This is a genomic window from Flavobacterium sp. GSA192, from assembly GCF_006386525.1.
Lineage (GTDB): Bacteria > Bacteroidota > Bacteroidia > Flavobacteriales > Flavobacteriaceae > Flavobacterium > Flavobacterium commune.
Genome location: NZ_VAHC01000005.1, coordinates 57,672 through 115,342, shown reverse-complemented (window position 1 = coordinate 115,342; position 57,671 = coordinate 57,672). Strand labels below are relative to the sequence as shown.

The following is a 57,671-nucleotide window of genomic DNA, read 5'->3' as shown; positions in this document are numbered from 1 at the left end:
TTCCTTCCTATAAATTTTCGAAAGAAGGAGAAGGTTTCTCTAATTTGACTGATGAAGAATTCAAGCACAATGTAGCCTTGGCTAAAAAACATTGTTTCCGCGGAGATGTGTTCCAATTGGTACTTTCCAGACGATTCACCCAGGGTTTCAAAGGAGATGAATTCAATGTGTACAGAGCCTTAAGAAGCATCAACCCATCCCCTTACCTATTCTTTTTTGATTATGGCGATTTCAAAATATTTGGTTCTTCGCCTGAAGCCCAAATTATCGTAAAAAACAGAAAAGCAGAAATTCATCCTATTGCAGGAACATTCAAGAGAACAGGCGATGATGAAAAAGATGCGGTTTTAGCCAAACAATTATCAGAAGATAAGAAAGAAAACAGCGAACACGTAATGCTGGTTGATTTGGCTCGAAATGATTTGAGTCGTCATGGACATAACGTAAACGTGGAGCGTTACAGAGAAGTACAGTTTTTCTCTCACGTTATCCACTTGGTTTCTAAGGTTACAGGACATTTGCATGAAGATGCTACCACTATGCAGGTAGTTGCTGATACCTTCCCGGCAGGAACGCTAAGCGGTGCTCCAAAACACAGAGCGATGCAATTAATAGAAGATTACGAAAAAACAAATCGTAATTTTTACGGTGGCGCCATTGGTTTTATGGATTTTGAAGGCAACTTTAACCATGCCATCATGATTCGTACTTTCCTTAGTAAAAACCATCAATTACATTCTCAGGCCGGAGCCGGAATCGTTGCCAGTTCAGACGAAGAAAGCGAAATGCAGGAAGTATACAACAAATTGAGAGCCTTAAATGCGGCTTTGGATTTAGCAGAAACTATTTAAAATTAAATGACAGACAAAAAGTTAAGAGTTAAATGTTAAGCAGCAAAACGCATAACCCATAACTCATAACACTCAACTTTAGATAAAATGAAAAAAATATTAGTTATAGATAATTACGATAGTTTCACTTACAATCTGGTACATTATCTGGAAGATTTGAATTGTGAAGTAACGGTGTATAGAAACGACGAATTTGAATTAGACGAAATTGCTCATTTCGACAAAATTCTTCTTTCTCCTGGACCTGGAATTCCTGATGAGGCAGGTTTATTAAAACCGGTTATTGCCAAATATGGCGCGACCAAAAGTATTTTTGGTGTTTGCCTTGGTCAGCAAGCCATTGGCGAAGTTTATGGAGGAACGCTTTCAAACTTAGACAAAGTGTATCACGGAGTAGCAACCTTGGTAAAAACGGTAGTGAATGACGAAATTTTATTTCAAGGACTGGAAAAAGAATTCGAGGTGGGTCGTTACCATTCATGGGTTGTTGATGCAACTTTACCCGATGTTTTAGAAGCGACTTCTTTTGACGAAAATGGTCAGGTTATGTCTTTGCGTCACAAAACATTTGATGTTCGCGGAGTACAGTTTCATCCGGAAAGTGTGTTGACTCCTAACGGAAAGAAAATGCTGGAGAACTGGGTAAATTCATAGTATTCAGTTAGCAGATTTCAGTAAATCAATTATAAAAAACATTGTGCCTTTGTGCCCTTGTGGCAAAAAAACTTTATAATGAAAAACATATTAAACAGATTAATCAATAACGAATTACTTTCTAAAGAGGAAGCTAAAGACGTTTTGGTTAACATTTCTAACGGAAGTTACAATCCGAGCCAAATTGCTGCTTTCTTAACCGTATACATGATGCGAAGCATTAGTATTGACGAATTGGCAGGATTTAGAGAAGCACTTCAGGAATTATGTGTTCGTATTGATTTATCCGATTACAACACCATTGATTTAGTAGGTACCGGAGGAGACGGAAAGGACACTTTCAACATTTCTACTTTAGCTTCTTTTATAACTGCCGGAGCAGGAATAAAAGTAACCAAACACGGTAATTACGGAGTTTCTTCTATTACGGGTTCGAGTAATGTGATGGAAAGTTTAGGTATCAAATTCAGTAATGATTCTGATTTTCTAAAGAAATGTGTGGACCAGGCCGGAATTTGTATTCTGCACGCACCATTATTTCATCCTGCCATGAAAAATGTGGGACCTATTCGAAAAGAATTAGGCGTGAGAACCATTTTCAATATTTTGGGGCCAATGATTAATCCATCGTTTCCAAAAAACCAATTGTTAGGGGTTTTCAACCTTGAATTGGCTCGAATGTATGCTTATCTTTATCAAAATACCGATAGCAATTTCACGATTGTTCATGCCTTAGATGGCTATGATGAAGTATCTTTAACAGGAGCTACAAAAGTGATTACGCATAGCACAGAAGGAATGATTAATCCCGAAGATTTTGGTGTTCGATTAATACAACAAAGCGAAATCGAAGGCGGAAAAACCGTTGAAGAATCAGCTCAAATGTTCTTGAATATTATTTCCGGAAAAGGTACTGAAGCGCAAAACAATGTGGTTTGTGCCAATGCGGCTATGGCAATCGCAACAGTTACAGGATGTACTCCATTAGAAGGATTTGAACAAGCCAAAGAAAGTTTATTCTCTGGAAAAGGATTGACCGCTTTGAAAAAATTACAAGATTTAAGTAAATAAAAAATGAATATACTCGATAGAATCATAGTTGACAAAAAAAGAGAAGTCATTCTTAAAAAATCAATCATTCCGGTTTCCCAACTGGAGGCTTCGGTTTTCTTTGGAAAAAAGACCATTTCTTTAAGCAACAATTTAAGAAACAGCAACTCTGGAATCATTGCCGAGCACAAACGTCGTTCGCCTTCTAAGGCAGAAATTAATTATGGTTTTACGGTGGAAGAAGTAGTAAAAGGATATGAAAGTGCCGGTGCTTGTGGAATTTCGGTTCTAACAGACGGAAAATACTTTGGCGGTTCTTTAGACGATTTATTATTAGCCAGAGCATCGGTAAATATTCCGCTATTGCGAAAAGAATTCATTGTAGACGAATACCAAATCTTAGAAGCTAAAGCGCACGGAGCTGATTTGATTTTGCTAATCGCAGCGGTTTTAACCCGCGAAGAAATCAAATCGTTATCTGAATTTGCAAAAAACCTTGGATTAGAAGTTTTATTAGAAGTTCATAATCAGGAAGAGTTAGAAAAATCAATTATGCCAACATTAGACATGATTGGTGTGAACAACAGAAATTTAAAAACTTTTGAAGTAAGTCTGGATTTCAGTAAGCAATTGGCTCACCAAATTCCGGACGAATTTGTAAAAGTTTCCGAAAGTGGTATCAGCTCTGTTGACGCTATCAACGAACTAAAACCTTATGGTTACAAAGGATTCTTAATAGGAGAAAACTTTATGAAAACGGACAATGCTGGAAAAGCAGCGACGGAATTTATTGAAAAGTTAGAAGTTAGAAGTTAGATTTCAGAAGGCACAAGGCACAAGGCAGAAGGCAGAAGGCAGAAATTAGAACACAAAGCTTTGTGAACTTTGCGCCTACTTAGTACACTTTGTGGTTAAAAAAAAATAGAACAAAATGAAAACCAAAATCTGCGGCATGAAATATCCCGATAATATTCTCGAAGTAGGCTCGCTCCTACCCGACTATATGGGATTTATATTTTGGGAGAAATCGGCTCGGTTTTTTGACGGCTATATTCCTAATTTGCCTCAATCTATTAAAAAAGTAGGGGTTTTTGTCAATGAAACCGTCGAGAATATTATCGAAAAAGTTCAGAAACACGATTTACAGGCCGTGCAATTACACGGAAAAGAATCTGTAGAATTTTGTTTAAATTTGAAAACTCAATTAGCTGCTGATATTGAAATCATAAAAGTCTTTTCGGTTGCCGATGATTTTGATTTCTCAGTACTGGCGCCATTTGAAGCCGTATGTGATTATTTTCTTTTTGATACCAAAGGAAAATTACCCGGAGGAAACGGAACCACATTTGACTGGAAAGTTTTGGAAAACTACCCTTCGACCAAACCTTTCTTCCTGAGTGGCGGAATAGGAATAGAAGAAATAGATGCTGTCAATGCAATATTAAAAACCAATTTACCCGTTTATGCCATTGATGTAAACAGTAAATTTGAAATAGAACCGGGATTAAAAAACGTACAATTATGTAAAGATGCACTAAAACGCATTGATACCAATTAAAACATATAAAATGTCATACAACGTTGATGAAAAAGGCTATTATGGCCAGTTTGGAGGAGCTTACATTCCTGAAATGTTATATCCTAATGTGGAGGAATTACGCCAACAATACCTGAAAATTACAGCTGAACCTGAATTTAAAGCTGAGTTTGACCAATTATTAAAAGATTATGTAGGACGTCCCAGCCCATTGTATTTTGCAAAAAGACTTTCTGAAAAATACAATACTAAAATCTATCTGAAAAGAGAAGATTTAAATCATACCGGAGCGCACAAAATCAACAATACCATTGGACAAATCCTTGTCGCTAAAAAACTAGGCAAAAAACGTATTATTGCCGAAACTGGTGCCGGACAACACGGTGTGGCTACAGCTACAGTTTGTGCTTTAATGGGCTTGGAATGTATTGTATATATGGGCGAAATTGACATTGCTCGTCAGGCGCCAAACGTTGCCAGAATGAAAATGCTGGGTGCAACTGTTCGCGCTGCCCTTTCGGGTTCAAGAACGCTAAAAGACGCTACTAACGAAGCCATTCGCGACTGGATTAACAATCCTGTGGATACGCATTATATCATTGGTTCTGCAATTGGACCTCATCCTTATCCTGATATGGTAACCCGTTTTCAAAGTGTGATCTCTGAGGAAATCAAATGGCAGTTAAAAGAAAAAGAAGGTCGTGAAAATCCTGATTATGTAGTGGCTTGTATCGGTGGTGGTAGTAACGCTGCCGGAACTTTTTACCACTTTTTGCACGAACCTGAGGTAGGAATCATAGCGGTAGAAGCTGCAGGAAAAGGAATCCATTCCGGACACAGTGCTGCAACAAGTAAGCTTGGAAAAGTAGGTATCATCCACGGTTGTAAAACCCTTTTGATGCAAACTCCTGACGGACAAATTACCGAGCCTTATTCTATCTCGGCTGGTTTGGATTATCCTGGTGTAGGACCTATGCACGCACATTTAGCCGAATCAGGTCGTGCGGAGTTTTTCTCTGTTACTGATGATGATGCCATGAATGCAGGTCTTGAATTGTGTAAACTCGAAGGAATCATTCCTGCTATTGAATCTTCACACGCTTTGGCAGTATTAAACGACAAGAAATTCAAGCCCGAAGACGTGGTGGTTATCTGTCTTTCAGGTCGTGGCGATAAAGATTTGAATAACTACATAGAATATTTTAAAATATAATTAGGGCGTTACCCGCCGCGGCGGGTCGGGCTGTACGTTCCCGCTTCCCGATAAAAATCGGGAGAGCTCCACTACCATCCCTAACGCAAACAACAAGAACGTTCAATTCTCAAAACAGAACAAATGGAAAAATTATTCGCATACGGAACCTTAAAAAACAAAGAGATTCAGGAAAATATTTTTGGACGTACTTTAAAAGGAACCCCTGACAGACTCATAGGTTTTGTAATTAACTATATCGAAATTGAAGAGGAATTTGGACTGGAAAAATATCCTATCATCGTTGCTACCGGAAACCCGGATGATATAGTTAGCGGACTGGTATATGATATTTCCGAAAAAGACGTTTACCTCGCCGATACCTATGAAGGTTTGCACTACAAACGCATCGAAGTAACCCTAGAATCCCTGCAAACTGCCTGGGCGTATATTGTTACCAATTAAAAACAAACTGACAGCATTAACTTTTAAAGTTAACGTTTAAAATAATTTAACCATTAAGAGAATTTAAACTTAACTTATCTTAATTCCCTTAATGGTTCATCAAAAAACAAGCTTAAATTGATAACTCAATTTGTGGTAAAAATCGAAACTTTACAATGAACAGAATCGAACAAAAATTACAAGAAGACAAAAAGATACTTTCCATCTACTTTTCGGCGGGATATCCCAACTTGAACGATACGGTACAAATTATCCAGAACTTAGAAAAAAGTGGCATTGACATGATCGAAATTGGCTTGCCATTTAGCGATCCGTTAGCCGATGGCCCTACTATTCAGGCGAGTTCTACAACGGCTTTAGAAAACGGGATGACCTCTCAAATTTTATTTGACCAGTTAAAAGACATCCGTAAAACGGTATCGATTCCATTAGTAATCATGGGGTATTTCAACCCAATGTTGCAATATGGCGTAGATGCTTTTTGTGCTAAATGTGCCGAAATTGGTATCGATGGCCTAATCATTCCTGATTTACCGGTAGATGTGTATGCCGAACAATACAAGGCTACTTTTGACAAATACGGTTTGATCAATGTGTTTTTAATTACACCACAAACTTCTGACGAGCGCATTCGTTTTATAGACAGCGTTTCCAGCGGATTTATCTATATGGTAAGCTCGGCAAGTGTTACGGGTTCACAGGCAGGATTTGGCAACGTACAGGAAGATTATTTCAAGCGCATTGCCAATTTGAATTTAAAAAACCCACAAATTGTAGGATTCGGAATCAACAATGCAGAAACCTTTAACCAGGCTACTCAATATGCTAAAGGTGCTATTATTGGTAGTGCGTTTATCACACACTTAAAAGAAAACGGCAGTGGAAAAATTGCTGATTTTGTAAAAGCGATTCGATAGTTTTTACTTCTTATAAATTTATTTTACCGCAAATTCGCAGATTTAAAATTTTGTGAATTTGCGGTATTTTTTTTGAATACAACTCGCTTGCTAAAAATTGAAAGATTATTTTTATATATTTGAATACAACTAAAATCTGACTATCACTAGTAATATGTACGTTGTATGCAATATTAATAAATAGCAGTAAATATCATACTTTTTCAAACTGAAAAAGTATTTGCTAAAGCTAATTAAGAAAAATTGAAAGGATGAATTTGTTAGAAATTGACGACAGAGCTGAAAGTTTAAATTTAATAATAATTGGACTTGAAAATTCAATTCAAACAATAGTCAAAAAAAATAAAGAAAATGATTGGTACGATGGAATTTGGATGAGAGAAGATAGCGAACCAATTTATGGTTTGGCTTTTATTGCTTTTCAAAATTATATAAATGGAAGTATAAATGATTTATTTGACAAACCTGATAATAAAGCACAATATTATAAAGCAGACAAAAAACATAAAGATTTTGAGAGAACCCAAATTGAATTAATAATTGGACTTGCTAATTATTATAAACATAAAGATTCAAAATTTCATAATGGAACAGTCGAAATATTGAAATCATTTAATTTAGACCATAATAGTGAAAACGTAATAGATAATTCTCCAATTTTTGAAGGATTAGAAATTCTTAATAATGAATGGAACTTGTTTGAAATCAAAAAAATAGTTACAGATTACAGAAAAAATCTTTTGAATATAAAAATGTAAAAAACTCATGCATCTTATTACACAACCTCACCAAGCGGCAGAACGTCAGGTTGTGAAAAAAACCCAAACTGGTGCTCGATTGCATCGAGTACCTACTTACATAAAAAGACAAATGGTAGCGTTTGCAACGCGGCTCGATAAAAAATAATTCTTAAACAAATAAACGATGCCTGAGAAATATAAAGTTATTGATAGTACCGTACCCACTTTTATAACGATAACAATTGTAGATTGGGTAGATTTATTGATAAGACCAATCTATTGTAACATCTTAGATGATTCTTTAAATTATTGTATCAAAGAAAAAGGATTAAGTGTACATGCCTATGTTTATATGAGCAGTCATATTCATTTAATTGCTACAGCATTTGATGGTGAGTTGCAAAATGTTATTCGGGATTTCAAAAAATTCACTTCAAAGAAACTAATAGAAGCTATCAAAGAACATCCCGAAAGCAGACGGGAATGGTTGTTGCGAAAATTTAGCTATGAAGCGCAAAAATCAGGAAGAGCGAAAGATTACAAATTATGGCAGGATGGCTTTCATCCGATTATATTAGATACTTTAGAAAAGATAGAACAAAGAATAAATTATATACATTACAATCCTGTAGAAGCCGAAATCGTTTTTCATGAAAGAGATTATGTCAATAGCAGTTATAGAAACTATGAAGAAGATAACACTGTTTTTTGTAATGTAAATGTAGAACCTTTATGGTAAGTTGTTAAATTAGCCGCGTTGCAAACGCTATATTTAGGGATAACAAAGTAAGTAGGTACTCGATGCAATCGAGCACCAGAGAAATTTTTGTAATGTAAATGTAGAACCTTTATGTTAAGTTGTTAAATTAGCCGCGTTGCAAACGCTTTATATAGTAATTACAAGTAAGTAGGTACTCGATGCAATCGAGCACCAGAGAAAAATGCCCAGAGAAAAATACTCCAAGTAAGTATATGTAACAAAAAAACAAACCATGAAACAACTTAATTTCTTTAAATCTTTTTTTATATTTTCTATTATCTTAAGTTTTTCTAGTGCTGCTGCTGTAAGCATTCCTTCTAACTCAAAAACAACAGCTCCTGTAAATTTCAACTATACCTTTGGCGAAAAACCCATCGGAGGAAAAGAAATCTATATCCCAATTGAATTGAAGAATAATGATTTCAATGCTGACGATAGTGAATGGAGTTATCAAAGAAGTGCTTCTTCCGATAATATCATTATTTTTTGGGCAAAAGGATTTGGACAATATCCTGACAAAGCTCCAAATACAAAACTTTGCGTAGATATTAATAATACATTGGCAAAGGCCGAAAAATATTATTCCTATTATCGCGACACGATGAAATTTGTGGTAAAAGGAAAATCAAAAACAGATCAATACCGAATGATTATCATACTCCGCTATCAGGAAGAATGGTTGGCTACCGGAGCGGGTTATGATAATACTATTGGGGCTTTATGGGTTAATCCCTGGGCATTAAGAACCGATTCTGCTCTAGCGCATGAGTTTGGACATACTTTTCAATATCAAACCGCCTGCGACGGAAATTATGGTTTTAGAGATCAAAATTATGTGGGGCAATTTTGGGAACAATGTGCACAATTCATGTCATGGCAAATCAATAACAGCAGTTTCACACGAGAGATTCCTCATTTCTTAGAAAATGTACACAAGCATTTCTCACATGAAGATTATAGATACCAATCGATGTATCTAATGGAATTTTGGAAACAAAAACACGGAATTGATTTTTTAGGAAAACTATGGCGAGGCGCTAAAGTACCTGAACATCCGCTGCAAACCTATAAAAGAATTACAGGAATCAATCAGGAACAATTGAATGATGAGTTTTTTGAATATGCCTGCAAAAATATTGCCTGGGATTATCCTTTGGGAGTCCACAATAAGTCATTTATTAAAGGATTATCTTCTGTAGATCAAAAAAAACACAGACATCATACAACACTTGAAGTTGCTGACAATGGTTATTATAAAATAGCCAACAAGCAAATTCCTCACATTTATGGCTACAATGCCATCCAACTTAGTGTTCCGAAATCAGGAACGAAAGTCACTGTAGATTTCGAAGGATTAAATGGGCAATGGTCTTCCATTGAAGGATGGCGTTATGGTTTTGTTGTTATTAATGAAAATGACACCGCTATTTATGGTAAGATGAGAAAAGCCAAACAAGGTACTGCCAAAATCATGACACCTCAAGGAGCCAAAGAACTTTGGTTAGTGGTAACGGGAGCTCCTAGCGAACACAGAAACCATGTGTGGGATGACAAGCCTGACAACGATGAAAATTTTCCGTATAAAGTTAAATTTACAAATACAACTATTCAATAAGTGAAACGGTTTGACTTTGCTAAATCATTAAAAATCCGCTAAAATCATTCGCTGTAAATGCTGCATTTTAGAAGTTGCAAATAGTAGTTAACAATGTGTAATCGAGTCCAAAATTAAGTTACTACAAAAAATATAATTTTCAACTCAATATGTACGGAAAATCCTTTTCGTACCAATCTACAAAATCCGTAACTTAACATCAAAAACAATTATGACTAAATTTTCCTTAGTACTCATTGCAATTTTAGCTTCAATTGCTGTAACAGCCCAGGACATTACAGGACAATGGAATAGTGTTTTGAAAGTGCAGGGCACACAATTTCGTTTGGTTTTTAATGTATCCAAAACAGATGACGGATATAGCGCCACGATGGACAGCCCGGATCAAAATGCAAAAGGTATTCCTGTAACTAAAACCACATTTGAAAACTCAAAAATTAAATTTGATATTGCAAATGCAGGAATTGAGTACAATGGAGAATTAAAAGATGATGAAATTGTAGGTATTTTTAAACAAAATGGACGTGGTTTTCCTATGAATTTGTCTAGAAAAGTCATTGAAAAACAAATTCTAAAAAGACCGCAAGAACCTCAAAAACCATATCCTTACTATTCAGAAGAAGTCACATTTCAAAACAACGCAGCTCATATTAATTTAGCAGGAACGCTGACATTGCCTAAAAAAAGTGGCACTTTTCCGGCTGTCATCCTGATTTCCGGCAGTGGACCACAAAACAGAAACGAAGAGTTATTAGGACATAAACCCTTTCTTGTAATTGCCGATTATTTGACTAAAAACGGAATTGCAGTTTTGAGATGCGATGATCGGGGCGTAGGACAATCAAAAGGAAATTTTAAAACAGCAACTTCCGCCGATTTTGCAACCGATGTCGAAAGTGCCGTTGCTTATTTAAAAACCCGAAAAGAAATCAATAAAATAGGCTTAATAGGACATAGCGAAGGAGGATTGATTGCACCAATGGTTGCCAATAAATCTACAGACGTTGCCTTTATTGTTTTGCTGGCTGCTCCCGGAATTCAAGGCGATCAAATCCTTTTACTACAGCAAAAGCTAATTGGGAAAGCATCGGGAATTAGTGAAAATGATTTGCAAAAAAATGAATTAATCAGCAGAAAAACCTATGCCATTGTAAATAAATCAAACAGTTTGGAACAACTCAACACTGACTTAAGCAATTACCTAAAAACAGTTTTAAAAGACAATCCGAAAAACGAAAAACCAACCGCAATGAGCGATGACGAATTTGTAAAACTTCAGGTGAGTCAAATAGCAACTCCATGGATGCACTATTTTATCACATACAATCCGGCTCCTGCATTAGAAAAAATAAAATGCCCTGTTTTAGCACTAAATGGTGAAAAAGATTTACAAGTACCGGCTAACGAAAATATCGAGGCTATTAAAAAAGCATTGGCGAAAGCCGGAAATACAAATGTAACGACAAAGATTTTCCCTAACCTAAACCATTTATTTCAGGAGAGTAAAACAGGCGTACCAACTGAATATGCAACAATCGAACAAACATTTTCACCATTGGTATTAGATGAAATAACCAAATGGATTAATACGCAAGTAAAATAAAAATCATCTAAAAAACTCAATTATGCTAACGGATATTCACCCTAAATTACCGATGCGTGATAAAAACAGCACCAAAAATTTTTACATAAAAAAGTTGGGGTTTGAAGAATTTGGAAACGCTGATTATGATTTTTACCTGATGATTCAAAAAGACCGGGTGCAGTTGCATTTCTTTGAATTTAAAGATTTGAATCCGGGTGAAAATTACGGTCAGGTTTATTTTCGTACCGATTCTATTGAAGAACTTTACCAGCAATTTTTAAATAACAATGTTGAAATTCATCCCAATGGTCGTTTAGAAACCAAACATTGGGGACAAAAGGAATTTTCAATACTCGATCCTGATAATAACTTACTTACCTTCGGTCAAAATGCATTTTGAATTATAAAACAAACTAATGTTAAGCGTAATATTTCCTGACTAAATCACATAAATGAATTCATAATGCTTATTTTTGATAGTCTAAATCATAGTATAAAACATGAATACTCTCTTTATCAAAAATATGGTTTGCAACCGCTGTATTCTGGTGGTTCAAAATGAAATGGATAAATTAAATTTAGCTGTTAAGCATATTAAATTAGGAGAAGTTGTATTCGAAAATGAATTATCCGAAGCACAAAAAACAACTATCGATAAAGTTTTAAGCCCCTTAGGATTTGAACTCATAGACGACAAAAAAAGCCGGATTATTGAGAAGATAAAAAACACCATTATCCAACTCGTACATCATCAGAACAGCGGATTAAAAAACAATTTATCGGAAGTTCTCGGCAACGAACTCCAACATGATTATAATTATTTGTCGAATCTGTTTTCAGAGATTGAGGGAACTACTATCGAAAAATACTTTATTGCACAAAAAATAGAACGGGTAAAAGAATTATTAGTTTACGACCAATTGTCTTTAAGCGAAATTGCATACCAACTCAATTATTCCAGTGTTGCATATTTGAGTAATCAATTCAAAAAAGTAACCGGACTTACTCCTTCTTATTTCAAACAAATCAAGGAAAACAAAAGAAAACCTTTGGATCAATTGTAAATCTTACAAATCAATCCCAAAATTACACAATAGTCTTCTTTGATTTTATCGCCAACTTTGTATGTATAATTCAAATTACACATCATGGCAACAAATCATCAAAATACAATAAAAACCAACTTTCCGGTCTTAGGAATGTCCTGTGCTTCCTGCGCCATTAGTGCCGAAAGTATCGTAAAACCCATTGACGGTGTTGTGAATGCAAGCGTTAATTTTGCCACAGCAACCCTATCGGTAGAATACCTGCCTAATATGACCAATCCCTTAGCCTTACAAAAAGCAGTGCAATCAATCGGCTATGATTTATTGATAGAAAACGAAACAACACAGCAAGAGACTCTGGAAGCAATTCACGAGAAAAATTTCCATTTGCTAAAACAAAAAACAATATGGGCAGTAGCACTATCACTCCCTGTAGTTGCCATTGGAATGTTTGCAATGGATATCGCTTACGCTAATGAAATCATGTGGTTGTTTTCGACTCCTGTAGTGCTTTGGTTTGGAAAAGATTTCTTTATCAATGCCTGGAAACAAATCCAACACCGCTCTGCTAATATGGATACTCTGGTGGCTCTAAGTACGGGTATTGCTTATTTATTTAGTGTATTCAACATGTTTTTTGCTGATTTCTGGCACCAAAGAGGCTTACATGCCCATGTGTATTTTGAAGCGGCTTCGGTAGTAATTGCTTTTATTCTTTTGGGAAAATTATTGGAAGAAAAAGCCAAAGGAAACACCTCATCGGCTATTAAAAAACTAATGGGATTACAACCTAAAACCGTATTTTTAATTTTGGCTGATGGACAACAAAAAGAAATTGCGATAGAAGAAGTCAACACTGGAGATACAATTCTGGTAAAACCGGGTGAAAAAATTGCTGTTGACGGAATAGTCCTTTCGGGTAATTCTTATGTTGACGAAAGTATGCTAAGTGGTGAACCTATTCCTGTATTGAAAACAACCAACGAAAAAGTGTTTGCAGGCACTATCAATCAAAAAGGAAGTTTCCAGTTTAAAGCCTTAAAAGTGGGTAAAGAAACCCTGCTGGCTCAAATAATCAAAATGGTACAAGAGGCTCAGGGAAGTAAAGCTCCTGTGCAAAAATTAGTCGATAAAATTGCCGGTGTTTTTGTTCCAATAGTCATCGGAATCGCACTGCTTACTTTTATATTATGGCTTTTATTAGGCGGAAATAACGGCATCGTACACGGACTTTTAGCCGCAATAACCGTATTGGTAATTGCTTGTCCCTGTGCATTAGGTTTAGCCACTCCCACTGCTATCATTGTAGGCGTAGGCAAGGCTGCCGAACAGGGAATTTTGATTAAAGATGCAGAAAGCCTCGAATTAGCTAAAAAGATTAATGCCATCGTTTTAGACAAAACAGGAACCATCACCGAAGGCAAACCCAAAGTGACTGCTATAAAATGGCTCAATGAAGATGCGCTGACAAAGCAAATTCTGTTGAGTATCGAAAAAAAATCGGAACATCCTTTAGCAGAAGCAGTTGTCCATTATTTTACTGATATTAAAGACATTCCATTACTTTCTTTCGAAAGTATTACAGGGAAAGGAGCAAAAGCAACTTATGCTGACGAAACTTATTTTGTAGGGAATTCGAAATTATTAACCACAAATAACATTAGCATTACTGACGAATTACAGCAACAAAGTAATCAATGGAGCAATCAGGCGCAAACAGTAATATGGTTTGCTAATAGCACAAAAGCTCTGGCTGTAATTGCTATTTCGGACAAAATAAAGGAAACATCAATAACAGCTATTCAACAACTGAAAGCAATAGATGTAGAAATCTACATGCTTACAGGTGATAATGAAGCCACTGCTAAAGCAATAGCAGAGCAAACCGGAATTGAACATTACAAAGCAGAAGTATTACCGCAACACAAAGCCGATTTTGTCAAACAATTACAAAATCAGGGAAAAATTGTAGCCATGGTAGGCGACGGAATCAATGACAGTACCGCTCTGGCAACTGCCGATGTAAGTATTGCAATGGGAAAAGGGAGTGATATTGCCATGGACGTTGCTAAAATGACACTCATTTCGTCCGACCTGATGAAAATACCACAGGCCATCAAATTGTCCAGACAAACTGTGACAACCATTAAGCAAAACCTTTTTTGGGCATTTATATACAATTTAATCGGCATTCCTATAGCGGCAGGAATCCTCTACCCTATTAACGGTTTTTTACTGAACCCGATGATTGCCGGAGCAGCAATGGCGCTGAGTAGCCTAAGTGTGGTGAGTAACAGTTTAAGGTTAAAATGGAAAAAATAAAACCGTAAAAATCATAAATAAAACTGGAAATAACGCAATAAATACAAACGCTAATTTACCCAACTTTGTATCAATAAAGAACATCAAATTTTAAATCAAATGGAAAACAATCATAAAACATTTCAGTTCAAAACTAACATTAATTGTGGTGGTTGCGTAGCTACAGTTACTCCCTTTCTAAATAAAATCGAAGGTCTGTCTGATTGGGTAGTAGATACCACTAACAAAGACAAAATTCTGACTGTGAAAACAAACACAATTAGCCAACAACAAATTATTGAAGCCGTCCAAAAAGCAGGCTTTAAAATAGAATCTTTAAACAATTAAATTCAAGCATCATGAAAAATAACTTATTATCAGCAGCAATACTACTGTTTGGGTATTCAGTTTTTGCTCAAAATACAAATGCCTTGGTTACTAATTACATTAGTGTAAAAAATGCCTTAGTCAACAGCGATGCTAAAACGGCTAAACAAACTATCAATTCATTATACCAAAGCATTAAAGAGGATGACAATTTTAAACAAAAAGAAAATTTGCTACAATCTACCGGGAAAATGCTAAAAGCCAACAACATTCAAAAACAAAGAGAAGCTTTTAATTCGGTGTCAACTATAGTTTGGGACATTGTAAAAAACTCCGAAAAACTCAACCATAAAGTATATTATCAATACTGTCCTATGAAAAAATCCTATTGGTTAAGCACCGAAAAAGAAATCAAAAATCCGTATTACGGTGCTGCCATGCTGAATTGTGGTTCAGTTGTAGCAACAAAATAATTTGACCGACGAGGAAGCGTAAGACTTGATTTTTTTGTTTCTTTTTTGATCAAGCAAAAAAGAAAAATGAAACTAAAATATAATCCTAATTGGCATATCAATTCTATTAAAACAAGATTATGAACACCATTTATTCATTACAAAAACAGCTCTTTATTACTGCGTTAGCATTATTTACAGCACAATTGACTTTTTCCCAAAAAGTAGTCCATTATGACTTATTCGTAAAAGATACGATTGTAAACTACGCAGGAAAAGAAAAAAGAGCTATTGCTGTAAACGGGCAAATCCCAATGCCTACGCTGACATTTACCGAAGGAGATACTGCCGAAATTGTTGTTCATAATCAACTCAAAGAAAATACATCCTTGCATTGGCACGGTGTGTTTTTGCCAAATAAAGAAGATGGTGTTCCTTACCTTACCCAAATGCCTATAAAACCAGGAGAAACCTACACGTACCGTTTTCCTATCATTCAAAACGGAACACATTGGTATCATTCGCATTCCGGATTTCAGGAGCAAATTGGCATGTATGGTAATTTTATTATGTTGAAAAAAGCAAATGATACAACTTTCCGAAAAGGCATTGACGATTTACCAGCTGTTCCGATAATTCTAAGCGAATGGACAAATCTAAAACCGGATAATATTCAGCGAATGTTGCGCAATGCCAATGACTGGGCTGCGATTAAAAAAGGTGCGACACAAAGTTATGCCGAAGCCATCAGAGAAGGTCATTTTAAAACCAAACTCACTAACGAATGGAAACGAATGTTGGCCATGGATGTGAGCGATGTCTATTACGAAAAAATATTAATGAACGGTAATCCTGAAACTACTTTAAAAACTATCAACGGAAAATTGCTTAAAGCGGGTGATAAAGTAAGACTGCGTATTGCTAACGGAGGTGCTTCGTCTTATTTCTGGCTTCGTTATGCCGGTGGAAAAATAACGGTAGTTGCTAATGATGGAAATGATGTTAAACCCGTTGAAGTTGACCGATTGCTTATTGCTGTTTCAGAAACTTATGACGTAGTTATTACTATTCCTGAAGATGGAAAATCCTATGAATTTATGGCTACCACCGAAGACCGCACCAACTCGTCGAGTTATTTTATAGGAAACGGAATTAAGGAGTTCGTGGGAGCTTTGCCTCGTCTCAAATACTTTGAAGGGATGAAGATGATGAACGACATGATGAAAATGAACGGAGATCTTGATGATATGGGAATGAATATGAGTCTCAATCAAATGGATATGAATGTAGTGATGTATACCGAAATTACAGGAGAAACTAAAAAAGAAAAAGACCACAGCCAGCACAATATGAATAGGGACAACGAGCCCAACCGTTACAACGCGAATACTTTAGGCGAAATCAAAACCTTAAACTACGCCATGTTAGAATCACCACATCCTACTGTACTTCCAAAAGATACTCCGGTTAAAGAACTTAAATTTATCCTTACAGGAAATATGAATCGGTATGTGTGGAGTATGGATAATAAAATCCTTTCTGAAACCGATAAAATTCCTGTAAAAAAAGGCGAAATACTCCGGATTACACTCTACAACAATTCGATGATGCGCCATCCTATCCATTTACACGGTTTTGATTTTAGACTTTTAAACGGTAAAGGCGATAATGCACCGCTAAAAAATGTATTAGACATCATGCCAATGGAAACAGACACTATCGAATTTCTGGCTAATGAAGAAGGCGATTGGTTTTTTCATTGTCACATTTTGTATCACATGATGGCGGGAATGAACAGAGTGTTTGAAGTAGGTGATTATAAAAATCCGAGATTAGCTAATAAAAAAGAAGCTTATAAAATGTTGCAAAAAGAAAGTGACATGCCACATTTAATGGCAACAAGCGATTTTGCCAGCAATGGCATCGACGGAGAAGCAATGCTCCAAAAATCACGATGGAGTCTAGGTACCGAATGGCGCTTAGGTTACAACAAAATGCACGGTTACGAAGTAGAAACACATCTGGGAAGATACATTGGAAAAATGCAGTGGCTAATGCCTTTCATAGGTTTTGACTGGCGTTACCGCAAAATGGGAATCGATGAACAAGAAAGCAATTTATTTAAACAAGTCAACAAAAAAGACAATCGAAATGCTATAAGTCTGGGAGTTATGTACACGCTTCCAATGCTAGTAAACTTTCAAACTGAAATTTACCATGATGGAATAATCCGTCTTTCCTTAATGCGCGAAGACATTCCGGTTTCCAAAAGATTAAGAGCTGGTTTTATGGTAAACACCGACAAAGAATACATGGTTGATTTACGCTATATAATCACCAAAAACATCGGTATTCGTTCGCATTACGACAGCGACATGGGATTTGGTACAGGATTATCTATAAATTATTAAACCTGAATTAATCATTTTAAAACTTTGTAAAAGCGAACCAATATTTTTGTAAAATCAAACGCTGATTTAGAAAATATTTCAATTGCTTTTAAAAACCTTAGCCCATAAAAAAGTCCCGTTCTCAATTGGAAACGGGACTTTTTACATTTTAAGATTCCTCTTAGTATTATTTTTTAGCTAGTGAAGCACTCATTTCCATAGAAATAGCAGAACGCTCCATTTTTAATTTCCCAGCCATAGTTTCAATAACAACAGTAGTATCAGCAAGTTCAACTACTTTTCCGTGAAGACCACTTTTAGTAATGATTTTATCACCTACTTTTAAGCTAGCTTCAAATTCTTTTTCTTGTTTCATTTTCTTTTGTTGTGGTCTGATCATGAAGAAATAGATAACCACAAACATTAGGATAAACGGCAAAAACTGATTTAATTGACCCATAATTTTTAATTCTTTTTAATTTATTTACTATTACATTAAACCGCGACCGGCTTTTATCATTTTTTTACTGGTTTCTAATTCTTTAACCAAATTATCTAAAATTCCGTTGATAAAAATACTACTTTTAGGAGTAGAATATTCTTTGGCTAATTCCAGATATTCGTTCAAAGTTACTTTCACCGGAATAGATGGAAATTTCAAAAATTCACAAATAGCCATTTTTAAAATAATTGTGTCCACCTCAGCAATTCTATCGCTATCCCAGTTAGGCGTTTTATCCACAAATTCTTTTGCTAATTCGGCTTCATTCAATACTGTTTTACGAAACAAATCTTTAACAAAATCCTTATCTTCATTGTCTTTATACAATTTTGGCACTTTGAAATTATCGTTTTCGATAGGTTTCATAGCTTTCAATTGTTTGATGATTTGTGTATTCACCATCGGAATATCATCAATCCATGTTAATTTATCGTCTTCTAAGAATTCGTATAATTTCTCATTTGGAACAATTACTTCGGTAAATAAATCCACGATTAATTGTCGGTCTTCTTCAAATGAACGAGCCGGATTACTCATGTATTTTTGGTAAAAAGAACTCTCTTTTATTGAAGCTAATAATAAAGCGATGTAATCTTCGTGCAAATGCCAGGCATTGATTTTTCTGGTTTCTAAAGCAATGCTTAAAGAATTGTTTTCGGCAAGAATTTCAAAAATGCTGTTCTTGATAAATTTTTCGTTGGGATTGCGTTCGGCTGCGGTAGCTAAGTGTTTTTGACTCGATAAATGCAAAAACTGCGTTTCTTTTTTACATATTTCTAACAAGGAAGAAATCATTGTAAGGTATAAATCCTGAATATTGTCGATACTGTGAAAAAGAAACTTTTCTTCCTTTTCCAAATTATCAGAGCCGTTTTGATGCATCGCATAAATGGTTTGCATAACTTTAACGCGAATGTGTCGTCTATTTACCACCTTGTAAGAACTTTTAAAAAATTAGTCTGCAAAAATAGGGATTTCCTTTTTCAAAATAAAATTTAAAGCCATAAAAAGCAGGACAAAACACCTATGTTGTTGCCTCGAATTCACTAATTTTATTTTCCAAATTTAAAATCAGCAACATATCTTATAAATTCCTCCATTCAATAAATTAAATTTATGAATTCGTGGCTTTATTTTGAGCTAATGAATTTACCTAATGAAACGTTAAATGAGACTTAACAGCAAGCAGATCGCTAACAATTATTACTTTTAAAGCTTTATCTTTGTTTTTCTAAAATTCAGCCCAGCCCAGAAATGAAAGAATTACTCTATCTCAATAAATATTTCATCAAATACAGATACCGTTTTATTTTAGGAATTGTATTTACAATTGTTGCCCAAATATTTTCACTTTTTACGCCTAAATTAATCAGCCAATCGTTTGCTGCTATTGAAAATTTTGCAAAAGACAAAACCATATCAAATTCGGTTATTCAAGACCAATTAGTAAACAATATTTTACTCATTATTGCTACGACCATTATTGCCGGTTTTTTGACTTTTTTAATGCGTCAAACCCTGATTGTAATGTCACGTCATATTGAATTTGATTTAAAAAACGAGGTCTTTAAACAATACGAAAACCTATCTCAAAATTTCTACAAACAAAATCGTACCGGCGATTTAATGAATCGCATAAGCGAAGACATTTCTAAAGTCAGAATGTATGTTGGACCGGCTGTTATGTACACGATTAATACCATTATTCGTTTTGCTATTGTAATTCTGTTCATGTATCGGGTTTCGCCATTGCTTACTTTATATACACTTTTACCCTTACCGCTTTTATCCTATGCTATTTTTAAATTAAGTACAGAAATCAATATTCGAAGTACTACTTTTCAGCAATATTTATCCAAAGTATCCAGTTTTACGCAGGAAATATTCTCCGGAGTTCGCGTGATTAAAGCCTATTCGTTAGAAAACCAGCATGAGGACAATATGCACGCACTGGCGTTAGAAAGTAAAAGTAAAAGTTTGGATTTAGCCAAAGTTCAATCCTTATTTGGTCCATTAATGTTAGCCTTAATCGGAATCAGCAACTTAGTTGTGGTTTATTTTGGAGGAATTATGTACATCAATGGCAGTATCAAAAGCATTGGTACCATTGCCGAATTTATTTTGTATATCAACATGCTAACCTGGCCTGTGGCTTCATTGGGTTGGGTTTCATCAATGGTTCAGGAAGCCGAAGCTTCTCAAAAAAGACTGAATGAATTCCTGAAAATCGAGCCTGAAATCAAAAACAACAATCCCGAAAAATCCAAAATAGAAGGAACTATCACATTCGAAAATGTGAGCTACACTTACGAAGACACAAATATCAAAGCACTTCAAAACGTATCCTTTACAATACACAAAGGAGAAACACTGGCAATCCTTGGAAAAACAGGTTCCGGAAAATCGACTATTTTATCTCTAATTTCCCGCTTGTACGACGTAACCGATGGATCAGTAAAAATTGACGAACAGGAAATCAGTCGCCTGAACTTATTTGATTTGCGAAACAGTATTGGAATTGTACCTCAGGATGCTTTTTTATTCTCGGACAGTATTAAAAACAACATCAAATTCGGAAAAGAAGATGCCGAAATCGAAGAAGTAATCACTGCTGCCAAAAATGCTGTGGTTCATGACAACATTATGGGGTTCAACAAGCAATACGACACCATTCTTGGCGAAAGAGGAATTACCCTTTCGGGTGGACAAAAACAGCGTGTTTCTATAGCGAGAGCCATTATTAAAAATCCTCCTATATTGCTTTTTGACGACTGTTTATCGGCAGTGGATACCGAAACCGAAGAAGCAATTTTAAACAATCTAAATGCTATTTGCAAAGACAAAACTACCATAATTGTGAGTCATCGTGTTTCATCTGCTAAAAATGCTGATAAAATAATTATTCTCGAAGATGGAAAAATTATTCAACAAGGCACTCATAACCAGTTAATAAATCAGGAAGGCTATTATGCATCACTCTATTTAAAACAACTTTCTGAAAAAGAATTACTTTAAATCTTGCTTAATAAATATATTTTTATCATTTTTGGTTTCCAATTAACAACCATATTATTGTATAGAACGGATTATGAGAGAAAATGACATGTTAGAAAAAGAAGAAATCTTTTCTAAAGTTTTACGTGCAGGAAGAAGAACCTATTTCTTCGATGTGAGAGCTACAAAAGCGGATGATTATTATATTACCATTACCGAAAGCAAAAAATTTACAGAAGAGGACGGATCGTTCCATTTCAAAAAACATAAAATATATTTATACAAAGAAGATTTTGCTGCTTTTACCGAGATCCTGGAAGAAATGACTTCTTATGTTTTAAACCACAAAGGCGAAGAAGTAATCTCTGAAAGACACCAAAAAGATTTCAAAAAAGAATATGCTACTGAAAGAGTAACTGCTGAAGAGACTGTTCCCGGAGTATCAAGCTTTACCGATATTGATTTTGATGACATTTAATCACATCAAACAAATTTTACATCAAGTCCAAAAATCATTCGGTTTTTGGACTTTTTATTTATATAAAAATTGGAATAAGAAAACTTCACAATTTCGTATCTTAGTAGTCCTTATTTTCCAATTAAAATAACATCAATATGAAAATCCCAATTGTATCCGTAAGTTGGCTCCAAGAAAACATTAACAATCCTGAACTAATCATTCTGGATGCTGTTTTAGATGCTCCGCCTCATGATTTACAAATCGCCGGGGCACGTACTTTTGACATTAAAAATAAATTTAGCGACACTTCAATTCCTTTACCCAATACCCTACCCCAACCCCAGGCTTTTGCCACCGAAGCAAGAAAACTAGGAATCAGCAAACACAGTAAAATTGTGGTTTATGACACCAAAGGAATCTACTCCAGCCCTAGAGCATGGTATTTATTCAAAAGCATGGGACACGAAAATGTCTGGGTTTTAGATGGCGGATTTCCTGCCTGGGAAAAAGAAGGATTTGCAATTGAAAAAGTAGCTTTAAAATCATTTAAAGAAGGTGATTTTGAAGCTCATTTTAAAGCTGATATGTTTAAAAACAAATTTCAGGTTTTACATAATATTACTTCAAAAGAAGCTATTGTAATTGATGCCCGTTCAGCCGACAGATTTAATGCCGAGACCGAAGAACCTCGAGAAGGTTTAAGAAGCGGACATATCCCGAATGCCGTAAATATTCCTTTTTCAAAAGTTTTAAAAGACGGTCATTTTTTACCTAAAGAAGAACTAAAACAAATTTTACCGCATCAGGATCAAAACTTATATTTTTCCTGTGGTTCAGGTATTACAGCCTGCATTAATCTCATTGCTTACGAATTAATTTCAAATAATCAGCCAAAAGCCATTTATGATGGCTCCTGGACTGAATGGGGACAAGATTATAATTTACCAATAGAAAAATAAATTCAATTTTAACAAACCACAGATTACACGAATTCTCACTAACTAATTTGCGATAATTCGTGTAATTTATGATTAAATTCAACCTATTCGCAAACCGTTTTCAACCTTAAAATCAGGAGCTAAAAGGATAACATCTCCTTCTTCTCCAACTGCTCCTAAAACAAGACATTCGCTCATAAATTTCCCTATTTGCTTTTTAGGAAAATTAACCACCGCAACAATTTGGCGGTTTAAAAGTTCCTCTTTAGTATACCTTTTGGTGATTTGTGCCGAGGTTTTCCTGATTCCAATTTCTTCACCAAAATCAATAGTCAATTGAAAAGCTGGCTTTCTTGCTTCAGGAAAATCATTTACAGCTATAATTGTCCCAACATACATAGCTACTTTTTCAAATTCAGCCCAAGTCAAATTATTCTCCATAAATCAATTATATTTTTTTTTGAAATCATTACCAATTCAAAATTAGTTTTTCCTATTTAAATAGTCAGCTATTTTAGTAACTTTAAACTCTGGAAACAAATCACAAAACAATGGCACGAACTCCGTCAAACATGCTCGATTTAGGGACTATAGCTCCTGAATTTTATCTAAAAGATACCAAATCCAATACTCATACTTATTCTTTTGCTGATTTAAAAGGAGACAAAGGAACATTGGTATTTTTTATTTGCAATCATTGTCCATTTGTGCATCATGTAATTGAAGAAGTCGTTCGAATTGCCAACGATTATAGAGTTCAGGGAATTGGTATCATTGCAATTTCGAGTAACGATGTGGTAAATTACCCTCAGGATGCCCCTGAATTGATGACGGAATATGCTTTCGAGAACAATTTTGAATTCCCTTATTTATATGACGAAACTCAGGAAGTTGCCAAAGCCTATAATGCCGCCTGTACTCCCGATTTTTATTTGTTTGACAACCAAGACAAATTAGTCTATCGCGGGCAACTGGACGATAGCCGTCCCGGAAACGGAATTCCGTTAAGCGGTAGTGATTTACGAGGTGCCATAGATGGTGTTTTATACAACCGAAGTATTAATCCAAACCAAAAACCGAGTATTGGCTGTAATATCAAATGGAAATAACAGCATAAATACAAATCTTTAACTAACTTTGTCTTCAGGAAAATTATCAATTATGATTACTATTACACTTGCTACAACATCTAGTTTTTTGTTTTCTTCTCCAAGAAAACAAAACGTTGCTGCACTTTTTCCTCACAACAAAGCCTTTATTAATTAGGCCTCCGCTCATATCATTTTTCTTCGAGGCGGAGGATTAATTTCTTTAATTTCATTTTTGTTTGATTGGGATTCTCCATCGAATTAATCATTGTCTTATATTTTTTTATCTCCATTGCTAAAACATTTTAGTAACAGGGATAAGATATTCTATTTTACAAATAATCTTTTAAAATTTATTATTATGAAACCCACTCCTATTTTAACAATTACAGATTACAATATTCTTCGTGAATTAACAAAAAAAGCCAAAGACAGCAACAATATTCGAGAAATTGCATTACTGACACAAGAATTAGATCGCGCGATTATTAGTGACGAAAACACTTTAGACGAAGACATCATCAGAATTAATTCTCATGTTATTATTGAAGATGTAAAGACCAAAAAACAAATGAATATTCAAATTGTTATGCCTTCTCAATCTAATATCAACGAAGGAAAAGTATCTATTTTAGCGCCATTATGTGTGGCAGTAATTGGTTTTAAAGAAAATGACGAAGTAGAATGGCAATTACCATCCGGAATTAAAACACTAAAAGTAATTGCAGTAACTAATTCTAAAAACACCTAGTTTATAGCTTTCAAACACCTCATTTTTGAAGGTGTTTTTTTTATATCAAAAATTCAATCCCAAAAAAAAAACCCACCTCGTTTTTTCACAACAAGATGAGATTTTAATCTTATAATCAGTCAATCGTAAGAACTATTTTACGTCCATTAATTCAACGTCAAAAATCAAAGTAGCGTTTGGTGGGATTACACCTCCGGCACCACGAGATCCGTATCCTAAATGAGCAGGAATCACAAAACGAGCTTTATCCCCTACTTGTAACAAAGCAATACCTTCATCCCATCCTTCGATTACATTTCCTCTTCCTAATGGAAATTCGATTGGTTTTTTACGTGGGTAAGAGCTATCAAAAACCTTTCCATCAGGTAATTGTCCTGTATAGTGAACTGAAACTGTTTTTCCGTTTTCAGCTTTTTTACCTTCACCTCTTTGGATAAATTGGTAACGCAAACCGCTTTCTGTTTTTTCAAATCCAGCAGCTAATTTCTCCATAGCTTCTTCAGCAGCCGCTTTTTCAGCTTCGATACGTTTTTTACGGTTTCCTTCAAAAACTCTGAAAGCCTCAACAGCATTCCATTTTTGAGCTTCTTCACCCACTCTGATAATTTCTAAAGTTTCTAAAACATCTCCTTGAGCAACTGCGTCAACAACATCCTGACCCTCTAAAACATGACCAAAAACAGTGTGCTTTCCATCTAACCAGGAAGTTGGTACGTGGGTAATGTAAAATTGAGAACCATTTGTGCCAGGTCCTGCATTAGCCATAGCTAAAACTCCCGGTTTATCGTGTTTTAAACTTGGATGAAACTCATCGTCAAATTTATACCCAGGATCTCCTGTTCCTGAACCAAGAGGACAACCTCCCTGAATCATAAAATCAGGAATTACTCTATGAAAAGTTAAACCATCATAATATTTTACACCTTGTGGTTTTACTTTGTTTTCCAGGTTTCCTTCAGCCAAAGCTACAAAGTTACCAACTGTTCCGGGTGTCAGGTCGTGAGTTAATTTTACTAAAACCGAACCTTTTGAGGTATTGAATTTAGCGTATATTCCGTTTTCCATTGTTGTTATTTTTTTATTGTGCGCAAAATTACAAATTAAATAGGGAATTTGGAAATTTGGAATTTGGGTTTCAACTTACTATTGAAATCTTTGTACCTTTGCGACTTCAAAACTTAGACAAAAACTCATGCGAATTGACATTATTACTGTTTTACCTGAATTGCTACGCAGTCCGTTTGAAGCTTCAATTATGAAGCGTGCTATTGACAAAGGCCTAGTAGAAGTTCATATCCATAACTTAAGAGATTACACCATCAACAAGCAAAAAAGCGTGGACGATTATCCTTATGGCGGTGGAGCAGGAATGGTCATGACGGTACAACCTATTGACGATTGCATTACTCATTTAAAAACACAAAGAGACTACGACGAGATTATTTATATGTCGCCAGATGGAGAAACTTTGAACCAAAAAATGGCCAATACCATGTCGATGTATGAAAACATTATTATTCTGTGCGGACATTATAAAGGAGTGGATCAAAGGGTTCGCGATCATTTTATTACCAAAGAAATTTCTATTGGCGATTATGTTTTAAGCGGAGGTGAATTAGGCGCTCTAGTTTTATCTGATACCTTAATCCGATTAATCCCTGGTGTCTTGAGTGATGAAACCTCAGCTTTAACCGATAGTTTTCAAGATGGTTTATTGTCAGGTCCAATATATACGCGCCCAGCCGATTACAAAGGATGGAAAGTTCCCGAAGTTTTAACCAGCGGAAATTTTGCTAAAATTGACAAATGGCGCGAGGATATGGCATATGAACACACTAAAAACAGACGCCCGGATTTGTTAGAATAAATTTTCTTTAAAAATTCCAATATTTTAAATTCCAAATTCCAATTGATTAAGCAGTTAAAAATTGGTATTTGGAATTTGATTTTATTTAGAGTTTGATTTTTTTATTGGAATTTGAAATTTCTTTTATTGGAATTTAATTTTTTTAATTACTTTTGCACCCACATTTAATTAACCTCTGGCGATACCCGTGAATGTTGATTAGATTTCAAACCATAATTAGCATTTAAAATGGCAAATTTAGTAGATTTCGTTAATAGCGAATTTGTTACAAGAAAAGATTTCCCTGAATTCGGAGCTGGAGACACTATCACAGTTTACTACGAAATTAAAGAGGGTGAAAAAACTAGAACTCAGTTCTTTAAAGGAGTTGTAATCCAAAGAAGAGGTACTGGAAGTACTGAAACTTTTACAATTCGTAAAATGTCTGGATCAGTAGGTGTTGAGCGTATCTTCCCTATCAACTTGCCAGCTTTACAAAAAATTGAAATCAATAAGAAAGGTGCTGTACGTAGAGCTAGAATTTTCTACTTCAGAGAACTTACTGGTAAGAAAGCAAAAATCAAAGACAAAAGAAGATAATAATTTATCTCTTTATCATAAAAGTCCCGACAATGTCGGGACTTTTTTTTAGGTTTTAACCAAACAACGCCCTTAAAAAGACCTTTATTCTTTAAAAAAATAACATTTTAAAGCCTTGTCGTTAGTTATCCTGTAAATCCGCTATTTCTATAACAAACCAGACTGTATTTTAGTCTGATTTACATATCTTTGCACCGCTTTATTCAAAGCAAACAATACATTTCACATTCTTCGCCGAAGAGTTACGATTATAAAATAAAAAAAATGACACAAAAATCAAAGATTGTTTACACATTAACTGACGAAGCACCTTTGTTAGCTACTTATTCGTTTTTACCTATTGTTGAAGCTTTTACTGCTACAGCCGGAATCGAAATTGAAACAGAAGATATTTCTGTTGCTGCCCGTATCCTTGCTAATTTCCCTGAGTTTTTAACTGAGGAGCAAAGAGTAAAAGATTCTTTGGCTGAATTAGGAAAACTAGCTACTGCTCCAGAAGCAAACATCATCAAATTACCAAACGTTTCTGCATCTGTTCCTCAATTAAAAGGGGCTATTACTGAATTGCAAGCTCACGGATACAAAGTTCCTGATTACCCGGAAGCTCCACAAAACGACGCCGAAGCAGCAATCAAAGCTAAATATGCTAAAATATTAGGTTCTGCTGTAAACCCTGTTTTACGTGAAGGAAACTCTGACCGTAGAGCTCCAAAAGCAGTAAAAAATTATGCTAAAGCAAACCCACATTCAATGGGTGCCTGGTCTGCTGATTCTAAAACAGCAGTTGCTTCTATGGAAAGCGGTGATTTTTACGGAAGTGAGCAATCACTTACTGTAGCTGAAGCTACTGATGTAAAAATCGAATTTGTTGCACAAGACGGTACAGCTACTGTTCTTAAAGCAAGCACTCCATTGAAAGCTGGTGAAATTATCGATAGTTCAGTAATGCACTTGAACGCTTTGAAATCTTTTGTTGCTAAAACAATTGCTGAGGCTAAAGCACAAGGAGTTTTACTTTCTGTACACTTAAAAGCTACAATGATGAAGGTTTCTGACCCAATCATCTTTGGAGCTATCGTTGAAGTATATTTCAAAGATGTTTTCGAAAAATACGCTGCTTTATTTGCTGAATTAGGAGTAAACACTAAAAATGGTTTAGGTGACGTATACGCAAAAATTGCAGGTAACGCACAAGAAGCTGAAGTAAAAGCTGCTATCGACCAGGCAATTGAAAATGGTCCAGCTCTTGCTATGGTAAATTCTGAAAAAGGAATTACTAACCTTCACGTACCATCTGATGTAATTGTTGATGCTTCTATGCCGGCAATGATTCGTACTTCTGGCCAAATGTGGAACAAAGAAGGAAAAGCTCAAGATACTATCGCTATTATCCCAGACCGTTCTTACGCTGGTGTATATACTGCTACAATTGATTTCTGTAAAAAACACGGTGCTTTTGACCCAACTACTATGGGATCTGTTCCAAACGTAGGTTTGATGGCTCAAAAAGCAGAAGAATACGGTTCTCATGACAAAACTTTCCAAATGTCAGCTAACGGAGTTGTTCGTGTGGTTGATGTAAACGGAAACGTTTTAATGGAACAAGCTGTCGAAGCAAATGATATTTTCAGAATGTGTCAGGCTAAAGACGCTCCTATTCAGGACTGGGTAAAACTAGCTGTAAACAGAGCACGTTTATCTGCAACTCCTGCTGTTTTCTGGTTAGATGAAAACAGAGCGCACGACAGACAATTAATCGAAAAAGTAAACTTATACTTGAAAGATTACGACACAACCGGATTAGATATCCGTATCTTAAACCCAATTGCTGCAACTGAATTCACATTAGAAAGAATCATCAAAGGATTGGATACTATCTCAGTAACAGGAAACGTATTACGTGATTACCTTACTGATTTATTCCCTATTTTAGAAGTTGGAACTTCTGCAAAAATGTTATCTATCGTTCCATTAATGAATGGTGGTGGATTATTCGAAACGGGGGCAGGTGGATCAGCTCCTAAACACGTTGAGCAATTTGTAACTGAAGGATACTTACGTTGGGATTCATTAGGAGAATTTTTAGCTTTAGGTGCTTCATTAGAGCATTTAGGACAAACTTTAAACAATGAAAAAGCAATCGTTCTTTCTGAAACTTTAGACCAGGCAAATGATGCTTTCCTGAAAAATGATAAATCTCCAGCTAGAAAAGTAGGTCAAATTGACAACCGTGGTTCTCACTTTTACTTAGCTTTATACTGGGCTCAGGCTTTGGCAAACCAAACTAAAGATGCTGAATTACAAGCTATCTTTGCTCCAATTGCAAAAGAACTTACTGAGAACGAAGCTAAAATTGATGCGGAATTGATTGGTGCACAAGGAAAACCACAAGAAATTGGAGGTTACTACCAACCAAATCCTGCTTTAGTAAGCAAAGCAATGCGTCCAAGCACTACTTTCAATACTATTTTAGATAAAATTTCAGTATTAAAAACAGCTTAATCGTTTTTATACCAATATTCAAAAGACAACTCGAAAGGGTTGTCTTTTTTTTTCAACTATTTTTTTAAAGTAGAACATTTTACTTTTCATTTTAAACCATTAAGAGATTAAGAAAAACTAAGCTTAATAAAACTTAATACCTTAATGGTTTTCAAATAATTATGTATTTCAAAAATAAATTTTACTTATAAATAAACGAACATTCACTTATAATTAATACTTTTGTCTCATAATTCAAAAAAGAATGAGAACAAGAGATAGCAATAAAGAAGAAATCGTTAAACAAAAAGCCATTGCACTACTTGTTGAAAAAGGAATCGAAGGTTTCAGCATGAACCGTCTGGCCAAAGAAAGCAGTATATCTGTAGCTACTTTGTACATCTATTATTCAGACAAAGACGATTTAATCAAAAAAATTGGAATCGAAATCGGGAAAAACTTCTTTGACGAAATGGCTAAAGATTTCTCTCCTTCAATGTCATTCAAAGAAGGGTTGTACAAACAATGGGAAAACAGAATCCGTTTTGCACAAAGCAAACCACTTGAAGTCAGTTGTTGGGAACTGCTCACACACTCCAGTTATGGAGAATATATTTTAGAAGAAAGCTTATTGGATTTCAAAATTATCATGGGTTCCTTTTTCAGAAATTCAGTGGAGAAAAAAGAATTAATTCCTATTTCAAAAGAAATATTCTGGAGTGTGGCTTATGGTCCATTATACTCCTTATTACGATTTGAAAGAGATGGTAAAAACTTTGGAGGAGGTCCTTTTAAACTCAACAAAAAAACAATCGACGACACATTTGAATTAGTCCTAAAAGCATTAACACCGTAAAATTTCACCTTATGGAAACTGATTTTAATAATATTTTGATTTTTGGTACCAATATCAAAACTGAATACGACAAAATGATTATAAGCAAGGTTTTAAATTCCAACCCCGAAATTGAACAATGGAATATTGATTTAGAAGACATCGATTCGGTATTACGAATAGAAAGCAGAACCCTAAATGCTTCACAAATAATAAAAATGATAACAGAACAGGATTTTAAATGTTCTGAATTAACAGAATAATAAAAATGGAAAACTCCTCTCAACAAACACCTTCTTTTACTTCCTACCAAAAGTTTGCCATTTTCATTCTGGCGATTACTCAATTTACAGTAATCTTAGATTTTATGGTCATGTCGCCATTAGGTGATATTTTAATGAAAACCATGCAACTAAAACCAACTCATTTTGGTTTGGTGGTTTCGGCTTATGCCTTTAGTGCCGGGATTTCAGGATTACTCACGGCAGGTTTTGCCGATAAATTCGACAGAAAAAAATTACTGCTCTTCTTTTACACCGGGTTTATTTTAGGAACTATTCTATGCGGAGTAGTCACCTCCTATCCTTTACTGGTAGCGGCCAGAATTATCACGGGATTATTTGGTGGGGTTATAGGCTCTATTTCCATGGCAATTGTAACCGATTTATTTTCGATGCAACAACGCGGTCGTGTGATGGGTTTTATCCAAATGGCTTTTGGCGCAAGCCAAATTTTCGGAATTCCATTAGGACTTTACATTGCTACCGAATGGGACTGGCATGCACCATTTTTGGCAGTAGCTGCATTGGCAGTACTTATTGCTGTTTTAATCGCATTAAAACTAAAACCACTTACCGAACATCTTGCGATACAAAAAGAAAATTCGGCGTTCAAACATTTAATGCACACCATCAGTAAACGTGAATACCGCATAGGATTTTCTGCAACTGCAGTGCTTTCTGTTGGAGGATTTATGCTAATGCCTTTTGGTAGTGCTTTTGCCATTAACAATTTGAAAATTACCGAAGAACAACTTCCGCTTCTTTTTATGATTGCAGGAATGTCCACTTTAATCATTATGCCGATTATTGGTAAACTGAGCGACAAAATAGATAAGTTCAAAATATTTGCAGCAGCTTCCATTTGGACAATCCTGACTGTTGCTGTTTATACCAATTTATCTGAAACTCCGTTTTGGTTGGTTGCCGTTATCAATGTTTTGATGATGATGGGCGTAATGAGCCGAATGGTTCCTTCTACGGCTTTAATAACTTCGGTTCCTGCCAAAGAAGACCGCGGTGCTTTTATGAGTATTAATTCTTCTTTACAACAAATTTCCGGAGGAATTGCCGCTGCTTTTGCCGGAACAATTGTAGTACAAAAAAATAATTTTAGTCCATTAGAACATTACAACAGCTTAGGATTTATCATAATTGGAATATCTGCATTATCTATTGTTTTATTAAGTCGTGTGAACCAACATTTGAAGAAAAATCCGGAACAAAAACCAGATTCTACTTTAGCTGTTCCGGAAATTTGATTAAGGTAAAAAACCGACAAAATATTAAACATAAATTAACAGCTGTTCAGTTGGCTTTTCTATACTAATAATTGACCTTTGCAATTCAAACATCTTAAAATGATTACAAAAAAAATAAATTTTCTTTTTGTCCTTCTGTTAATTAGCATGACTGCTTTTGCACAGCAAAAATTTACGCTAAGCGGAATTATCACCGATGCCAAAAACAACGAAACCCTAATAGGTGTCAACCTTTATTTCCCTGATTTAAAAATTGGAACTACTACTAACGAATATGGTTTTTATTCGATAAGTGTTCCTCTGGGAAATCAGAATTTAAGCATCAGTTATTTGGGTTACCAAAGCATAGAAAAATCCATTTCACTGACAAAAAACACTAAGATGAATTGGGCGCTGACTGAAAGTGGAGAAATACTGAACGAAGTTATTATTAGTACTAATCAGGGGCAGGCCAATACCCGAACGCCTGAAATGAGTGTCAACAAATTATCGATGGCTACCATCAAAAAAATGCCGGTTGTTTTGGGAGAAGTCGATGTAATAAAATCCATTTTATTATTGCCAGGAGTCACTAATGCTGGCGAAGGCGCATCAGGATTTAATGTTCGTGGTGGTGGTGCCGACCAGAATTTGATTCTTTTGGACGAAGCTACCATCTATAATTCTTCGCATGTTTTTGGATTTTTCTCTGTTTTCAATCCGGATGCAATTAAGGATTTAAAATTGTACAAAGGCGGAATTCCGGCTCGTTTTGGAGGAAGAGCTTCCTCGGTTTTAGATATTTATCAAAAAGACGGAAACAGCAATGAATTTCACATGAATGGTGGAATCGGGTTGATTTCCAGCCGACTTCTTGCCGAAGGTCCTATTGTTAAAGACAGAGGCTCTTTCTTAATTGGCGGTAGAGCTTCTTATGCGCATTTATTTTTGAAATTATCCGAAGAACAAAAAAACAACTCCGCTTATTTTTATGATTTGAACACTAAATTAAATTATAAAATTAACGATAACAATAACCTTTATTTATCGGGTTATTTTGGTCGTGACGTTTTTGCCATCAACAAAAGTTTCAGCAATATCTACGGAAACTCTACTTTAAACCTGCGTTGGAATCATTTATTTTCTGATAAGCTGTTTTCAAATCTCTCTTTAATCTATAGCGATTATTATTACGGATTAGATCTTGATTTTATTGGTTTTAAATGGGATTCGGGCATTAAAAACTACAACATCAAATATGATTTTAAGCATTATATTTCGGATAATTTCAAATTGAATTATGGTGCCAATGCTATTTATTACAATTTCAATCCCGGTTCGATTAAACCTTCTAATGACACTTCGACAATAATTCCGGAACAATTAGATCCAAAATATGCTTTTGAACCCTCACTCTACATAGAAGCCGAAAACAAAATCACTAAAAAACTGAGTCTGGCTTATGGCTTGCGTTACAGTATGTTTTACCGCTTAGGAAATTCTACAATTAATTTATACGAAAACAACAATCCGGTAGTTTTTAATTCGGATTTCCAGATTTACGAAAAAGCAACTCCTATCGACACAAAATTTTACGGTAAAAACAAAACCATAAAAAGTTTTGACAACTTCGAACCCCGTTTTGCTGTTTCATACCAATTCAATGATGATCAGGCACTAAAAGCGAGTTATAACCGAATGGTACAATACCTGCAATTAATTTCGAATACCGCTTCTCCTACTCCATTGGATATTTGGATGCCGAGTGATAATTACATCAAACCACAAATTGCCGATCAAGTTGCTATTGGTTACTTTAAAAACATTCGCAATGGCGATTATTCGCTTGAAATAGAAAGTTATTACAAAAAAATCCAAAATCGTATTGATTATATTGATGGCGCCGATTTAATTGCTAATAATGCTATCGAACAAGTTATCTTAAACGGAAGAATGCGTTCTTATGGTTTGGAATTGATGCTGAAGAAAAACACTGGCCAATTAAACGGCTGGATTTCGTACACCTTGTCTAAATCAGAGCAGCAAACTCCGGGCAGAACTGCTGACGAAATAGGAATTAATTACGGAAAGTGGTACAATTCGGCTTACGACAAAACACATAATTTAGCGATAACTTCGGCTTATCATTTGAATGACAAATGGGATTTTGGAGCTAATTTTGCATTACAATCCGGACAACCGGTCACTTTTCCTGATAGTGGGTATCAATATGGAGATGTATTTGTGCCAAGCTACGGTTTAAGAAACAGAAATCGCCTGCCTGCTTACCACCACTTAGACATTTCTGCCACCTTAACTCCTGCTAAAAATAAAGACCGAAACTGGAAAGGTGAATGGGTTTTCAGCATTTACAATTTATACAATCGCCAGAATGCTGCTTCTATTACTTTTAGACAAAATGTAGATACAGCAGTAAATGAAGCCGTAAAAACATCCATTTTTGGAATTGTTCCTGCGGTGAGTTATAATTTTAAATTCTAAAAATTTACTTTCGAAAAAGATACTATTATGAAGAAAATATTGTTCCCCTTTTTACTACTCTTAATCAGCCTTTTTAGCAGCTGCGAAGAAGTAGTTGATGTCAAATTAGACACAGCCCCACCCCGATTAGTTGTCGAAGCTTCTATTGTATGGATTAAAGGAAGTACAGGCAATGCTCAAAAAATAAAATTAACCACCACCACCGGTTATTATGATACTGAAATTCCTATTGTAACCGGAGCCAATGTTTCTATAACCAACAGTGATAACGTCATTTTTAATTTTGTAGAAATTCCGGAAACAGGCGAATATGCTTGTACCGATTTTGAACCTGAAATAGGCAAAAATTACACTTTGACCATTATTCACAATGGTGAAACCTACACCGCAAGCGAAACTTTTCAATCCCTGGCTCCCATTACCCGAATAGAACAAAACAACGAAGGCGGTTTTACAGGAAAAGAAATCGAAATCAAAGCCTACTTTAATGATCCTGCCGAGAAAGACAACTACTACCTCTATAAATATCAATATTCTAATGAAACAACAGTAAGTTATAATGTTGATGATGACCGTTTTTTTCAGGGAAACGAATTTTTTAGTCGCTCACAAAGTGATGATTTAAAAAAAGGGGATGTCATTGATTTGACCCATTTTGGAGCATCTAAACAATATTACAATTACATGAATATTCTAATTGGAATTGTAGGTTCTAATTCGGGTAGTCCTTTCCAGACTCCTCCTGCCACAGTGAGAGGAAATATCAAGAATAGTACAAATCCTCAAAATTATGCTTTGGGTTATTTTGCCCTTGGCGAAACCGACATGCGCCGTTATGTTGTGCAATAGTTTTTAAATCAGTATTTTAATATATTTCAACAATAAATCGAGAATATTTCCAACAAAGAGTTAATCTATTTAAATCTGCTAAACCTGCGTACATTTTTATTCACGCAGATTCAGCAGATTTAAAAACACTAGTACTTAATCAACTATTTAAAAAAGTACAATAGTATTAAAAACCAATACCTATTAATCTGTGTAAATCAGTGTAATCTGCGGTAAAAAAAATAGCTATCTTTGCTAACTCAATGCCAAAATCATTAATCTAAATCTACATTCCTTTGTCATCACACCACATTGTTCGCGACGATCAAGAACCTGCTTTAATCATTGCCAATGGTGCTGCCTGTAATCCTGAATTATTAGGACAATTACTCGAATGGTCACCACTGGTAATTGTATTAGATTCGGCCATTGAACGCGTGATGGAACTCGACATCAAAGTTGATGTTTTGTTAGGAGATTTCGACAGAGGTTTTGATCCTTATTATTACAAAGAAAAACAATATCCGCTGGAAATTGTGCATACCCACGATCAGGAAAAAACCGATTTGGAAAAGGCTTTCGATTATTTATACGAAAGAAAAATTCCTGCGGCAAATGTGGTTTGGGCAACCGGAAAAAGAGCCGATCATACCATTACAAATCTAACCAGTATTGTCCAATACCGAGACAAACTTAAAATCGTAATCTTAGACGACCATTCTAAAATTTTTCTGTTACCAAGAAGATTCGAAAAATGGTACACAGCCAATACCCCTATTTCGCTCATTCCAGTAGGTCAGGTAACAGGAATCAGTTCCGAAAATCTTTTCTATCCTCTGAAAAATGACAGCCTTACTATTGGCTATCGCAGCGGCAGCAGCAATCATGTCAGTCAGGATGGATTAGTCGTTATCGAACACCAGGAAGGCGATTTATTGCTGATGGAATGCATGGATTAATTCATAAAATAATTGCTACTGTAAATGTTATAAACATTCTTTTTTTTCAACCATTTAAGCATTTAAGAAAATTAAGGTTTGTAGTGTTCTTAAATTCCTTAACTCGCTTAACGGTTTAAATATTTTTATCTTTTACACAAACTAATACTTAACCATAAAGAAACGCTTATTAGAGAAATCATTCAAATTTCTTTAATCTGTGTTACAAATACAACTTAACTCCTAATTCACTACAAAATAACCATTTGCAAACATTAAACCCATTTTAATTAACTACCTTTGCAGCGAAATTAAAAAAACAATAATGTCCAAAACAGTTACGGAAAAAATCAGTTTACATCCCAGAAACCAACACCGATTGCGCTATGATTTTAAATTGCTCATCGAAAAATGTTCTGAGTTAAAATCCTTTGTTTTCATCAACGAACAGCATTCCGATGCTTCGGGGGAAACCATCGATTTTAGCAATCCGCTGGCTGTAAAAACCCTAAACAAGGCATTATTAATTAGCTATTACGACATACAAAACTGGGATATTCCTCAAGATTACCTTTGCCCACCCATCCCAGGCAGAGCAGATTACATCCACCACATCGCTGATTTATTGGCTGAAAGCAACAACGGAATTATTCCAACAGGAGCTGAAGTGGAAGGACTTGATATTGGCGTTGGAGCCAATTGTATTTATCCAATTATTGGAAATGGAGTTTACAACTGGAACTTTGTAGGTACTGATATAGACGAAAAAGCTTTAAACAATTGCAGCGAAATAATCGAAGCCAATCCAAAATTGATTGAAGCCATTAGTTTGCAACAGCAATTAGAACCTAGATTTGTTTTTAAAAATATCATTACCCCCGAAGATAAATTTGCTTTCACAATTTGCAATCCGCCCTTTCATAAATCAGCTGAGGATGCCAGTAAAGGCAGCCTTAGAAAAGTCAATAATTTACAGGATAAAAAAGTTACCAAAGCCGTTTTGAATTTTGGTGGTCAAAATACCGAATTGTGGTGCGATGGTGGCGAGCTAGGTTTCATTACCCAAATGATTTACGAAAGTGCCCGTTACCCAATGCAATGCTTGTGGTTCACTACTTTGGTATCTAAACAATCGCATCTTAAAAGCCTGTACAAAACCCTAAACAAAGTCAATGCTGCCCAAATAAAAACAATTGATATGGCGCAAGGACAAAAAATCAGCCGCATTCTTGCCTGGACTTTCCTTACCGAAACCCAACAAAAAAACTGGAAATTCGAAGCAGCAAAGCCTGTCTTTTAATTAAACTTTTTCTTACTTCATTTGTAATAAAATTATATATTAGCGAAATAAAATTATAATCATTTATCTCTATTACAGGCTCTTTTGAAATAGATTTGCCACAGAAATAAATTGAGTTGTTTACAACTTGCAAAACTGTTTCGTTCTAAAATAAGTTGACTTAATTCATTTTCTAAAAAAAAAGCTAGAAATTAAGTAAATTGGTTATTCAATCAGTTAAATCTAAATTTGCAACTTAAATTATAACCAACAATGAAATTGAAAAAAAACGAATACATTGCAATTAGTAATCCTGCAAATAATGATTTTGTACCAGTAAAAATTCTATCAATAGCTAAAGAAGAAATTACTGTTAAAATATTAGCAAACGAAGACATTCGAAATATCTCAAATTATTATCTCGAAAATTATGGATATAGAAAACCATATATTTCAGAAAAAATAATTGAAAACTGTGGTCTAAAAAAAACAAAGCATGATCAATATGAAAATGATAAAATAATTTTGATTAAATCATTTGTTCGCCAAAATAATGGTGGCTATCATTTTTTTTCGTCTAATTTCTTGGGTTATAAATTTTTAAATAATTCTGAAGTTGATGATTTTAGAAAACTTCTTTCAGAAATACCATATGAAACTAATATCAATGACTTTAAGAAAAAAAATTCAACTATTACAACTATTGAAGAATTCATTAATAAAATAAATGAACTTAAAATCAATAACATTAATTTTGAAAAACTCATATGTGAACAAGGTGGTGGACTATAAATATATAAAAACCAATTTTTATTTATGAACCCCAAAGTCAATCAATTTTTAAGCAAAGCAAAAAAGTGGCAGGATGAAATGACACTGCTGAGAGAAATTGTACTGGAATGCAACTTAACTGAAGATTTTAAATGGATGCATCCCTGCTACACTCTTGATAATGCTAACATTGTATTGATACACGGTTTCAAAGACTATTGCGCCTTACTTTTCTTTAAAGGCGTACTAATGAAAGACGAAAAAGGAATCCTCATTCAGCAAACCGAAAACGTTCAGGACAGACGCCAAATAAGATTCAAAAATGTAGAAGAAATTGAAAAACTGGAATCGATAATTAAAGACTACATCAACGAAGCCATTACCATAGAAAAAGCAGGACTGAAAGTAGTAATGAAAACCACTGCCGAATTCAATATGCCGCAGGAATTCAAAATCGTTTTAGACGATATGCCTGAACTAAACAAAGCTTTCTATGCCTTAACACCGGGACGTCAAAAAGCCTATCTGTTATATTTCTCCTCAGCTAAACAAGCCAAAACCCGCGAAGCCAGAATTGAAAAATATATGGATAAAATTCTGGACGGAAAAGGTCTGGATGATTAAAAAAAACATAAATACATCTCATATTTTAATTTTAATCATTTAAAAAAACTGACAGCTTTTAGAAAGCCGTTGACATAGAAATCCTCTCCTCATTCACAACAATTAGTATTTTAACAAGATAATCTAATCTTCTAAAATTTCCCCATAATTTGCTCTAAAGTTGTAGGTTTTAGTTATTTTTAGCAACTCAAAATAAAAATCCTAAAACTATTCAACCACACTATTAAAAATCAACCTTTTTATGTCCATTTTTTACAAAACAAAACCAAATCAACTGAAAATTGTTTCATTTGTAGCTGTTCAAATTCTATTCGCTTCTTTTTGTGAAGCTCAAAACAAAACCAATTCCAATACTCAAGATTTAAAATTATGGTACGACAAGCCTTCTGAAAAGTGGGTGGAGGCTTTGCCAGTAGGAAATGGAAGAATTGGAGCAATGATATTTGGCGGCGTTGAAGAAGAACTTTTACAACTAAACGAGAGTACTTTATGGAGCGGTGGTCCGGTCAAAACAAATGTCAACCCGGAATCAAAAAACTATTTGCCAAAAATCAGGGAAGCCTTGCTTCAGGAGGAAGATTATTCTAAAGCCAATCAATTGACCCGAAAAATGCAAGGCTTGTATTCGCAGTCATATTTGCCTTTAGGTGATATTCTTATCAAACAGAATTTCAATAATGCAAAACCAACGTTTTATTATCGCGATTTGGATATTGAAAATGCGGTGGCAACCACAAAGTTTATTATCAATGACGTCGAATATACCCGTGAAATATTTACTTCTGCACCTGATAATGTGATGTTAGTTCGAATTTCGGCAAATAAAAAAGGAGCACTTACTTTTGATGTTTCTTCTAAAAGTCAATTGAAATTCAGTCCATCAACCAAAGGAAACAACGAACTTATTATTAGCGGAAAAGCACCTGCTAACGTAGATCCTTCTTATTATAACGTGAAAGGAAGAGAGCCTATAATATATGAAGATCCAACAGGATGTGATGGTATGCGTTATCAATATCGTATCAAAGCGGTTAACAAAGACGGAAGTGTAACGACAACAGATTCAGAAATTAAAATTAAAAATGCGAGTGAAGTAATACTTTACATCGCTGCAGCAACCAGTTTCAACGGATTTGACAAATGTCCGGATAAAGACGGAAAAGATGAAAATAAAATTGCCTCGAACCGAATCAACAAAGCAGTAAAAAAGAGCTATTCGCAATTATTCAACAGCCATATTGCTGATTACAAACATTATTTCGATCGCGTTTCTTTTGCTGTAAAAGATACGGTGAACACTCCAATTAAATTAAAATTACCTTCTAACGAACGATTGAAAGCCTATTCTAATGGTGCTTATGATCCTAAAATAGAAACTTTATATTTTCAATACGGAAGATATTTGCTGATTTCTTCTTCACGTCCAGGCGGACCTCCAGCTAATTTACAGGGAATTTGGAACCAAAAACTTCGTGCGCCATGGAGTTCTAATTACACCATCAACATCAATACCCAAATGAATTATTGGCCAGCTGAAGTAACAAATCTTTCTGAAATGCACCAACCGCTTTTAGACTGGATTCAAAGTCTGGCTAAAACCGGAAAAGCTACTGCACGCGAGTTTTATAATGCGAATGGCTGGGTTGCTCATCACAATTCCGATTTATGGGCATTGAGTAATCCTGTGGGTGATAAAGGAGACGGTGATCCTGTTTGGGCCAACTGGTGGATGGGCGGAAACTGGCTCACACAACATCTTTATGAGCACTACCGTTTTACAGGAGATAAAAAATTCCTGGCTGAAAAAGCCTATCCTGTTATGAAAGATGCTGCACTTTTTTCATTAGACTGGTTAGTCGAAGATAAAAACGGCTATTTAGTTACAGCTCCATCTACTTCTCCTGAAAATAAATTCAAAGACAGTAAAGGCAAAGAACAATCAGTATCTGTTGCTACTACGATGGACATGTCAATTATTAGAGATTTATTCGATAATTTAATTGAAGCATCCGAAACTTTAGGAACTGATAAAGCTTTCCGAGAAATCTTGATTGCAAAACGAGCGAAACTGTATCCATTACAAATTGGAAAAAACGGAACATTGATGGAATGGTATAAGGATTTTGAAGAAACAGATATCCACCATCGTCATGCCTCTCACCTATTTGGTTTGCATCCAGGAAGAGAAATCACTCCTTTGACGACTGACTTTTTTAATGCTGCCAAAAAATCGCTTGAAGTTCGCGGAGACGAAGGAACCGGATGGAGCAAAGGATGGAAAATCAACTGGTGGGCAAGATTACAGGATGGCGATCATGCGTACTCTTTGATCAGACAGCTTTTAAATTACGTTGACCCTTCCAGTGGAAATTCAGGTGCGGGAGGAACTTATCCTAACTTTTTTGATGCACATCCTCCTTTCCAAATTGACGGAAATTTTGCGGGTACAGCGGGTATGACTGAAATGCTTTTGCAAAGTCAAGCCAATTATATCCAATTATTGCCTGCCTTGCCTAAAGCCTGGAGTGAAGGCAACGTAAAAGGACTGATTGCCCGAGGTGGATTTGAAATTGATATGGATTGGAGCAAACAACAACTTAATAATGCCACTGTAAAATCATTAAATGGTGCTGAATGTATCATTATTACAAAAGTACCGGTGAAAATCAAAGATTCTGATATTGTTTCACAAAAAACGGACAATGGTTACAAAATTTCATTTAAAACATCCAAAGGCAAAACCTATCAAATAGTCAAATTATAACCAAAACATTCAACGTTTTACAAACTTTACACAGTCGTTTTATTTTTTAATAAAGCGACTGTTTTTTATTTATAAATGGAACACAGCAATTCTTTGGCTTTTACTTTAGATTGAATTTGCGGTAAATTTCAGCAAAAAAAGCTTTCGAATACTTTCGATTACTTTCTTTTATTTTTTATTTATTCAAAAAATAAGCTATATTAGCCAAGCTTAATTAGATAATTTTTTTTAAAACTATGAAAAATCCAGTTTTAGTTGCCTTATTTTGTTTGATGCAAACCCTAATTTTAGCGCAAAGTCCAACACCTTCAAAACCCCGAATTTTAATTAGTACCGATATTGGCGGCACCGATCCTGATGACAATCAATCCATGACTCATTTGCTTATGAACAGCGATTTGTTTCAATTTGAAGGGCTTGTTTCGTCACCATCTTATGGAGAAGGCAATAAAAAAGAAATACTAAGAATGATTGATATCTATGAAAAAGACCTGCCTAAACTGAACAAACACAATAAAAAATTAGCCAAACCGGATTTTCTACGTTCCATTTGCAAACAAGGCCGTAAAGGAAATGCTCCTTTTTCCGGATATACAACCGCAACCGAAGGTTCGGACTGGATTATTAAATGTGCTAAAAAACAAAGTGAGCATCCGTTATGGATTTTAGGCTGGGGCGGACTGGAAGATATTGCTCAGGCTTTGCATGATGCACCGGAAATTCAACATAAAATCAGAATTTACTGGATAGGCGGACCCAATAAAAAATGGAGTGCTAATAGTTATGCTTATATCGCAGAGAATTTTCCAAACTTATTCTTTATCGAAGTAAATTCCAGTTATTATGGTTTCTTTTCAAACAATACTGAACCTGACACCATCAACACTTCGGATTATTACAACAGGGTTATTCAGGGCGGCGGTCATTTAGGAATGGATTTTAAAAACTATTATGATGGCGAAATCAAAATGGGTGACTCTCCTTCCCTCTTTTATATGATGGATGGCAATCCCGAAAAACCCGAAAGAGAAAGTTGGGGTGGTAGCTTTAAAAAAATTACTTATAGCCCTAGAACTATCTATAATCAAACAACCACATTAAAAGATACGGTAGCATTTTGTTCTATTATCGAAATTCATTTAAAAGGACCAAAAATAGAAATCCCATCTGATTCAGTTTGTTTTTGGATGGAAATTCCATACGGAAAAACAATCCAAAAATGGCCTGGATATCATCTGGGCAACGGCGATTATGCAATAAGATACATTCCTAAAAAAGCCGAAAATTTGCATTATCGTTTCACATCTAAAATTGCTGAGATTAACGGACTTGAAGGAGATATTGTCGTTAGCAATTTATGGCCCGGTAAAAAACATTCAACTGATTATCCACTAGGAAACCATTGGTACAGTGACAAATCGGACATTAATTTATATGATGAAAAAATTCAAGGCGGGAAAACAGTATTAAAATGGCGAAATGTTATTTTAGATGATTGGGCAAAACGTTGGAAATGGTTAAAATAAAACTATGCGATGCTAAATCCTTCTAATTTTAGCTATCAGCAAAGTTGCCAATAAACTTTGTAACTTTGCAACTTCCAACATTGCAACAGAAAACAAATGAAATTCCAAGTCGTATCGGATTACCAACCCAAAGGAGACCAGCCTCAGGCAATTGAAAAATTAGCTCAAGGGATTGAAGCTGGCGAACAATTCCAAACACTTTTAGGTGTTACAGGTTCGGGAAAAACATTTACGGTGGCCAATGTCATTCAGGAAGTGCAAAGACCTACGCTGGTTTTGGCGCACAACAAAACTTTAGCAGCACAATTGTACTCAGAATTCAAGCAGTTCTTCCCCAACAATGCCGTAGAATATTTTGTTTCTTATTACGATTATTACCAACCTGAAGCTTTTATGCCCGTTACAGGCGTTTTCATCGAAAAAGATTTATCCATCAACGAAGAGCTGGAAAAGATGCGTTTGAGCACTACTTCTTCGCTGCTTTCGGGACGAAGAGACATTCTGGTGGTAGCTTCGGTTTCTTGTTTGTACGGTATCGGGAATCCCGTGGAATTTCAGAAAAACGTAATTGCATTGGAACGGGATCAGGAAATTTCGAGAACCAAGTTATTGCACTCCTTAGTACAAAGTTTATATTCCAGAACCGAGGCCGATTTTACACCCGGGAATTTCAGAATTAAAGGCGATACAGTGGAAATTTTCCCAAGTTATGCCGATGATGCCTATCGCATTCACTTTTTTGGTGACGAAATCGAAGAAATAGAATCTTTTGATGTTCAATCTTCGAAAGTAATTGAACGATTTGATAAACTGACCATTTACCCGGCTAATATGTTTGTGACTTCGCCAGATGTGTTGCAAGGTGCTATTTGGGAAATCCAGCAGGATTTAGTCAAACAAGTCGATTATTTCAAAGAAATAGGCAAACATCTCGAAGCCAAACGATTGGAAGAAAGAACTAATTTTGACCTAGAAATGATTCGGGAATTGGGTTATTGTTCCGGAATCGAAAATTACTCTCGTTATCTTGACGGCAGACAGGCCGGAACACGTCCTTTCTGTTTGTTGGATTATTTCCCAAAAGATTATTTGATGGTCGTTGACGAAAGTCACGTAACACTTTCTCAGGTTCACGCCATGTACGGAGGCGACAGAAGCCGAAAAGAAAACCTTGTGGAATACGGTTTTAGACTTCCCGCAGCCATGGACAACCGACCGTTAAAATTTGACGAATTTGAAGCGATGCAAAATCAGGTGATTTATGTTTCGGCGACACCTGCTGATTATGAGTTACAAAAATGCGATGGCGTCTATGTGGAACAAATTATTCGTCCTACAGGATTATTGGACCCGGTTATCGAAATTCGTCCAAGTTTGAATCAAATTGACGATTTGATCGAAGAAATTCAGCAACGTTGTGAACTGGACGAACGTGTTTTAGTAACCACTCTAACCAAGAGAATGGCGGAAGAATTAGCCAAATATCTAACTAAGGTAAGTATTCGTTGTCGTTATATTCATTCGGATGTAGATACATTGGAACGCATCGAAATCATGCAGGATTTACGAAAAGGAATCTTTGATGTGCTAATTGGTGTCAACTTATTGCGTGAAGGGTTGGATTTGCCCGAAGTTTCTTTGGTTGCTATTTTGGATGCAGATAAGGAGGGATTTTTACGTTCTCATCGTTCGCTGACACAAACTGTTGGTCGTGCTGCACGAAACCTGAACGGAAAGGCGATTATGTATGCGGATAAAATCACCGACAGCATGCAAAAAACCATTGACGAAACCAATTACAGAAGAAGCAAACAGATTAATTTTAATACTGTCAATAACATTGTTCCGCAAGCATTGAACAAGAAAATCGACAGTGCTTTTACTAAAAATCCTTTGGTAGAATACGAACTGGGACATACCATACCTACTGCGGCCGAACCCGAAAACCAATACCTGTCGAAAACAGAAATCGACAAACTAATTCGTGAAAAACGAAAATCAATGGAAAAAGCCGCTAAAGAACTGGACTTTATGCAAGCCGCAAAATTGCGTGATGAAATCAAGAAATTACAGGAACAACTGGCTTAAAAGTCTATTCTTCCTGAAAAATTTTCCACAAATTATCATCTGAAATGATGGTATTAGGAGCATTTTTTACCTTTTTGATTAATACTTTAATCGCATCGGTATCTAATCCCATACTTATGGCAATATGAACAATTAAATCCGGATCTTGTTTGTACAACACACCGTCATTTTGAAAAAAGACAAGCAACTGATAGAATTGTTTGATTCGGTTCAGTTTCATGTTATCCGGCAAAGTAGGCATCTCCTGACTCAATAAATCCATGAACCCTCCTTTTTCAAAATTTAATTCGTTAGCTATTAAAAATAAAAAATCATAGCCTTTTTTACTCAACTGACCATCAACTGTTGCAAAGGCAATCATTTCTAAAAGCAATTTCTTTTTTTCTTCGTAAGCTTCCATATCATAAATAATTTAAGCTAATTTATCATTTTTTATGATAAAACCCCAAAAAAATAGCTTCGATTAAACAATTTAATCGAAAAATCACATTTTTTTTCCAACATAAAAAAGCAAAAAACAGCATAAAATTAACTTTTAGGAACAAAAACACTTAGAGAGTAAAACCACTTTTTAAACAAACCGTTTTTATCGATATACTTTTTTATGATATCTTCAAAATGAGATTAAAAAAATCCGAAAATCAAAATTCTGCATTTCCGACATTTTTTTTTCATTTATATAGCTTAATTTTATCATAAAACGAGACTATTATGGAATTGATCATAAGAGAATACGAGCTACAATTAAAGCACACCTTTACAATCTCTAGAGAATCAATTGATATTCAGCCTTCCTTAATTGTACAATTAAAAAATGGCGGATTCTCAGGATACGGTGAAGCTACTTCAAATCCTTATTACAACATTAGTGTACCAATGATGAAACAGGATTTAGAAGCAATACGTTCCTTAATAGAGTCTTCTGTTGACGAAACCCCTGAAGAATTTTGGGCAAAAGTATATCCTTTCTTAAAGCATGATATGTTTGCACTTTGTGCGCTGGATATGGCCTACACCGATTTGTATGCCCGAAAAAAAGGTAAAAAACTGCATGAACTTTGGGATTATAACATCGAAAGAAACCCTTTGACTAATTATACCATCGGAATTGATTCTATCGATAAAATGGTGGCTAAAATGAAAGAACTGCCCTGGCCTATCTACAAAATAAAATTAGGTACCAGCGAAGATATTGCCATCGTAAAAGCGCTTAGAGAACATACCGATGCTATTTTTAGAATTGATGCCAATTGTGGTTGGGAAATCGAAGAAACACTCAATAACGCCATAGAATTAAAAAAACTAGGCGTTGAATTCCTCGAACAACCGCTAAAAGCAGACGACTGGAATGGTCACGAAATTGTTTATAAACATTCCGTTTTACCAATTATTGCTGACGAAAGTTGTATTATTGAGCAAGATGTTGCCAAATGTTACAATCATTTTCATGGGATAAATATCAAATTAGTGAAATGTGGAGGCTTGACTCCTGCCCGAAGAATGATTCAACAAGCCAAAAAACTAGGATTAAAAACCATGGTAGGCTGCATGACAGAATCTTCTGTTGGAATTTCTGCTATCGCACATTTATTACCACAATTGGATTATGTTGACATGGATGGTGCCTTACTTTTAACAGAAGATATTGCCAGCGGAGTACAAATTGAAAAGGGAAAAATTGGCTATTCTCATCTAAATGGCACAGGCGTTGTCTTAAAATAGCAATTAATGAACGTAAATCAATTTCCGGATCGTATTGTAAAAATCGATAATGAAAAATACCTATACTTTGGCGGTACAGCTTATTTAGGCTTACCGCCAAATAAAAAATTCCAGAAGACACTCTGTAAAAACATTGCCCGCTGGGGCTCAGCTTACGGAAGTTCCAGAAATGCCAATATCCAATTGACTGCTTACCAAAAAGGAGAAACTTTTCTGGCTGAATTCATCAAAGCCAAAGTCGCTCTTACCGTTTCCTCCGGAATGTTAGCAGGACAAATTGTGCTTGACACCTTAGCATCAGAAACAGATGTCTTCTATCATTTTCCGGATACTCATATTGCCATTTCAAAAGCCGAAAGTCTTCCGTTTTTTATCAATAATCAATTAAACCCACGTTTACTCGATGAAAAACCGGAAAAAATTACCATCCTGACCGATGCCGTTGCCACCAATACCGTAAAAGCTGTGGAGCTTTCTTTTTTAAAGCAAATTCCAAAAAACAAAGAAATAACCTTAGTAATCGACGAATCGCATTCGTTGGGAATTTTAGGCACTAATGGATGTGGCATTTTTTCGAATAATAATCAGTCCAATATCAAACGCAAAATCATGGTTTCCTCATTAGGAAAAGCGATGGGATTATCAGGCGGTCTAATTGCCTCCGATTATAATTTTATTCAGCAAATTAGAGAAAACAACACTTTTGTAGCCAGTGCCGGCATGAATCCTGCCTTTGTAAAAACCCTGGCTGATGCTGAATCTTTGTATCTGAAGCAACACCATAAATTAAAGAAAAACTTAGCGTATATCGATTCGAAATTGCTTCCAAGTAAAAACATTCTTTTCGACAAAAATTATCCGGTTATTTATCCAAAAATTGAGAATATCAACACTATTTTGGCTTCACATAAAATAATCATCACCAATTTCAAATACACATCAGAAGACCATTATTTGAATCGGATTATCATCACTGCCAATCATAAAAAGAAAGATTTGGATAAAATAATTGAAATCCTCAATCAATACCAAAGCAAAGATGAGTAGCCAATGCTATAATAATGTACCTTTGTAAAAAATACAACGATGACAAACAACGATATCTTTAAAAAACTACGCGTAGCTTTGATGTTGCGTGACGACCAAATTGTAGAAATATTAGAATTGGTTGATTTTAGAATTTCCAAATCAGAATTAGGTGCTTTTTTTCGTGACGAAAAACATCCGAATTATGTAGAATGTGGCGATCAGGTATTGCGCAATTTTTTAAATGGATTGGTTATTCACTTACGCGGAACCAAGGAAAACCCTAAAAACCCTAAAGACGTTTTAGCAAAACACAAGGCTGAAATTCCAATAAAAGACAAAGAAGCACCAAAAAGCGATGCAAAAACAAGTAAAACAGGCTTCAAGAAAAAGCCTAATTTTAAAAAAACAACTCCTAAAATTCAGGTTGTAGAAAAAGTAAAATTTAACAATGGTAAGAACAAAAAATCTTAGATTTTTATTCTTTTACAAATAAAAAATCCCATCTCGTTTTCAGACACAGATGGGATTTTACATTTTGCCCTTTTGCATTACTTAGTAAACTTAACTAAAAAAATAAGCCCCTTTCCTGCTCCTAATTCAACTGCAGATAACTTTTGATAGTTCAGCGTGTTTTTGATGTAATAGTTCAAACTTTCGTCAGAAGTGTTAGTGCTCATAACCACAATTTCATTTTTCTCGTTAATTGCAATTCGCACTTTTACCACAACATCCTGATCCAAACCACTAAAGGAGGGGAAATTATTAAGCAATTTTGATATTTCTTTGTAAGTTGCTTCGAGAGTTCCCGTTTCATTGTTAGGCGTTTTCTTTGCTGCAAATGCTGTTGTTAAAAATAAAGTAACAACAACTGATAGAATTAATTTTTTCATGATTTCTTCGTTTTTAATTAGAATTAAATTGTATCCGATTTCATTGTAAATGTAAAAAAAGCAATCATTCAAAAACCAAATAATTCACTGACACAGTGCGATTTACGATTTAAGAAAATTATAAGAATAAAAAATAACAGCACAACAAAAAAAATGGACTATATTTTTACTATTCATACAAAAAACAGAAATTCAAAGAAAAAAAAATCACTAAAACAAACCAATTTAACACAATAACTAAATATAATTCAACAAAAAAACAGCCAAAAACAAAAATCCCGGACTAAAGCCCGGGATTTTGATCTTTTAATTACTTTAAACTATTTGGCAAATTTAACCAGAAAAACAAGTCCTCTACCAGCCTGCAATTCTTCACTAAATAGCTTTTGATAGTTTAAGGTATTCTTGATGTAGTAGTTCAAATCATCGTTAGTCGTATCAGTGCTCATCACCACAATTTCATGTTTTTCATTAATTGCAATTCGCACCTTTACCACAACCTCATGGTCTAATCCTGAAAAATTCGGATAAGTATTCAACATTTTAGTTAATTCCTTATAAGTCTCATCAAAATTTTTTGCTGTATTTGGAGACTTATCCGCAGCAAAAGCTGTACTCATCAATAAAGTAACAATAACAGATAAAAATAATTTTTTCATGATTTCTTTGTTTTTTAATTACAGTCCAAAATTACTACAGAACCCCAACATAAAAACCACAAAAACAATTACTTAACTCAATGATAAAGAGACTGGTTTTTTAATTATTATCAGTAACAAAAACTATCAGCCTTAAAAATGAAAGCCCTATAAAAAAACATCTTCAAAATTGCATTAATATCATAAAAAACAACAAATCACTAAAAAAGACTACAACTAGCCCGATAATACTAAGTTAATATAAGAATTAACACCAAACCTGAATTGTAGTAAACAAAAAAAATCCTGTTCGCCGCAGCGAACAGGATTTCTAATATATAACCAGCTTCTTTTATTAAGAAAGAGCAGCTTGTACTTGGTCAGCAGCTTCCTGAAATTGTACTGCAGATAAAATTGGCATTCCTGAATTATCGATTAATTCTTTTGCAATTTCAGCATTTGTACCTTGCAAACGAACAATGATTGGCACTTTAATAGCATCACCCATGTTTTTATAAGCATCAACAACACCTTGAGCAACACGGTCACAACGAACGATTCCTCCAAAAATGTTAATCAAAATTGCTTTTACGTTTGGATCTTTCAAGATAATACGGAAAGCAGTTTCCACACGTTTAGCATCAGCAGTTCCTCCTACATCAAGGAAGTTAGCTGGTTCAAAACCTGCATATTTAATTAAATCCATAGTTGCCATTGCAAGACCAGCTCCGTTTACCATACATCCTACAGTACCGTCAAGATCCACATAGTTCAATCCTACTTCTTTAGCTTCTACTTCAATTGGATTTTCTTCACGAACATCACGCATATCAGCATACGTTTTTTGTCTGTATAATGCGTTATCGTCAATATTTACTTTAGCATCAACCGCTAAAATTTTGTTATCAGATGTTTTTAAAACCGGATTGATTTCAAACATAGAAGCGTCTGAACCAATGTATGCTTTATATAAAGAGTCGATGAATTTCACCATTTCTTTAAAAGCATTTCCAGTAACACCTAAATTAAAAGCGATTCTTCTAGCCTGGAAACCTTGCAAACCAACAGCTGGATCAATTTCTTCAGTAAAAATTAAATGAGGCGTATGCTCAGCAACTTCTTCAATATCCATTCCACCTTCAGTAGAATACATAATCATATTGCGTCCTGTAGCTCTGTTCAATAAAACAGAAACATAAAACTCAGAAGTTTCAGATTCACCAGGATAGTAAACATCCTCAGCAATTAAAACTTTGTGAACAGTTTTCCCCTCAGCAGAAGTTTGAGGAGTTACTAATTGCATTCCGATAATTTCGCTTGCAACAGCTTCCACTTTGTCAATTCCTTTTGCAAGTTTCACACCACCACCTTTTCCACGTCCACCAGCGTGAATTTGGGCTTTTACAACATACCAACTCGTTCCCGTTTCGGTAGTTAATTGTTTTGCAGCAGCAACTGCTTCAACTGGGCTATTAGCAACGATTCCGCGTTGAACGCGAACTCCATAGCTAGCTAAAATCTCTTTTCCTTGATATTCGTGTATGTTCATAATATAGAATTTGTCTGAATCTGATTGTATTTCAGAAAATAAGTCGGACAAAAGTAGCTAAAACGAACTTAAAAGTAAAATCTTTTTAGTGATTTAAAATATCTTATAAATAAAGTTAAAAAAAGATGGTTTTGCCTTTATTTTTTCATCAAAAAAAAGATTTCCCAGCAAAAAAACGACCAAGCAGACGTTTTTACCTTTAATTTTATAATATTGAATTTAAAAAAATCAGAAATAATTGTCAAAATAACACGCTAAAACCAAACTATTATTAACAATTTGCTAATACATAGCTTAAATAATGCAATTATTGTTATTATTAATACATTTTTCTATTATTCCTGTAAAAGTAGCTCATAATAGTCTAAATCGATGGATTATATTTAATGAAATATCTATTTTTGTAAAAAAAATTATCAAGCATGAAAGTTAAAGAACAAGGCCTTTATTTGCCAGAATTCGAGCATGAAAACTGTGGAGCTGGTTTTATCTGCAACCTTAAAGGTGAGAAAACAAATCAAATTATTCATGACGCACTAGAAATCCTAGTAAAACTAGAGCACCGTGGTGGTGTAAGTGCTGATGGAAAAACGGGAGATGGAGCTGGACTTTTGATTGACATTCCGCACGAATACTTCAATAGAGTTTGTGATTTCAAATTACCTGCACCACGCGAATATGCTGTTGGAATGGTATTTTTACCTAAAATCCAAAATCAATACGTTTTTTGTAAAGACATATTTGAAAAAGAAATTAAAGCACAAGGACTTACTGTTCTTGGATGGAGAGAAGTTCCTGTTGACTCTACACAATTAGGAGAAATCGCTGCTGCTTCTGAACCTACTATTGAGCAAATCTTTGTTGGTAAAAATGAAGCAATTGACGAAACTACTTTCAAAGCAAAGTTATATGCTGCTCGTAAAATCACAGAACATGCAATTGCAAATTCTAAGGTTTCACAGAGTTCTTATTTTTATGTACCTAGTTTATCTACTACTACCTTAATATATAAAGGTATCATTATGCCTGAAGATATCGGGCCATATTATACTGACTTACAACAAACGGATTTAGTAACTCGTTTGGCGTTAGTTCACCAACGTTTCTCTACAAATACAATGCCTACGTGGGAATTATCTCAACCTTTTAGATACATGTGTCAAAATGGTGAGATCAATACGTTAAGAGGTAACGTAAGTAGAATGCGTGTTCGTGAAGAAATCATGAAAAGTGATGTCTTTGGACCACAAATCGAAAAATTATTCCCAATCATTCTTCCAGGTAAGTCAGATTCTGCTTCTATGGATATGGTTGTTGAATTATTAACACATACAGGACGTTCATTACCTGAAGTAATGATGATGATGATTCCTGAAGCATGGGAAAAACACAAAACCATGTCAGACGAGAGAAAAGCATTCTACGAATACAATGCTTGTATCATGGAGCCATGGGACGGACCAGCTTCCGTACCTTTCTCTGATGGTGATTATGTAGGAGCTTTATTAGACCGTAACGGTTTAAGACCTTCACGTTATACTGTTACTAAGAGTGGTAAATTGATTATGGCATCAGAAATTGGTGTTGTAACTGTTGATCCGGAAGATGTAGAAAGCCACGGTAGATTAGAGCCAGGAAAAATGTTCCTAGTTGATATGAACGAAGGACGTATCATCAATGATGAGGAAATCAAAAGCAAAATTGTTTCTGAAAGACCTTATCAGGAATGGTTGAAACAATACCGTTTAAACCTTAAAGACGTTCCTACTACAACTAAGGCTTGTCCAATTGAAACTATCGATTTAAAAACAAGAGAGCGTTTATTCAACTATACATTAGAGGATATTCAGGATATGATTACTCCAATGGCACAGGCTGGAAAAGAAGCTTTGGGTTCAATGGGTATCGATACTCCTCTTGCTGTATTGTCAGACAGACCTCAATTAATCCCTAACTATTTCAAACAATTATTCGCTCAGGTTACTAACCCACCTTTGGATGGTATCCGTGAAGAAATTGTAACTGATATCAGTTTAGCATTAGGACAGGATAGAAATATCTTTGATATTTCAAGCAAACAATGTCGTAAATTAAGAATCCAAAATCCGGTTATTTCTAACGATGACTTAGAAAAAATCAGAAATATTGATATCGATCATTTCAAAGCTGAAACTATTGAAATCTTATACAAAAAAGAAAAAGGTTTAAATGGTTTAGAAAATGCTTTAGAAGACATTATCACTCAAATCAGCAAAGCAGTTGACAGAGGAACTAACATCATTATCTTATCTGATAGAGGTGTAAATAAAGAATTTGCTCCAATTCCTGCTTTATTAGCTTGTTCTTATGTTCACCACCAAATGAACCGTTTGCGCAAGCGTTCTTACTTCGATATCATTATCGAATCAGCTGAACCACGTGAGCCACACCATTTTGCAACTTTATTTGGTTACGGAGCAAGTGCTATCAACCCTTATATGGTTAACGAAATCATTCGTGTACAAGTACAGGAAGGTTTCATCACTGGAATTAGCGAACAAAAAGCAGTTGACAACTTCAACAAAGCAATTGGTTCAGGTCTTTTAAAAATCATGAACAAAATTGGAATCTCTACTTTACACTCATACAGAGGTTCTCAAATTTTCGAAATTGTTGGTTTCAACTCTAAATTTGTTGAAAAATACTTCCCTTACACTGCTTCAAGAATTGAAGGTATCGGATTGTACGAAATTGAAAAAGAAATTAGCGAAAGATATAACTACGCTTACCCGGATGTATTAATTCCTAACCGTTTAGGATTAAACATTGGAGGTGAATACAGATGGAGACGTAACGGGGAAAGACACATGTTCAATCCTACTACTATTGCCAAATTGCAACAAGCAGTACGTTTAAGCGACCAGGCTAGTTATGATGTTTATGCTAAAACAGTAAACGATCAGGCTAAGAGTTTAATGACCATTCGTGGTTTATTTGAATTTGACAACTTAGATCCAATTCCATTAGACGAAGTAGAACCATGGACTGATATCGTAAAACGTTTCAAAACGGGTGCAATGTCATACGGATCTATTTCCAGAGAAGCACACGAGAACTTAGCTATCGCTATGAACCGTATTGGAGGAAAATCTAATTCAGGTGAAGGTGGAGAAGACAGAACTCGTTTCCAACCGGATGTAAACGGTGACAGTCGTAACTCGGCTATCAAACAAGTAGCTTCCGGACGTTTTGGAGTAACTTCTCACTACTTGTCTAGTGCAAAAGAGATTCAAATTAAAATGGCTCAAGGTGCAAAACCTGGAGAAGGTGGACAATTACCAGGTGAAAAAGTATTGCCTTGGATTGCATCGGCTCGTAACTCAACTCCTTTCGTAGGATTGATTTCGCCACCGCCACACCACGATATTTACTCAATCGAGGATTTAGCTCAATTAATCTTCGACTTGAAAAACGCTAACAGAGAAGCACGTATCAACGTGAAACTGGTTTCTGAAGTTGGTGTTGGAACAATTGCAGCAGGTGTTGCTAAAGCAAAAGCTGACGTTGTATTAATTGCAGGTTATGATGGTGGTACTGGAGCTTCTCCATTAACTTCATTGAAACACGCAGGTCTTCCTTGGGAACTTGGATTGGCTGAAGCACAACAAACTTTAGTCTTAAACAACCTAAGAAGCCGTATCGTTGTAGAATGTGACGGACAATTAAAAACCGGACGTGACGTAGCTATCGCAGCTTTATTAGGTGCTGAAGAATTTGGTTTTGCTACTGCTCCACTTGTAGCTTCAGGATGTATCATGATGCGTAAATGTCACTTGAATACTTGCCCTGTAGGTATTGCAACTCAAGATAAAGAATTGCGTAAAAACTTCAAAGGAACTCCTGAGCACGTAATTAACTTCTTCTACTATGTAGCAGAAGAATTAAGAGGTATCATGGCTTCACTTGGATTCAGAACTTTAGAAGAAATGATTGGTCAAACGCACAAAATCAATTCTAACAAAGCAATTACACACTATAAAGCAAAAGGTTTAGATTTATCTTCTATCCTACACAGACCGGATCAGTATAAATACATGACGGTTCGTAACACTGAGAAACAAGACCACGGATTAGACAACGTAATGGATTTCCAAATCTTGAAAGATTCTCACCGTGCTTTATACAGAAAAGAAAAAATGACTTTAGATTATCCTATTAAGAATACCGACCGTTCAGTGGGAGCTATTGTTAGTAACGAGATTTCTAAAATATACGGACACTTAGGTTTACCAGAAGATACTTTAAACATTAATTTCACTGGTTCTGCAGGTCAAAGTTTAGGAGCATTTAGTGCACACGGATTGACTTTTACTGTTGAAGGAAACACCAATGACTATTTAGGAAAAGGATTATCCGGAGCTAAATTAATCATCAAGAAACCAGCTAAAGCAACTTTTGTTGCCTCTGAAAACATAATCGTTGGTAACGTTTGTTTATTTGGAGCAATCGAAGGAGAAGCTTTCATCAACGGTATTGCAGGAGAGCGTTTCGCAGTTCGTAACTCAGGTGCTACAGCAGTAGTTGAAGGTGTGGGAGATCACGGTTGTGAGTATATGACTGGAGGACGAGTAGTCGTTCTTGGTAAAACAGGAAGAAACTTTGCCGCAGGTATGAGTGGTGGTATCGCTTATATCTACGATCCTGAGCACAAATTCAAAAATGGTTTATGTAATACTGAAACCATCGAGTTTGAAACAGTTGAAGGAAACGAAGCTGATGAATTGAAAACTTTAATAACAAGACATGTTGAGTACACTCAAAGTACAAAAGGTATCGAATTATTAAATGATTGGAATACAAGCTTAGAAAATTTTGTAAAAGTAATGCCTACAGAATACAAAAAAGCATTAAAGCGTTTGGAAACTGAGGTACAAATGGTAGAAGAATTAACAGCATAACACAATGGGAAAAGTAACAGGTTTTAAAGAATTCGAAAGACAAGATGAATCATACACAGCAGTACAAGAGCGTGTAGGACATTATAAAGAATTTACAGTTCCTTTGAGTGAAGCTGAAATTACTAAACAAGGATCACGTTGTATGGATTGTGGTATTCCATTTTGCCACAGTGGATGTCCATTAGGGAATTTAATCCCTGATTTCAACCACATGGTACATCAGGGTGAATGGCAAAAAGCCTCTTGGATACTACATTCAACAAATAATTTTCCTGAATTCACAGGACGTTTATGTCCTGCTCCATGTGAAAAAGCATGTGTATTGGGAATTATTGCTGAGCCAATTTCTATTGAAAACATAGAAAAAAATATTGTGGAGCGCGCTTTCCAGGAAGGATGGATTAAACCACAGCCACCTAAAACAAGAACAGGAAAAACTGTTGCTGTTGTTGGTTCAGGACCTGCAGGTTTAGCAGCTGCACAACAATTAAACAGAGCAGGACACACTGTAACTGTTTTTGAAAGAGATAATGCAATCGGTGGATTATTGCGTTACGGAATTCCTAATTTCAAATTAGAAAAAGAAATTATCGACCGTCGTGTAGCCATCCTTGAAGCAGAAGGAATTACTTTCAAAGTAAATACTAATGTTGGGGTAAACTATGACATCAACGATTTGAAAGCATTTGATTCTATCGTACTTTGTGGTGGAGCTACTCAAAGAAGAAGCTTACCAACTCCTGGTGCTGATGCTGATGGTGTAGTTCAGGCAATGGATTTCTTAACTCAACAAACTAAAGTTGTTTTTGGAGAAAAAATTGAAAATCAGGTTTTAGCTACCGGAAAAGACGTAATCGTAATTGGTGGTGGAGATACAGGTTCTGACTGTGTGGGTACATCAAACCGTCACGGTGCTAAATCAGTAACTAACTTCGAGATTATGCCAAAACCACCAGTTGGAAGAAGCGAATCAACTCCATGGCCTTACTGGCCGTTACAGTTAAAAACTTCTTCTTCTCACAAAGAAGGTGTTGAAAGAAACTGGTTAATCAATACCAAAGAATTCATCAAAGATGCTAATGGTAAATTGACAGCTCTTAAAACTGTAAACGTAGAGTGGAAAATGGTTCCGGGACAAGCTCCTCAATTAATCGAGATTGAAGGTTCTGAAAAAATCTGGCCATGTGACTTAGCTTTATTAGCTCTAGGATTTACAGGTCCTGAGAAAACTTTAGCTGAACAATTAGGTCTTGAAACTGATTTCAGAAGTAATTATAAAGCTAACAATTACCAAACAAATGTTCCAAACGTATTTACTGCGGGAGATATGAGAAGAGGACAATCATTAATTGTTTGGGCTATTTCTGAAGGTCGTGAGGCTGCAAGAGAAGTAGATTTATACTTAATGGGAACTACAAACCTTCCTACTAAAGAAGGTGGAGATTTACCTCCATTGTAATACTTATATAAACTTAAAAAAGGCTATCCGAAAGCAATTTCAGATAGCCTTTTTTGTTTTACAATCTTAACTACTTTTGTGTTAAAAACACTAACTACAACGTTGTATGTTTATTTTAAAACAATTTGTTACAATTTGTTAGAAATATTTTTAGCTATTGTAGTATCAATAAAAGAATAATAAATTTGTGTAAAAATAATAGCAATGCAATCAAAAGACTTACTTCAATTA

At 35.2% G+C, this 57,671-nt stretch carries 52 protein-coding genes (2 of these 52 cut by a window edge); 44 read left to right on the top strand and 8 right to left on the bottom strand.

Going from position 1 to position 57,671, the window contains the following annotated elements; genetic code table 11:
- From FDM27_RS11435 to FDM27_RS11350, 18 genes are all read left to right on the top strand, one after another.
- Positions 1 to 851, top strand: the 3' portion of a protein-coding gene (locus FDM27_RS11435) for an anthranilate synthase component I family protein (protein ID WP_071183551.1). The gene continues 550 nt to the left of window position 1, outside the view; 851 of the gene's 1,401 nt are visible here — the last part of the coding sequence; the start codon falls outside the window, past its left edge; the stop codon is at positions 849 to 851.
- Positions 852 to 938: 87 nt separating this feature from the next.
- Positions 939 to 1,505, top strand: a complete 567-nt coding sequence (locus FDM27_RS11430; RefSeq protein WP_140486604.1) for an anthranilate synthase component II — start codon at positions 939 to 941, stop codon at positions 1,503 to 1,505.
- A 78-nt stretch (positions 1,506 to 1,583) separates the two neighbouring features.
- Positions 1,584 to 2,576, top strand: a complete 993-nt coding sequence (trpD, locus tag FDM27_RS11425) for an anthranilate phosphoribosyltransferase (RefSeq protein WP_140486602.1) — start codon at positions 1,584 to 1,586, stop codon at positions 2,574 to 2,576.
- Between the two features lie 3 nt (positions 2,577 to 2,579).
- Positions 2,580 to 3,371, top strand: a complete 792-nt coding sequence (trpC, locus tag FDM27_RS11420; RefSeq protein WP_140486599.1) for an indole-3-glycerol phosphate synthase TrpC — start codon at positions 2,580 to 2,582, stop codon at positions 3,369 to 3,371.
- Between the two features lie 115 nt (positions 3,372 to 3,486).
- Positions 3,487 to 4,113, top strand: a complete 627-nt coding sequence (locus FDM27_RS11415; RefSeq protein ID WP_140486597.1) for a phosphoribosylanthranilate isomerase — start codon at positions 3,487 to 3,489, stop codon at positions 4,111 to 4,113.
- A 10-nt stretch (positions 4,114 to 4,123) separates the two neighbouring features.
- On the top strand, positions 4,124 to 5,305 hold the full coding sequence (gene trpB, locus FDM27_RS11410; RefSeq protein ID WP_071183556.1) for a tryptophan synthase subunit beta: 1,182 nt from the start codon (positions 4,124 to 4,126) through the stop codon (positions 5,303 to 5,305).
- A gap of 123 nt (positions 5,306 to 5,428) precedes the next feature.
- A complete protein-coding gene (locus tag FDM27_RS11405; RefSeq protein WP_140486593.1) occupies positions 5,429 to 5,749 on the top strand; it encodes a gamma-glutamylcyclotransferase family protein in 321 nt (106 codons plus the stop codon).
- 155 nt (positions 5,750 to 5,904) lie between these two features.
- A complete protein-coding gene (gene trpA, locus FDM27_RS11400) occupies positions 5,905 to 6,666 on the top strand; it encodes a tryptophan synthase subunit alpha (protein ID WP_140486591.1) in 762 nt (253 codons plus the stop codon).
- 251 nt (positions 6,667 to 6,917) lie between these two features.
- Positions 6,918 to 7,424, top strand: a complete 507-nt coding sequence (locus FDM27_RS11395) for a hypothetical protein (RefSeq protein WP_140486588.1) — start codon at positions 6,918 to 6,920, stop codon at positions 7,422 to 7,424.
- A 166-nt stretch (positions 7,425 to 7,590) separates the two neighbouring features.
- Positions 7,591 to 8,145, top strand: coding sequence for a transposase (locus tag FDM27_RS11390; RefSeq protein ID WP_071183560.1), 555 nt, complete (start codon positions 7,591 to 7,593; stop codon positions 8,143 to 8,145).
- 253 nt (positions 8,146 to 8,398) lie between these two features.
- Complete coding sequence (locus FDM27_RS11385; RefSeq protein WP_140486586.1) at positions 8,399 to 9,781, top strand: DUF6055 domain-containing protein; 1,383 nt, start codon at positions 8,399 to 8,401, stop codon at positions 9,779 to 9,781.
- Between the two features lie 211 nt (positions 9,782 to 9,992).
- Positions 9,993 to 11,384, top strand: coding sequence for an alpha/beta hydrolase family protein (locus FDM27_RS11380; RefSeq protein ID WP_140486584.1), 1,392 nt, complete (start codon positions 9,993 to 9,995; stop codon positions 11,382 to 11,384).
- A gap of 22 nt (positions 11,385 to 11,406) precedes the next feature.
- Entirely contained in the window at positions 11,407 to 11,766 is a 360-nt protein-coding gene (locus tag FDM27_RS11375) for a bleomycin resistance protein (protein ID WP_140486581.1), read from the top strand.
- A gap of 100 nt (positions 11,767 to 11,866) precedes the next feature.
- Positions 11,867 to 12,430, top strand: coding sequence for a helix-turn-helix domain-containing protein (locus tag FDM27_RS11370; protein ID WP_140486579.1), 564 nt, complete (start codon positions 11,867 to 11,869; stop codon positions 12,428 to 12,430).
- An 84-nt stretch (positions 12,431 to 12,514) separates the two neighbouring features.
- The gene (locus tag FDM27_RS11365) at positions 12,515 to 14,734 is read left to right on the top strand and encodes a heavy metal translocating P-type ATPase (protein ID WP_140486577.1); all 2,220 of its coding nucleotides are present in this window, start codon (positions 12,515 to 12,517) and stop codon (positions 14,732 to 14,734) included.
- Positions 14,735 to 14,833: 99 nt separating this feature from the next.
- The gene (locus FDM27_RS11360; RefSeq protein ID WP_140486575.1) at positions 14,834 to 15,061 is read left to right on the top strand and encodes a heavy-metal-associated domain-containing protein; all 228 of its coding nucleotides are present in this window, start codon (positions 14,834 to 14,836) and stop codon (positions 15,059 to 15,061) included.
- Positions 15,062 to 15,072: 11 nt separating this feature from the next.
- Positions 15,073 to 15,513 carry a DUF3347 domain-containing protein gene (locus FDM27_RS11355; protein ID WP_140486572.1) on the top strand — a complete coding sequence of 147 codons (441 nt, stop codon included), beginning with the start codon at positions 15,073 to 15,075 and terminating at the stop codon, positions 15,511 to 15,513.
- 119 nt (positions 15,514 to 15,632) lie between these two features.
- Complete coding sequence (locus tag FDM27_RS11350; protein WP_140486570.1) at positions 15,633 to 17,903, top strand: multicopper oxidase domain-containing protein; 2,271 nt, start codon at positions 15,633 to 15,635, stop codon at positions 17,901 to 17,903.
- 166 nt (positions 17,904 to 18,069) lie between these two features.
- Here the strand turns inward: FDM27_RS11350 and yajC are convergent, their stop codons facing one another.
- Positions 18,070 to 18,342 (bottom strand): preprotein translocase subunit YajC, encoded by a 273-nt coding sequence (gene yajC, locus FDM27_RS11345; RefSeq protein ID WP_071183573.1) that lies wholly within the window; start codon positions 18,340 to 18,342, stop codon positions 18,070 to 18,072.
- Positions 18,343 to 18,372: 30 nt separating this feature from the next.
- Positions 18,373 to 19,284: a transcription antitermination factor NusB gene (gene nusB / locus FDM27_RS11340; protein WP_071183574.1), complete on the bottom strand. Its 912-nt coding sequence runs from the start codon at positions 19,282 to 19,284 to the stop codon at positions 18,373 to 18,375.
- 354 nt (positions 19,285 to 19,638) lie between these two features.
- Here nusB and FDM27_RS11335 point away from each other — a divergent pair, with 354 nt between their 5' ends.
- The 3 genes from FDM27_RS11335 (at position 19,639) to FDM27_RS11325 (ending at position 22,797) form a co-directional block, all read left to right on the top strand.
- Positions 19,639 to 21,399, top strand: coding sequence for an ABC transporter ATP-binding protein (locus tag FDM27_RS11335; protein WP_140486568.1), 1,761 nt, complete (start codon positions 19,639 to 19,641; stop codon positions 21,397 to 21,399).
- A 73-nt stretch (positions 21,400 to 21,472) separates the two neighbouring features.
- Complete coding sequence (locus FDM27_RS11330) at positions 21,473 to 21,856, top strand: PUR family DNA/RNA-binding protein (RefSeq protein ID WP_071183576.1); 384 nt, start codon at positions 21,473 to 21,475, stop codon at positions 21,854 to 21,856.
- A 137-nt stretch (positions 21,857 to 21,993) separates the two neighbouring features.
- On the top strand, positions 21,994 to 22,797 hold the full coding sequence (locus FDM27_RS11325) for a sulfurtransferase (protein ID WP_140486566.1): 804 nt from the start codon (positions 21,994 to 21,996) through the stop codon (positions 22,795 to 22,797).
- A 78-nt stretch (positions 22,798 to 22,875) separates the two neighbouring features.
- Here FDM27_RS11325 and FDM27_RS11320 read toward each other — a convergent pair whose 3' ends face one another.
- The gene (locus FDM27_RS11320) at positions 22,876 to 23,217 is read right to left on the bottom strand and encodes a tRNA-binding protein (protein WP_071183578.1); all 342 of its coding nucleotides are present in this window, start codon (positions 23,215 to 23,217) and stop codon (positions 22,876 to 22,878) included.
- A 110-nt stretch (positions 23,218 to 23,327) separates the two neighbouring features.
- Here FDM27_RS11320 and FDM27_RS11315 point away from each other — a divergent pair, with 110 nt between their 5' ends.
- Both FDM27_RS11315 and FDM27_RS11310 read left to right on the top strand, forming a co-directional pair.
- Positions 23,328 to 23,885: a thioredoxin family protein gene (locus FDM27_RS11315; protein WP_071183579.1), complete on the top strand. Its 558-nt coding sequence runs from the start codon at positions 23,328 to 23,330 to the stop codon at positions 23,883 to 23,885.
- A gap of 340 nt (positions 23,886 to 24,225) precedes the next feature.
- Positions 24,226 to 24,615: a GreA/GreB family elongation factor gene (locus FDM27_RS11310; protein ID WP_071183580.1), complete on the top strand. Its 390-nt coding sequence runs from the start codon at positions 24,226 to 24,228 to the stop codon at positions 24,613 to 24,615.
- Positions 24,616 to 24,747: 132 nt separating this feature from the next.
- On the opposite strand, the gene FDM27_RS11305 is transcribed toward FDM27_RS11310, so the two are convergent.
- A complete protein-coding gene (locus FDM27_RS11305; RefSeq protein ID WP_071183581.1) occupies positions 24,748 to 25,680 on the bottom strand; it encodes a peptidylprolyl isomerase in 933 nt (310 codons plus the stop codon).
- A 127-nt stretch (positions 25,681 to 25,807) separates the two neighbouring features.
- Between FDM27_RS11305 and trmD the strand changes: the two genes are divergently transcribed.
- The 15 genes from trmD (at position 25,808) to uvrB (ending at position 45,216) form a co-directional block, all read left to right on the top strand.
- On the top strand, positions 25,808 to 26,482 hold the full coding sequence (gene trmD, locus FDM27_RS11300) for a tRNA (guanosine(37)-N1)-methyltransferase TrmD (RefSeq protein WP_140486564.1): 675 nt from the start codon (positions 25,808 to 25,810) through the stop codon (positions 26,480 to 26,482).
- 228 nt (positions 26,483 to 26,710) lie between these two features.
- The gene (gene rplS / locus FDM27_RS11295) at positions 26,711 to 27,061 is read left to right on the top strand and encodes a 50S ribosomal protein L19 (RefSeq protein ID WP_071183583.1); all 351 of its coding nucleotides are present in this window, start codon (positions 26,711 to 26,713) and stop codon (positions 27,059 to 27,061) included.
- A 264-nt stretch (positions 27,062 to 27,325) separates the two neighbouring features.
- The gene (locus FDM27_RS11290; protein WP_140486561.1) at positions 27,326 to 29,563 is read left to right on the top strand and encodes an NADP-dependent isocitrate dehydrogenase; all 2,238 of its coding nucleotides are present in this window, start codon (positions 27,326 to 27,328) and stop codon (positions 29,561 to 29,563) included.
- Between the two features lie 244 nt (positions 29,564 to 29,807).
- Positions 29,808 to 30,398, top strand: a complete 591-nt coding sequence (locus FDM27_RS11285) for a TetR/AcrR family transcriptional regulator (protein WP_140486559.1) — start codon at positions 29,808 to 29,810, stop codon at positions 30,396 to 30,398.
- A gap of 11 nt (positions 30,399 to 30,409) precedes the next feature.
- Positions 30,410 to 30,640: a hypothetical protein gene (locus FDM27_RS11280; protein ID WP_140486557.1), complete on the top strand. Its 231-nt coding sequence runs from the start codon at positions 30,410 to 30,412 to the stop codon at positions 30,638 to 30,640.
- A 5-nt stretch (positions 30,641 to 30,645) separates the two neighbouring features.
- On the top strand, positions 30,646 to 31,917 hold the full coding sequence (locus tag FDM27_RS11275; protein WP_140486555.1) for an MFS transporter: 1,272 nt from the start codon (positions 30,646 to 30,648) through the stop codon (positions 31,915 to 31,917).
- A 99-nt stretch (positions 31,918 to 32,016) separates the two neighbouring features.
- A complete protein-coding gene (locus tag FDM27_RS11270; RefSeq protein ID WP_140486553.1) occupies positions 32,017 to 34,398 on the top strand; it encodes a TonB-dependent receptor in 2,382 nt (793 codons plus the stop codon).
- Positions 34,399 to 34,425: 27 nt separating this feature from the next.
- Positions 34,426 to 35,247 carry a DUF4249 domain-containing protein gene (locus FDM27_RS11265; protein WP_071183589.1) on the top strand — a complete coding sequence of 274 codons (822 nt, stop codon included), beginning with the start codon at positions 34,426 to 34,428 and terminating at the stop codon, positions 35,245 to 35,247.
- A gap of 275 nt (positions 35,248 to 35,522) precedes the next feature.
- Complete coding sequence (locus FDM27_RS11260) at positions 35,523 to 36,185, top strand: thiamine diphosphokinase (protein ID WP_140486550.1); 663 nt, start codon at positions 35,523 to 35,525, stop codon at positions 36,183 to 36,185.
- Between the two features lie 304 nt (positions 36,186 to 36,489).
- Positions 36,490 to 37,464: a 23S rRNA (adenine(1618)-N(6))-methyltransferase RlmF gene (gene rlmF, locus FDM27_RS11255; RefSeq protein WP_410503846.1), complete on the top strand. Its 975-nt coding sequence runs from the start codon at positions 36,490 to 36,492 to the stop codon at positions 37,462 to 37,464.
- Between the two features lie 252 nt (positions 37,465 to 37,716).
- A complete protein-coding gene (locus tag FDM27_RS11250) occupies positions 37,717 to 38,235 on the top strand; it encodes a hypothetical protein (protein WP_140486546.1) in 519 nt (172 codons plus the stop codon).
- Positions 38,236 to 38,259: 24 nt separating this feature from the next.
- A complete protein-coding gene (locus FDM27_RS11245; RefSeq protein WP_140486544.1) occupies positions 38,260 to 38,838 on the top strand; it encodes a YdeI/OmpD-associated family protein in 579 nt (192 codons plus the stop codon).
- A gap of 241 nt (positions 38,839 to 39,079) precedes the next feature.
- Complete coding sequence (locus FDM27_RS11240) at positions 39,080 to 41,602, top strand: glycosyl hydrolase family 95 catalytic domain-containing protein (RefSeq protein ID WP_140486542.1); 2,523 nt, start codon at positions 39,080 to 39,082, stop codon at positions 41,600 to 41,602.
- 236 nt (positions 41,603 to 41,838) lie between these two features.
- Positions 41,839 to 43,128 (top strand): nucleoside hydrolase-like domain-containing protein, encoded by a 1,290-nt coding sequence (locus FDM27_RS11235; RefSeq protein ID WP_140486540.1) that lies wholly within the window; start codon positions 41,839 to 41,841, stop codon positions 43,126 to 43,128.
- A gap of 96 nt (positions 43,129 to 43,224) precedes the next feature.
- Entirely contained in the window at positions 43,225 to 45,216 is a 1,992-nt protein-coding gene (gene uvrB / locus FDM27_RS11230; protein ID WP_140486538.1) for an excinuclease ABC subunit UvrB, read from the top strand.
- Between the two features lie 4 nt (positions 45,217 to 45,220).
- On the opposite strand, the gene FDM27_RS11225 is transcribed toward uvrB, so the two are convergent.
- Entirely contained in the window at positions 45,221 to 45,616 is a 396-nt protein-coding gene (locus FDM27_RS11225; protein WP_071183595.1) for an excinuclease ABC subunit B, read from the bottom strand.
- Between the two features lie 311 nt (positions 45,617 to 45,927).
- Here FDM27_RS11225 and FDM27_RS11220 point away from each other — a divergent pair, with 311 nt between their 5' ends.
- Genes FDM27_RS11220 through FDM27_RS11210 form a run of 3 tightly spaced genes read left to right on the top strand, consistent with a single transcriptional unit; the run spans position 45,928 to position 48,438 of the window.
- Positions 45,928 to 46,938, top strand: coding sequence for a dipeptide epimerase (locus FDM27_RS11220; RefSeq protein ID WP_140486536.1), 1,011 nt, complete (start codon positions 45,928 to 45,930; stop codon positions 46,936 to 46,938).
- Between the two features lie 6 nt (positions 46,939 to 46,944).
- Positions 46,945 to 47,985 carry an aminotransferase class I/II-fold pyridoxal phosphate-dependent enzyme gene (locus FDM27_RS11215; RefSeq protein WP_140486534.1) on the top strand — a complete coding sequence of 347 codons (1,041 nt, stop codon included), beginning with the start codon at positions 46,945 to 46,947 and terminating at the stop codon, positions 47,983 to 47,985.
- Positions 47,986 to 48,024: 39 nt separating this feature from the next.
- The gene (locus FDM27_RS11210; RefSeq protein WP_140486532.1) at positions 48,025 to 48,438 is read left to right on the top strand and encodes a DUF1456 family protein; all 414 of its coding nucleotides are present in this window, start codon (positions 48,025 to 48,027) and stop codon (positions 48,436 to 48,438) included.
- 77 nt (positions 48,439 to 48,515) lie between these two features.
- On the opposite strand, the gene FDM27_RS11205 is transcribed toward FDM27_RS11210, so the two are convergent.
- The 3 genes from FDM27_RS11205 to sucC form a co-directional block, all read right to left on the bottom strand.
- Positions 48,516 to 48,857 carry a hypothetical protein gene (locus FDM27_RS11205; protein ID WP_140486529.1) on the bottom strand — a complete coding sequence of 114 codons (342 nt, stop codon included), beginning with the start codon at positions 48,855 to 48,857 and terminating at the stop codon, positions 48,516 to 48,518.
- Positions 48,858 to 49,177: 320 nt separating this feature from the next.
- Entirely contained in the window at positions 49,178 to 49,516 is a 339-nt protein-coding gene (locus FDM27_RS11200) for a hypothetical protein (RefSeq protein ID WP_071183600.1), read from the bottom strand.
- Positions 49,517 to 49,850: 334 nt separating this feature from the next.
- Positions 49,851 to 51,044 (bottom strand): ADP-forming succinate--CoA ligase subunit beta, encoded by a 1,194-nt coding sequence (sucC, locus tag FDM27_RS11195; RefSeq protein WP_071183601.1) that lies wholly within the window; start codon positions 51,042 to 51,044, stop codon positions 49,851 to 49,853.
- 422 nt (positions 51,045 to 51,466) lie between these two features.
- On the opposite strand from sucC, the gene gltB reads away from it, so the two are divergent.
- The 3 genes from gltB to lysA all read left to right on the top strand — a co-directional run.
- Positions 51,467 to 55,981, top strand: coding sequence for a glutamate synthase large subunit (gltB, locus tag FDM27_RS11190; RefSeq protein ID WP_140486526.1), 4,515 nt, complete (start codon positions 51,467 to 51,469; stop codon positions 55,979 to 55,981).
- 4 nt (positions 55,982 to 55,985) lie between these two features.
- Positions 55,986 to 57,440 carry a glutamate synthase subunit beta gene (locus tag FDM27_RS11185; protein WP_071183603.1) on the top strand — a complete coding sequence of 485 codons (1,455 nt, stop codon included), beginning with the start codon at positions 55,986 to 55,988 and terminating at the stop codon, positions 57,438 to 57,440.
- Positions 57,441 to 57,644: 204 nt separating this feature from the next.
- Positions 57,645 to 57,671, top strand: partial view of a diaminopimelate decarboxylase gene (gene lysA / locus FDM27_RS11180; protein ID WP_071183604.1) — the 5' end (the start) only. It continues 1,197 nt past the right edge of the window; 27 of the gene's 1,224 nt are visible here — the first part of the coding sequence; its start codon is at positions 57,645 to 57,647; the stop codon falls past the right edge of the window.

Bases quoted from the DNA above. Each gene is read 5' to 3' on its own strand.
- FDM27_RS11430 (WP_140486604.1), top strand. From the start codon at position 939: ATGAAAAAAATATTAGTTATAGATAATTACGATAGTTTCACTTACAAT.
- trpD (WP_140486602.1), top strand. From the start codon at position 1,584: ATGAAAAACATATTAAACAGATTAATCAATAACGAATTACTTTCTAAA.
- trpC (WP_140486599.1), top strand. From the start codon at position 2,580: ATGAATATACTCGATAGAATCATAGTTGACAAAAAAAGAGAAGTCATT.
- FDM27_RS11415 (WP_140486597.1), top strand. From the start codon at position 3,487: ATGAAAACCAAAATCTGCGGCATGAAATATCCCGATAATATTCTCGAA.
- trpB (WP_071183556.1), top strand. From the start codon at position 4,124: ATGTCATACAACGTTGATGAAAAAGGCTATTATGGCCAGTTTGGAGGA.
- FDM27_RS11405 (WP_140486593.1), top strand. From the start codon at position 5,429: ATGGAAAAATTATTCGCATACGGAACCTTAAAAAACAAAGAGATTCAG.
- trpA (WP_140486591.1), top strand. From the start codon at position 5,905: ATGAACAGAATCGAACAAAAATTACAAGAAGACAAAAAGATACTTTCC.
- FDM27_RS11395 (WP_140486588.1), top strand. From the start codon at position 6,918: ATGAATTTGTTAGAAATTGACGACAGAGCTGAAAGTTTAAATTTAATA.
- FDM27_RS11390 (WP_071183560.1), top strand. From the start codon at position 7,591: ATGCCTGAGAAATATAAAGTTATTGATAGTACCGTACCCACTTTTATA.
- FDM27_RS11385 (WP_140486586.1), top strand. From the start codon at position 8,399: ATGAAACAACTTAATTTCTTTAAATCTTTTTTTATATTTTCTATTATC.
- FDM27_RS11380 (WP_140486584.1), top strand. From the start codon at position 9,993: ATGACTAAATTTTCCTTAGTACTCATTGCAATTTTAGCTTCAATTGCT.
- FDM27_RS11375 (WP_140486581.1), top strand. From the start codon at position 11,407: ATGCTAACGGATATTCACCCTAAATTACCGATGCGTGATAAAAACAGC.
- FDM27_RS11370 (WP_140486579.1), top strand. From the start codon at position 11,867: ATGAATACTCTCTTTATCAAAAATATGGTTTGCAACCGCTGTATTCTG.
- FDM27_RS11365 (WP_140486577.1), top strand. From the start codon at position 12,515: ATGGCAACAAATCATCAAAATACAATAAAAACCAACTTTCCGGTCTTA.
- FDM27_RS11360 (WP_140486575.1), top strand. From the start codon at position 14,834: ATGGAAAACAATCATAAAACATTTCAGTTCAAAACTAACATTAATTGT.
- FDM27_RS11355 (WP_140486572.1), top strand. From the start codon at position 15,073: ATGAAAAATAACTTATTATCAGCAGCAATACTACTGTTTGGGTATTCA.
- FDM27_RS11350 (WP_140486570.1), top strand. From the start codon at position 15,633: ATGAACACCATTTATTCATTACAAAAACAGCTCTTTATTACTGCGTTA.
- yajC (WP_071183573.1), bottom strand. From the start codon at position 18,342: ATGGGTCAATTAAATCAGTTTTTGCCGTTTATCCTAATGTTTGTGGTT.
- nusB (WP_071183574.1), bottom strand. From the start codon at position 19,284: ATGCAAACCATTTATGCGATGCATCAAAACGGCTCTGATAATTTGGAA.
- FDM27_RS11335 (WP_140486568.1), top strand. From the start codon at position 19,639: ATGAAAGAATTACTCTATCTCAATAAATATTTCATCAAATACAGATAC.
- FDM27_RS11330 (WP_071183576.1), top strand. From the start codon at position 21,473: ATGAGAGAAAATGACATGTTAGAAAAAGAAGAAATCTTTTCTAAAGTT.
- FDM27_RS11325 (WP_140486566.1), top strand. From the start codon at position 21,994: ATGAAAATCCCAATTGTATCCGTAAGTTGGCTCCAAGAAAACATTAAC.
- FDM27_RS11320 (WP_071183578.1), bottom strand. From the start codon at position 23,217: ATGGAGAATAATTTGACTTGGGCTGAATTTGAAAAAGTAGCTATGTAT.
- FDM27_RS11315 (WP_071183579.1), top strand. From the start codon at position 23,328: ATGGCACGAACTCCGTCAAACATGCTCGATTTAGGGACTATAGCTCCT.
- FDM27_RS11310 (WP_071183580.1), top strand. From the start codon at position 24,226: ATGAAACCCACTCCTATTTTAACAATTACAGATTACAATATTCTTCGT.
- FDM27_RS11305 (WP_071183581.1), bottom strand. From the start codon at position 25,680: ATGGAAAACGGAATATACGCTAAATTCAATACCTCAAAAGGTTCGGTT.
- trmD (WP_140486564.1), top strand. From the start codon at position 25,808: ATGCGAATTGACATTATTACTGTTTTACCTGAATTGCTACGCAGTCCG.
- rplS (WP_071183583.1), top strand. From the start codon at position 26,711: ATGGCAAATTTAGTAGATTTCGTTAATAGCGAATTTGTTACAAGAAAA.
- FDM27_RS11290 (WP_140486561.1), top strand. From the start codon at position 27,326: ATGACACAAAAATCAAAGATTGTTTACACATTAACTGACGAAGCACCT.
- FDM27_RS11285 (WP_140486559.1), top strand. From the start codon at position 29,808: ATGAGAACAAGAGATAGCAATAAAGAAGAAATCGTTAAACAAAAAGCC.
- FDM27_RS11280 (WP_140486557.1), top strand. From the start codon at position 30,410: ATGGAAACTGATTTTAATAATATTTTGATTTTTGGTACCAATATCAAA.
- FDM27_RS11275 (WP_140486555.1), top strand. From the start codon at position 30,646: ATGGAAAACTCCTCTCAACAAACACCTTCTTTTACTTCCTACCAAAAG.
- FDM27_RS11270 (WP_140486553.1), top strand. From the start codon at position 32,017: ATGATTACAAAAAAAATAAATTTTCTTTTTGTCCTTCTGTTAATTAGC.
- FDM27_RS11265 (WP_071183589.1), top strand. From the start codon at position 34,426: ATGAAGAAAATATTGTTCCCCTTTTTACTACTCTTAATCAGCCTTTTT.
- rlmF (WP_410503846.1), top strand. From the start codon at position 36,490: ATGTCCAAAACAGTTACGGAAAAAATCAGTTTACATCCCAGAAACCAA.
- FDM27_RS11250 (WP_140486546.1), top strand. From the start codon at position 37,717: ATGAAATTGAAAAAAAACGAATACATTGCAATTAGTAATCCTGCAAAT.
- FDM27_RS11245 (WP_140486544.1), top strand. From the start codon at position 38,260: ATGAACCCCAAAGTCAATCAATTTTTAAGCAAAGCAAAAAAGTGGCAG.
- FDM27_RS11240 (WP_140486542.1), top strand. From the start codon at position 39,080: ATGTCCATTTTTTACAAAACAAAACCAAATCAACTGAAAATTGTTTCA.
- FDM27_RS11235 (WP_140486540.1), top strand. From the start codon at position 41,839: ATGAAAAATCCAGTTTTAGTTGCCTTATTTTGTTTGATGCAAACCCTA.
- uvrB (WP_140486538.1), top strand. From the start codon at position 43,225: ATGAAATTCCAAGTCGTATCGGATTACCAACCCAAAGGAGACCAGCCT.
- FDM27_RS11225 (WP_071183595.1), bottom strand. From the start codon at position 45,616: ATGGAAGCTTACGAAGAAAAAAAGAAATTGCTTTTAGAAATGATTGCC.
- FDM27_RS11220 (WP_140486536.1), top strand. From the start codon at position 45,928: ATGGAATTGATCATAAGAGAATACGAGCTACAATTAAAGCACACCTTT.
- FDM27_RS11215 (WP_140486534.1), top strand. From the start codon at position 46,945: ATGAACGTAAATCAATTTCCGGATCGTATTGTAAAAATCGATAATGAA.
- FDM27_RS11210 (WP_140486532.1), top strand. From the start codon at position 48,025: ATGACAAACAACGATATCTTTAAAAAACTACGCGTAGCTTTGATGTTG.
- FDM27_RS11205 (WP_140486529.1), bottom strand. From the start codon at position 48,857: ATGAAAAAATTAATTCTATCAGTTGTTGTTACTTTATTTTTAACAACA.
- FDM27_RS11200 (WP_071183600.1), bottom strand. From the start codon at position 49,516: ATGAAAAAATTATTTTTATCTGTTATTGTTACTTTATTGATGAGTACA.
- sucC (WP_071183601.1), bottom strand. From the start codon at position 51,044: ATGAACATACACGAATATCAAGGAAAAGAGATTTTAGCTAGCTATGGA.
- gltB (WP_140486526.1), top strand. From the start codon at position 51,467: ATGAAAGTTAAAGAACAAGGCCTTTATTTGCCAGAATTCGAGCATGAA.
- FDM27_RS11185 (WP_071183603.1), top strand. From the start codon at position 55,986: ATGGGAAAAGTAACAGGTTTTAAAGAATTCGAAAGACAAGATGAATCA.